Raw genomic sequence first — 55846 nt, forward strand, 5'->3', positions numbered from 1 at the left:
TCATAACGAGACTTAAAAGACATCAAAGCGCCCTCAGCGCCCGGACGTGCATAAACAGTCACGGTTGATCTCCTGCCCTGTGAATGACTGTGTCGGTCGTCACTCAAAGTAGTTTGCAACCCGTTGCAGCACCGTTGGGAAAAATCGCAACGTTGGTGCAACGTCAGGACAGGGCGGTGTCCAGCGCGGTCAGGTGCCCACGAGTCTGGGCCCGCGTCAGTTCGTCGGTGCCGTGGTGATCATGCAGCGTCTGCCAGCCCTGGCGGTCGTCGCGTGCCTCGGGCAGGTCGAGCCAGCGGCGCAGCACGTGCGCGTCACCGGCCGAACTGGCTGCCAGCACCGCGCCGCGCAGACTGGCGCTCAATTCGGTGCGCAGCCGCGCGACGGCCGGTGAGCCGGACCGCGGCAGCAGTTGTCCGCGATAGCTGTCCAGCGCGGCGTTGACGTCGCCGCGGCGCAGCGCCGCGAAGACTTCACCCATATCGCTGTCCATCGGGCCGAGCAGCCGATACGGCCGGGAGCCGATGGTGTCCACGCCGACGATGCGGCGCAGCCGCGACAATTCCGCGCGGATGGTGACGGCGTCCAGTTCGCGTTCGTCGAGCAGCATGGCGAGGTGGTCACCGCTGAGCCCCTCCGAATGCTGGAGCAGCAGCACGAGGATCTCGGCATGCCGGCCGGAGAGCTGCTGGGCGCGGGCACGTCCCTGTTCGTCCACGGTGTGCCAGCTGGGCCGGTCCGGTCCGAGCACCGTCAGGCGGCCCGGCGACACGACCGGAGTCGGCGGAATGTGGGTGTAGGACAAGGCAAGTCGGTGCTCGACGGCGACGGCGGTGGCACGCACCAGGGCCAACGTCTGCGCCGAGGCGATCGACGATCCACCGGTGAGGTCGATGCTGCCGACGACCAGACCGGTCACCGGATCGTGGACCGGCACCGCGGTACAGGTCCACGGCCGGACCAGCCGGGAAAAGTGTTCCTCGCCTTCGATCTGCACCTCGCGGTCCAGCGCCAGCGCGATGCCGGGGGCGTTGGTGCCGGCGCCCTGTTCGCTCCAGTCCGCACCCGGCACGAAGTTCATCGCGGCCACCTTGCGGCACGCCTCGACGTCACCTTCCACCCACAGCATGGTGCCGTCGGCCGCGGTGACGGCCACGACGACGCCGGAGTCGACGGCGTAGTCCACCAGCAGCTTGCGAATCACCGGCAGCGCGGCGGCCAGCGGATGACCGTTGCGCAGTTCGGAGAGTCGGGCCGCTTCGGCGGCTTCGCGGGCGCCGCTGTCGGGGTCGACACCGATCGCCAGGCTGCGCTGCCAGCTCTCCGCGACGAAGCGCCGCAACGGCGTCTGACCCGCCACGATCAGATCGGCAGCAGGACGTGCCGCATCGGGCGGCGGCTTCACCGACCTCGTCTCATCTGCCACGACGTTCACGCTCCTGACGCCAGTGTCAACTACTCGCTGGCCATCGGGCCTTCGGGTCAGAATACCCGCACGTCAGGGCGACCGCGGCAAATCGTGGGCACCTTCGTGCGGGCCTACGACGACGGAGCGTCGTCGATACGTCGCCGGGTCTCGGCGACGGCGCGCCGGATTTCGGCGTTGTCCCGGCGCCCGGCGGCGAACTCCCGGTCGGCCCGCTCCGTCACGCGCCGCAGTCGGTCGCGCTCCCGCTGTTCGGTGGCACCCTCGCGTTCGTCGGCGCGGACTTCGCGTTCGTCGGCGGCCTGGTCGCGTTCGTCGGCGATCCGGTCGCGCTCGTCGGCTATGCGATCACGCTCATCGGCCACCCAATCGCGCCTGGCCATCTCGGCCTCGTGTCGCGCCATCAGGTTCTCACGCCGGTCCAGGTCGGCCATCCGCCGATCCAGTTCGCCCGACCGGACGGCCCGTTCGTCATCGACCACACCTCACCGTAACGCCAGGTGGGACCGACCGCATCGTCCTCGCGCCGGGGCCCGCGAACCCTGAGCGACGACTGTGGGCCGTACGCACGAAAAGCGCACCATTCGCGTGCACAGCACCCACGCTGGGCATCCCGGGCCCGCTAGACGTTGAAGCGGAACTCCACCACATCCCCGTCGGCCATCACGTAATCCTTGCCCTCCATCCGGACCTTGCCGGCGGCCTTGGCGGCGGCCATCGAGCCGGCCTCCATCAGGTCATCGAAGGACACCACCTCGGCCTTGATGAAGCCCTTCTCGAAGTCGCTGTGGATCACCCCGGCGGCCTTCGGCGCGGTGTCGCCGCGGTGAATCGTCCAGGCGCGCGCCTCTTTCGGGCCCGCGGTCAGGTAGGTCTGCAGGTTCAGGGTGTGAAAACCGGCCCGCGCCAACGCATCCAGCCCACGCTCGGTCTGACCGATCGACTCCAGCAGCTCGGCGGCCGACTCGTCGTCGAGCTCCTGCAACTCGGCCTCGATCTTGGCGTCCAAGAACACGGCGTCGGCCGGGGCCACCAGCTCCCGCAACTCCGCGACGCGAGCCGAGTCGGTCAGCACGGACTCGTCGGCGTTGAACACGTACAGGAACGGCTTGGTGGTCAACAGGTTCAGCTCCCGCAGCACCGACCAGTCCTGTCCGGTCGAGAAGAGGGTCTTTCCGCCGTCGAACACGGCCTGGGCCGCGAGCGCCGCATCCAGCACCGGCTTGCGGTCCTTGTTGTTGCGGGCCTCCTTCTCCAGCCGCGGCACCGCCTTCTCCAGCGTCTGCATATCGGCCAGGATCAGCTCGGTCTCGATCACCTCGATATCGGAGCGCGGATCCACCCGGCCGTCCACGTGCACCACGTCGTCGTCGGCGAACACCCGCACCACCTGACAGATGGCGTCACACTCGCGGATGTTGGCCAGGAACTTGTTGCCCAGCCCGGCACCCTCGGACGCACCTTTGACGATGCCGGCGATATCGACGAAGGTCACCGGCGCCGGCACGGTCTTCTCCGAGCCGAACACCTTGGCCAGCGCGTCCAGCCGGGGGTCCGGCAGCGCGACCACGCCCTCGTTGGGTTCGATCGTCGCGAACGGGTAGTTGGCCGCCAGCACGTCGTTCCGGGTCAACGCGTTGAAGAGCGTCGACTTGCCCACGTTCGGTAATCCGACGATTCCCAGGTTCAAGCTCACGGACTCCAGAGTCTAGAAGAAGAACGTGCGGGGCTTGCCACAGAACCACCGAGCGGCTCGCCGCAGCGTGCTGGGCGGACGCTCGCAGCAGAAGCCGGTACGGTCAACGTGTGTCAGCTCAGCCCGCAGAGCAGGCGGACGCGGTGGTCGACCGCTCCGCGCTCCCCCGTGTCCCGGGGTTGCCGTGGTGGAGCGCCGTGGTGATCGCGGTGGTCTTCACCGCGATCGGATTCGCCTTCGACGCCGGTTCCGGCCACAAGGAGCTCGGCGCGGTCTTCGCGACGTGTTACGTGCTCGGCTGCGTGCTGGCGGTCCTGGCCGTTCGCCAATCCGCGGTGTTCACCGCCGTCATCCAGCCGCCGCTCATCCTGTTCGTCGCCGTCCCCGGCGCTTACTTCATGTTCCACAGCGCCGAGATCGGCGGGATCAAGGACATCTTGATCAACTGCGGATATCCGCTGATCGAGCGGTTCCCGCTGATGTTCTTCACCGCCGCGGCCGTGCTGATCATCGGCATGGTGCGCTGGTACATCGGGGCGTCGAACAAGCGGCTGTGGCCCGACAAGCCGGCGGCGCACGTCTCCGCGGCGGCCGCCGCGGATGCTCCGGCACGCCGGGTGGCGCGGCGTTTCGCCCAGAAGTCGGTCACCGACGAGGACACCGATGACGCCGCCGACGACCAGGCCCCGGCCGCACCGCCACGCCGCAGGCCGGCGCGTCGTCCCAACCCGGACGCCGCACCCCCGGCGGCGCGGCGCGGCACCCGGTCGGGTGAGCCGTCCCGGGCCCGCCACACCCGGCCGCCGGACAACGACATCGCCGCATCGGCGGCGGCAGCCGACCGCCGGGAGCGGATGGCGGCGCGGGAACGTCCGGCCCGCAGCCGCCGCGAGGCCGAGCCACCGATCGACCCGGCCCGTCAACCGCGCCGTCCCCGGCCGTCCAGCCGCGAGCCCCGCCGGCCGGCACCGACTCCTTATGAACCGGCCGACCACTACGAACGGCCGCGCCGCCCGAAGAGCCCGGATGCCTACGAGCGCTACGGGCGCGATCCGCGTTACGACGAGCGGCCGCGCCCACCGGCCGGCACCGACCACCACCCGGTTTCGCGGGTGCGCTACCGCAGCAGCGACGAGGAGCACCGGCCGCGCCCGACGCGGCGGTTCGACGAGGAGAGCTAGCCGCTTATCCGCGCGGCGGACGGATCTCGCGCGGCAGGGCGAACACCAGCGTCTCGTTCGCGGTTGTCACCGGCTGCACGGTGTCGTAGCCGTACTCGGCCAGGCGTTCCAGCACGCCGCGCACCAGGATCTCCGGCACCGAGGCGCCCGAGGTGACACCGATGGTCGTCACCCCGGAGAACCACGCCGGATCGATATCGTCGGCATAGTCCACCAGATAGGCGTGCTGCGAACCGGCGCCCAGCGCCACCTCGACCAGGCGCACCGAGTTCGACGAGTTCTTCGAGCCGACCACGATCACCAGCTCGCACTCCGGCGCCATGGCCTTCACCGCGACCTGGCGGTTCTGGGTGGCGTAGCAGATGTCGTCGCTCGGCGGGTCCTGCAGCGTCGGGAACTTCTCCCGCAACCGGCGCACGGTTTCCATGGTCTCGTCGACGCTCAGCGTGGTCTGGGACAACCAGATGACCTTGTCGGGGTCGCGCACGGTCACCGTGTCCACGGCGTCGGGATTGTCGACGACCTGCACGTGATCGGGTGCCTCACCGGCGGTGCCGACCACCTCTTCGTGCCCGGTGTGCCCGACGAGCAGGATGTCGTAGTCGTCGCGCGCGAAGCGCTTGGCCTCGTTGTGCACCTTGGTGACCAGCGGGCAGGTGGCGTCGATGGTCCGCAGATTGCGGGCCGCCGCCTCCTCGTGCACGGTCGGGGCGACGCCGTGCGCGGAGAACACCACGATGGCGCCTTCGGGCACCTCATCGGTCTGCTCGACGAAGACGGCACCGGCCTTGGCCAGGGTGTCGACGACATAGCGGTTGTGCACGATCTCGTGCCGGACGTAGATCGGGGCGCCGTGCTTCTCCAGTGCGCGTTCGACGGTCTCGACGGCGCGGTCCACACCGGCGCAGTATCCGCGCGGCTCGGCGAGCAACACACGTTTGCCGGCCACCCCCGAACTCACCGAGCTCGAGGCGCCCGGAATACCCATGTTGACGGTTGGTGGCATACCTTCCAGGGTACTTACCTGCCCCCGCAGCGGGCCAGCCGTAGGCTGGCAGCCATGTCGACAGCACCGTACGGAGTCCGACTGCTGGTGGGTGTCGCGGTGACCGCCCTGGACGAGACCCGCAAGCTCCCGCAGACCATCCTGGCCTACCCGATGACGGTCGCCAGTCAGGTCGCGCAACTGGTGATGAAAGTGCAGCAGGACGTGGCCGACCTGGTGATCCGTGGCGACGAAACACTAGAAAGCCTGTTCCCCCCGAAGGATGAGCAGCCCGAATGGGCGACGTTCGACGAGGATCTGCCGGCCGACGACGGTGATGCGGTCGACGTCCCGGTCACGCGCAACGAAGGCCGCTTTGCGCTCTACAGCGAAGGCGAACCGGAACGCCCGGCCGCGGACAACGCGGCGCCACGCACCAACGGCTCGGCCCCGGCCGTGGTCGCCGAACTCGGGTACGACGCGCTGACGCTGGCCCAGCTGCGCGCCCGGATGACCTCCCTGAAGGTGGACGAGCTCGAGGCACTGCTGGCCTACGAGGAGGCCACCAAGGCCCGCGCACCGTTCCAGACCCTGCTCGCCAACAGGATCACCCGCGCGACGGCGAAGTGAGCGATCCCGGCCAGTCACCGGAGAACCCCTGGCCGGTCAGGGCGGTGGCCACCCGGGTGGCCAAGTGGATCGACCGACTGGGCACCGTGTGGGTGGAGGGCCAGATCGCCCAGCTGACCATGCGGCCCGGTTCGGGCACGGTGTTCATGGTGCTGCGCGACCCGGCGGCCGACATGTCCCTGACCATCACGTGCGCCCGGGATCTGGTGGTGAACGCCCCGGTGAAACTGGCCGAGGGCACCCAGGTGATCGTCTACGGCAAACCGGTGTTCTACACCGGTCGCGGCACGTTTTCGCTGCGGGTCACCGACATCCGCGCGGTCGGCATCGGTGAGCTGCTGGCCCGTATCGAGCGCCTGCGCCGGTTGCTGGACGCCGAAGGTTTGTTCGACCCACGGTTGAAACGCCCGATTCCGTTCCTGCCCGGCACCGTCGGGCTGATCACCGGGCGCGCGTCGGCCGCCGAACACGACGTCATCGCGGTGGCGTCGGCCCGCTGGCCGGCGGTGCGGTTCGCCGTCCGCAACACCGTCGTGCAGGGGCCGAACGCGGTGCCGCAGATCGTCGAGGAACTCCGCGCCCTCGACGCCGACCCCGAGGTCGACGTCATCGTGCTGGCCCGCGGCGGCGGCAGCGTCGAGGATCTGCTGCCGTTCTCCGACGAGACGCTGTGCCGCGCCATCGCCGCCTGCACCACGCCGGTGATCAGTGCCGTCGGGCACGAACCGGACAACCCGCTGTGTGACCTGGTGGCCGATCTGCGCGCCGCCACCCCGACCGACGCCGCCAAACGCCTGGTGCCCGACGCGGCCGCCGAACAGGCCATGGTGGACGACCTGCGCAGGCGCGCCGCGCACGCGCTGCGGCACTGGGTGCATCGCGAGGAGCGCCTGATCGACCAGCTGCGCACCCGCCCGGTGCTGGCCCAGCCGTTACTGGCGTTGGATGCCCGCGCCGACGACGTGCAGCGGGCCCGCGCCGCCGCCCGCCGCGATATCAACCGGCTCATCGCCGCCGAGAGCGACCGGTTGGGGCACCTGGCGGCCCGGCTGTCGACGTTGGGGCCGGCCGCCACCCTGGCCAGGGGGTACGCCGTCGTGCAGGTCTTGTCCGACGAGGCACCCGTGCTGCGGTCCATCTCCGAAGCCCCGGCGGGCACCCGGCTGCGAGTCCGCGTCGCCGACGGCGCCGTCATCACCACGAGCGAGGGATCAGATGAAGCCCATTAGTCAATTGGGGTACGAAGAGGCACGCGACGAGCTGGTCGAGGTTGTGCGCACCCTCGAGCAGGGTGGCCTGGACCTGGACGCCTCGCTCAAACTCTGGGAACGGGGCGAGGAGCTGGCCAAACGGTGCGAAGAACACCTGGCTGGGGCACGGAAACGGGTCGAGGACGCACTGGGCGCCGCCGGCGTCGAGGATGATTGATTTCGCAATCACCTCGGGCCGGCTTCACCGGCCGCCTTTAAAATTAGAACACGTTTCATTTATGCTCTCGGAATGGGTGATGCAGCACTGACGACCGAACTTGGCCACATCCTGGTGACCGGAGGCTCCGGATTCGTCGGCGCCAACCTGGTCACCACGCTGCTGGAACGCGGCCACCAGGTGCGCTCCTTCGACCGGGTCCCGTCTCCCCTGCCGGATCATCCGAAGCTGCAGACCGTCGTCGGAGACATCACCGACACCGACGACGTGGCCGAGGCCGTCGCCGGCATCGACACCGTCTTCCACACCGCCGCGATCATCGATCTGATGGGCGGGGCGTCGGTCACCGACGAGTACCGCAAGCGCAGCTTCTCGGTGAACGTCGAGGGCACCAAGAACCTCGTGCACGCCGGCCAGGCGGCGGGGGTGCGGCGTTTCGTCTACACCGCGTCCAACAGCGTGGTGATGGGCGGTCAGGACATTGCCGACGGTGACGAAACCCTGCCGTACACCAACCGGTTCAACGACCTCTACACCGAAACCAAGGTGGTGGCCGAGAAGTTCGTGCTGACCGAGAACGGCGAGCGGGGCATGCTCACCTGCTCCATCCGCCCCAGCGGCATCTGGGGCCGCGGTGATCAGACGATGTTCCGCAAGGTCTTCGAGAACGTGCTCGCCGGGCACGTCAAGGTGCTGGTCGGCAACAAGGACATCAAGCTGGACAACTCGTACGTGCACAACCTGATTCACGGATTCATCCTGGCCGCGCAGCACTTGGTGCCGGGCGGCACCGCACCCGGCCAGGCGTACTTCATCAACGACGCCGATCCCATCAACATGTTCGAGTTCGCCCGCCCGGTGCTCGCCGCATGCGGCCGCCCGCTGCCCACCTTCCGGGTGTCCGGCCGGCTGGTGCACAAGGCGATGATGGCCTGGCAGTGGCTGCACTTCAGGTTCGGGATTCCCGAGCCGTTGATCGAACCCCTTGCGGTGGAACGGCTTTACCTGAACAACTACTTCTCGGTGGCCAAGGCCGAGCGCGATCTGGGGTACCGGCCGCTGTTCAGCACCGAGCAAGCCATGGCCGAATGCCTGCCTTACTACACCGACCTGTTCCACCAGATGGCGAACAAGGCTACCCAGCCCGCGGCCGTGTGACCGGATCGGGTGCAGAAGATGGACGAGGCCGGCAGTGCTGTAGCACCCCGGCCTCTGGTTTCTCGCTCGGCGTCTACAGTGCCGGGGAAACTTGACGTCCAGAATACGGCACCCGGCGACGGCCGACCAAACCGTTACCGGCGCGAGACCCCCCGACCGCCCAGAATCGCCCGCAGCATCGGCACACTGAGCGGATTGGCGGTGGCCGCGACGGCGGTCAGCACTCGGTATGCATCGAGCTTGGTGGCGCTGGGCGGCACGATGTACAGCAACGAATGCCGGTTGTGCGTACCCATCAGGTAGATGGTGTCGCGGGCGATCATCGAGTACGCGTCGATCGCCACCGCGCTGGACCCGCGCATGACGCGGGCGGGTGCGCTGTCCCATTGGGCCGGGTCATAGAGCACCCGCCGAACCGGGCCGATCCGTAGCCCGAGTACGGCTACCAGATCGGCGAGTCCGGTGCCCAGTTGGCGGTCGGGGGGCCACCACGCGCCCGCGACGGTACCTTGCAGGCCCGGATAGTTGGACAGGGCCAATCGAGTGGTGCCTGCATCATCGACCATCGACGACGATGTTCCCGTCTACCGGTAGATCAACCGCAGATGGTGTCCGATAACTCGGCACTCGACAAACCCACGATGCTGCCAGCCTAGCAAATTGGCCGCTCAGCACCGGCGCACGCTGCGGCCGCCGTAACGGCTTGGTGTACAACAGCGTTCGCGCGGCCCGAAGCCTCCGGCCTGGCCGCGCAGCGTCCCGATGTGTCGACTCGCCCGGCTCGATCTGCAAATGCGGTGCGCATCCGTTCGCTAGGGTTGGAACACGTTCTAATCCCCGACGGAGGGCCCATGACCGACACCGTGCTGGTAACCGGCGCCTTCGGGCTGGTCGGGTCGGCCACCGTGCGCCGGCTGATCGCCGACGGCCACCGGGTGGTGGCCACCGATCTCGATACTCCCGCCAACCGCAAGGCGGCGGCCGCGCTCCCCGCCGGGGTGACGGTGCGCTGGGCCGATCTCACCGACCCGGCCGCCGTCGGCGCGCTGGTGTCCGAGACGGCACCGTCGGCCATCGTCCACCTGGCCGCGGTCATCCCACCGTTCATCTACCAGCGCCGCAGTCTGGCCGAGAAGGTCAACGTCGGCGCCACTGCCACCCTGCTGGCGGCGGCCGAAAAACTAGCCGGCCCACCACGATTCGTCCTGGCCTCGAGCGTCGCGGTATACGGCTCCCGCAATCCGCACACGCAGACCGGGCTGCTCACCTCGGACACCCCGGTCAATCCGGCCGACATCTACGGCGACCACAAGGTCAGAGCCGAGGCGCTGGTGCGGTCGTCCGCACTGGACTGGGTGATCCTGCGGCTCGGCGGTGTCCTGACGGCCAACCCGGGCTCCTACGTGAACATGGACAACTTCTTCTTCGAGGGCATGCTGCCCACCGACGGTCGGCTGCAGACCGTCGACGTGCGCGATGTCGCCTCCGCATTCGCCGCCGCCACCACCGCCGACGCCGTCGGGGAAACCCTGTTGATCGGCGGCGACGGCACCCACCGGCTGCTGCAGGGCGAGGTGGCCGCGGCGATGGCCGCCGCCATGGGCCTGGTCGGTGGATTGCCCACCGGGCTCAAGGGCGACCCGCGCAACGACGACGGCTGGTTCGCCACCGATTGGATGGACACCGCCAGGGCGCAGGAAGCGCTTGGCTTCCAACATCATTCCTGGCCGCAGATGCTCATCGAGACCGCCGAGAATGCCGGTATCAAACGTCCGCTGCTGCGGCTGATCGCGCCGTTGGCCCGCCAGATCCTGCAGCGCCGCACGGCGTATCACGGCACCGGCCGCCGGTACGCCGATCCCTGGGAAGCGATCAAGGCCAAGTGGGGCGATCCACGCCCGGACGGGAGCCGGCCATGACCACCCCCACGCCTCGATCGGCCGTCGTCATCGGTGGCGCCTCCGGTATCGGGTGGGCCGCGGCCCGGGCGCTGGCCGCCGGCGGGTACCGCGTCGTCATCGCCGACCGCAACGCCGGCGGCGCGCACGCCCGCGCCGCCGAGCTCGGCACGCCGCACACCGGCGTCGTCGCCGATGTCACCGACGAAGACTCCGTCGCAACGCTTTTCGAGAACTGCACCGACGTCGCCGCCGTGGTGAACTGTGCGGGCTTCTCCAATATCGGCCTCATCGTGGACATGCCGGCCGAGGACTTCCGCGCCGTTGTCGACGTGTGCCTCAACGGCGCGTTCATCGTGGCCAAGCACGCCGGCCGGCGCCTCGTGGAGGGTGGCTCGCTGGTGTCGGTCTCCTCGCTGAACGGACGGCAGCCGGCGGCGGGGATGAGCGCCTACTGCGCGGCCAAGGCCGGGTTGTCCATGCTGACCCAGGTGGCCGCACTGGAATTCGCGCCACGCGGGATCAGGGTCAACGCCGTCGCCCCCGGTTTCGTGCACACCCCGCTCACCGAAGGCGCCGCCCTGGTGCCCGGTGTCGTCGAGGACTACGTCGAGAACACCCCGCTGGGCCGGGCCGGCACCCCCGAGGACGTCGCCGAGGCCGTCATGTTTCTCACCGCGGCGTCGTGGCTCACCGGCGAGGTGCTCGATCTCAACGGCGGCGCCCATCTCCGGCGCTACCCCGATCTGCTCGGGCATATCCAGAAACTCGCGGCGCAGTGACCGATCAGGTGAGATAGCCCTGTGAATACCGAGTTCACCGTCACCCAGAAGCGGGCGCTGGCCATCGCGACCGTGGTCGCCATCGCCTTCGGGGCGTACTTCCTGCGCGGCTTTTTCATCCTGATCGTGGTGGCCGCGGTGGTGGCATACCTGTTCGACCCGCTCTACACCCGGTTGAACAAGCACGTCGGCAGCGGCCTGTCCGCGACGCTGACCCTGCTCGCCGCGCTGGCCATCGTGATCGTCCCGATCGCCGGTGCCGTGGCCATCGGCGTCGTGCAGATCGGCGTGATGGTCCGCAGCGTCACCGACTGGGTGGGCAAGACCGACCTCAGTTCGCTCGGCGATCGGGGACTGCGGATGGTCAATGAACTGCTGGACCGGGTGCCGTTCCTGCGGGACACCGACGTCACCCCCGAGTCGCTGCAGAAATGGGTGGCGACGTTCGCGCAGCGCGCCGGACAGTGGGGCCTGGAGTTCTTGCAGAGCGCGGCGGGCGGCTTGTTCGGCGGCCTGACCGCCGCCGTCATCTTCCTCTACGTCTTCATCTCGATGCTGGTCAAAGGCGACGAACTGCGGCTGTTGATCCGCCGGCTCAATCCGCTCGGCGAGGAGGTCACCGACCTGTACCTGGCCAAGATGGCGGCCATGGTCCGCGGCACCGTGCAGGGCCAGTTCGTCATTGCCCTGGCCCAGGGCGTGGCCGGCGCCATCTCCATCTACATCGCCGGATTCCACGAGGGATTCTTCATCTTCGCCCTGCTGCTGTCGGCGTTGTCGGTCATCCCGCTCGGCGGCGGCATCGTGACCATCCCGTTCGGGATCGGGATGGCGGTGTTCGGCAATATCGGCGGCGGCATCTTCGTCGTCGCGTTCCACCTGCTGGTGGTCACCAATATCGACAATGTGCTGCGGCCGATCCTGGTACCCAAGGAAGCCAAGCTTGATTCGGCGCTGATGCTGCTGTCGGTGTTCGCCGGGATCACCATGTTCGGTTTTCTCGGCATCGTGATCGGTCCGGTCGTGATGATCGTCATCGTCACCACCATCAGCGTGTACCTGTGGGTGTACAAGGGCGTGCCGATGGACGTGGGTACCGAGGACGACGACGAGCCGAAACGGCCCGGCCGGCTCAGCCGGCTGATCGCCTACGCGCGGCTGGCCGCCCGACGGACCCGGCCCGGTATCCCGGCACCGGCCAGTTCACCGCCGGTCGCCGGAGACTAGGCCGGCAGCGGCTTTGCGGTCTGCGCCGCCTTGGCCAGCACCCGGAATTCGTCGGCGCTGCCGGCGCCGGTGATGGCCAGCTGTGCACCATCCCCCAGCCGCGTCGTCCACACCGGCTCGCCCTCACCGGCCTCGTAGACCACCCACTTCACGCCGTCCACATCCTGCGCGCCGGTGGGCACCAGGTCGGTGTTGATCGAGGCGACCAGCGCGTTCTCGTCGGCGTTGCTCTGCGTCAGGGACAGATACATCCCGCTCGGCGTCAGGTAGCCCACCCGCGAGGTCACCGCGCGGACCTTCTGTCCGGTCGCTGCGTCGACGCGGCCGCCGTCGATCCCGCCCCGCGCACCGGAGTTCGCCGTCCAACCCTGGGGCAGCGTCGGCAACCGGACCGGGATCTTCAGCGCGGCGGCGTCGGCCTTCAGCGCGGCCGACGCGTCGTAGTTCGGGGCGGGCCCCGCACCCGGACCGCTGGGCTGGAACGAGCACATCCCCAGAACCCCCGCCAGCACCACGCAGGCCAGCACCAACGGCGCCATCGACCAGAACATGTCGCGGCCGTCCTGCAACAGCCGATCCTTGGCGGGCGCGGGCACCGGCACCACGATCGGCGTGTCGGTATCCGGGTCCCGCGGGGTACTCATGCCAGCCAGTATCCCAGTTCCCAAACTGAGAGCCGCTAATGGGACAATCTGCAGCTATGACGCCTACGCGCCGGGAAGCGCCGGACCGCAACCTTGCCCTCGAACTCGTCCGTGTCACCGAGGCCGGGGCCATGGCCGCCGGTCGATGGGTGGGCCGCGGGGACAAGGAAGGCGGGGACGGGGCCGCCGTCGACGCCATGCGCGAGCTGGTGAACTCGGTCTCGATGCGCGGTGTGGTGGTCATCGGCGAGGGCGAGAAGGACAACGCCCCCATGCTCTACAACGGCGAAGAGGTCGGCAACGGCGACGGGCCGGACTGCGATTTCGCCGTCGACCCGGTCGACGGCACCACCCTGATGAGCAAGGGCATGCCCAATGCCATCTCGGTGCTGGCGGTGGCCGAACGCGGCGCGATGTTCGACCCGTCTGCGGTGTTCTACATGAACAAGATCGCCGGTGGACCCGACATCGCCGACTTCATCGACATCACCTCCCCGATCGCGGCCAACATCCAGCGCATCGCCAAGGTCCGCAAGGCGTCGGTCTCCGACATCACCGTCTGCATCCTGGACCGTCCGCGGCACACCAAGCTGATGGCCGAGGTCCGCGAGGCCGGGGCGCGGATCCGGCTGATCTCCGACGGCGATGTCGCGGGTGCGATCTCGGCCTGCCGGCCGGATTCGGGAACCGACCTGCTGGCCGGTATCGGCGGTACCCCCGAAGGCATCATCACCGCGGCCGCGATCCGCTGCATGGGCGGCGAGATCCAGGCCACCCTCGCGCCGACCGACGACGAGGAACGCCAGAAGGCCATCGACCGCGGTCACGACCTGGACCGGGTGCTGACCACCAAGGATCTGGTGTCCGGCGAGAACGTCTTCTTCTGTGCCACCGGTGTCACCGACGGCGATCTGCTCAAGGGTGTGCGCTACTTCGGCGGCGGCTGCACCACGCAGTCGATCGTGATGCGGTCGAAGTCCGGGACCGTCCGGATGATCGACGCCTACCACCGGCTCTCCAAGCTCAACGAGTACTCCGCGGTGGACTTCACCGGGGACAAGTCCGCGGCCTATCCGCTCCCCTAAGAAAGGCAATTGATGACCGACAGCGCAGTCGACGGCGAGTACCGCATCGAGCACGACACCATGGGCGAGGTCCGGGTTCCGGCCAAAGCCCTGTGGCGGGCCCAGACGCAGCGGGCGGTGGAGAATTTCCCGATCTCGTTCCGCGGCCTGGAGCGCACCCAGATCCGTGCCCTGGGCCTGCTCAAAGGCGCCTGCGCACAGGTGAACAAGGATCTCGGGCTGCTCGCAGCGGAGAAGGCCGACGCGATCATCGCCGCGGCCGGTGAGATCGCCGACGGGCTGCACGACGACCAGTTCCCCATCGACGTCTTCCAGACCGGTTCGGGCACCAGCTCGAACATGAACGCCAATGAGGTGATCGCCTCCATCGCGGCGGCCAACGGCGTGACGGTGCACCCCAACGACGACGTCAACATGTCGCAGAGCTCCAACGACACTTTCCCCACCGCGACCCACATCGCGGCCACCGAAGCCGCCGTGCGCCACCTGATTCCGGCGCTGGAGATCCTGCACGAGTCGCTGGCGGCCAAGGCCAAGCAGTGGCGCACCGTGGTGAAGTCCGGCCGCACGCACCTGATGGACGCGGTCCCGGTGACCCTGGGTCAGGAGTTCGGCGGCTACGCCCGCCAGGTCGAGGCCGGCATCGAACGGGTCAAGGCCACGCTGCCCCGGCTCGGCGAGTTGGCCATCGGTGGCACCGCCGTCGGCACCGGGCTCAACGCCCCGGACGGGTTCGGCGCCAAGGTGGTCGAGGTGCTGGTGGCTCAGACCGGTATCGCCGAATTGCGCACCGCCAAGGACTCTTTCGAGGCGCAGGCGGCCCGCGACGGTCTGGTCGAGGCATCCGGCGCGCTGAAGACGATCGCGGCGTCGCTGACCAAGATCGCCAACGATGTGCGCTGGATGGGTTCCGGCCCGCTGACCGGCCTGGGCGAGATCCAGCTGCCGGACCTGCAGCCGGGCAGTTCGATCATGCCTGGCAAGGTGAATCCCGTTTTGCCCGAGGCGGTTACCCAGGTGGCCGCCCAGGTCATCGGCAACGACGCCGCCGTCACCGTCGGCGGCCTGTCCGGCGCCTTCGAGCTGAACGTGTACATCCCGATGATGGCGCGCAATGTGCTGGAGTCGTTCACCCTGCTGTCGAATGTGTCGAAGTTGTTCGCCACCAAGTGCATCGACGGCCTGGTGGCCAACGAGGCGCACCTGCGCGAGCTGGCCGAGTCGTCGCCGTCCATCGTGACGCCGCTGAACTCGGCGATCGGCTACGAAGAAGCGGCCAAGGTCGCCAAGGAAGCCTTGAAGGAACGCAAGACGATCCGCCAGACCGTCATCGACCGCGGCCTGATCGGCGACAAGCTCTCCGAGGCCGAACTGGACAAGCGCCTCGACGTGCTGGCCATGGCCAAGGTGAAGCCGGGCGAGTAACGAAGTTTCGCCGAGTGTGGACGTCGCGGCGGTTGTCGCCGCGACGTTCACACCAGCCGGGCGGGTGCGACGAATTTGATTCCCGGCCAGGCCGTCAGGCTGTGCAGCAGCAGGCTCAACGTCACGGTGATCACCACCGCTTCGGTGATGACGGCGGCGTTCTGGATGCCGCCGTGGCCGAGCACCAACAGGCCCAGCACCAAGGTGCCGATCCCCCGCGGCCCGAACCATCCGATGAACAGCCGGCTGCGCATCGGCACGTCGGTGCCGATCAGCGCCAGCTGCACCGCCACCGGGCGCACCAGCACCAGCGCGGCCACGCAGAACAGCACGGTGCGCCAATCGATCTCGCGCCAACCCAGGAACACCGCGTAGCCGCCGAAGATCGCGAACACCACCAGCTCGAGCACCTGCCCGGCGGCGTCGGACACCTGGGTGGGCACCGAGGTCTGCGCGTGCCGGGCCACCGCGGCGAAACCCAGGCCGCCGACGAACGCGGCGACGAAGCCGCTGGAATGCACCCGCTCGGCCAGCCCGAAACAGACCAAAGCCATTGCCACGGTGGCCAACTGGGCCCAGGTTTCGTTCATCCAGCCGCGCCGCCATGACGCCACCACGACCACTCCGCCGACCAGCCCGATGACCACCCCGAATGCGACCGCGACCAGCTCGGTGTGCACCAGGTACCAGCTCCAGTGGCCCACACCGCCGTCGGTGTGTTCGGAGGCCAGCGCCAGCGCGGCGAGCGCTGCCGCCAGCGCGAACCCGTCGTAGCAGCCGCTTTCCACCGACAGCGCGTGCCGGACCCGCTCCGGGATACGCTGGTCCTCCAACAGGGCATCGATCAGCGCGACCTCGGTCGGTGCCATGACGGCGGCCAGGCACACCGCCTCCCACAGCGGCAGCACGGGCAGCAACACCAGTGCCGTCGCCGTTCCCAGCAGCAACGCCAACGGGATACCGACGATGAGCAGCCGGAAGGTGGCGTGCCCGCGGCGCACCGCGGCGACCAGGTCCAGCGACGCCGCCTGGTTGAACAGGATGACGGTCAGCGCCAACTGGGCCAGGGTGGTGAAGGTGTGGGTGTCATCGGCGGCGATGACGTCGAACCCGAAGGGCCCGAGCATCATGCCCATCACGACGAACACCAGCCCCGGCGCCAGATACCAGCGACTGACCAGACCCGAGATCACGGCATAGAGCAACACCAGCAGCGTGAGGGCGAGCGCGGTACCGGTGTGCACACCGCGAGATCCTAGTTTTACCCGTCCCGATCCGCGGGGGGCGGGCGATGCGCGGCGGTGTTGAAGGCGACACCGCCGATACCGGCGGCGGCCGTCGCGATATCGATGCCGGCGCTGTTCGGGCCGCGCTCCGGCGGGGGCGGGGCGGGCTGCGGCGCGGCAGGCAGGTGATAGTGCCGGCTCAGCCGGTGCTCCTCCTCGGGAGTGATGCCGGCCCGCACCCGCAGGTTGGGGGCCTGTTTGATGGTGTCCTTGTCGACGGCGACGGTGACGGTGTTGCGATCACAGTGCGCGCCGGCCAACGGGACGAACGCCGACGACAGCCCGAACAGCCCGGTGCTCACCGTCACCCATTTCGGTTCGCGGGTATCCGCGTCGACGAAAATCTGGTGGATCTTGCCGATCTTGTGGCCGGTGACGTCGTACGCGGTCGCACCGACGAACTGCTGCACCGAGGTCGCCATGTTCTTTCCTCCGTTCCGGGGGCATCCGCGCAACGGGTAGCCGGTTGACACCGGCGGCTAAACATCGACGGCGTCACGCGCCGTTGTTGGGACCGCCCGAGTTGGCCCCGGGGATGTCGGTGATCGGGAAGTTCGGCATCGGCGGCGGCGACGGTGTGGCGGGCAGCGACGGGATCTCCGCGGCCGGCAGATCGGTGAGATCGTTTACCGGCGGACCGTTTTCGCGACTGCCGTAGCTGGTGCCGGGTTTGCGCTCGCCGAGCATGTGGGTGACGGTCACCACGTGGTATCCGTTGGCCTTGAGCACCGGGATGAACTGGTACACCAGATCCACGGTGGAGGAATAGGTGTCGTGGAACAACACCACCGAATTCGGCTTGATCTGGGTCATCAGCATGTACCGGGTGGCGGCGGTGTTGGCGTCGTTGAACCAGTCGAACGGGATCACATCCCAGTTGATATCGGCCAGACCCTGCTTGCCCGCCTCGGCCAGCACCGCGTCGTTGACGAGGCCGCCCGCGGTGCGCAGCAGCTTCGGCCGCTGACCGGTGGCCGACTCGATGGCGTCGCTGGCCTTGCTGAGCTGGGCCGGGATCGCCTCCGGCGGGATGGTGGTCATATTGGGGTGTTCCCAGGTGTGACTGCCGATCTCCATCCCGGCCTCTGCGATGCGTTTGGCGCCCGCCGGATTGGCCGCGACCTTGTTTCCGATCAGGAAGAAGGTCGCCTTGGAGTCGGTATCGGCGAGGATCTTCAGCAGCCGGTCGGTGTACGGGCCGGGTCCGTCGTCGAACGTCAGCGCCACGCATTTGACCTTGGCGCAGTCCACCACGTCGGGATCGTCGCGGCGGATATGGCCGGACAGCCCTCCGATGATCAGTACCGCGACGGCGGCGACGACGCCGACGACGGTCCACAGCCAGGCATGTCGTGACACCTCAGCAGCCTACCGGCTGGCGATTTGTGGAGCCGCAGCCGTAATGGTTACGGCTGCGGCTCCACACATCACGGTCAGGGCAGGGCTTCGGGGCTGATCTCCTCCAGCATCTCGGTGACCAGCGCCGCGATCGGCGAACGCTCGCTGCGCATCAGGGTGATGTGCGCGAACAGGGGGTGGCCCTTGAGCTTCTCGATCACCGCGGCCACGCCGTCATGCCGGCCCACCCGCAGGTTGTCGCGCTGGGCGACGTCGTGGGTGAGCACCACCCGCGATCCGGCGCCCAGCCGCGACAACACCGTCAGCAGCACGTTGCGTTCCAGTGACTGCGCCTCGTCGACGATGACGAACGAGTCGTGCAGTGAGCGGCCGCGAATATGGGTGAGCGGCAACACTTCCAGCATGCCGCGGGACAGCACCTCTTCCAGCACCGCCGGGCTGGCGAGGCCTTCGAGAGTGTCGAAGACGGCCTGGGCCCACGGCCCCATCTTCTCGCTCTCGCTGCCGGGCAGGTAGCCCAGATCCTGTCCGCCGACGGCGTACAGCGGGCGGAACACCACCACCTTGCGCTGGGTACGGCGCTCCAACACCGCCTCGAGTCCGGCGCACAGTGCCAGCGCCGACTTGCCGGTGCCGGCCTTGCCGCCGAGCGACACGATGCCGACCGACTCGTCGAGCAGCAGATCGAGGGCGACGCGCTGTTCGGCTGACCTTCCCCGGAGGCCGAACACTTCGCGATCACCGCGGACCAGCTGTACCCGCTTGTCGGCGTTCACCCGTGCCAGCGCCGACGAGGTGCCGCCCAGCAGCCGAACGCCGGTGTGGCAGGGCAGATCCCGCGCGGTGGCCAGGTCCAGCTCGCCGTCGGCGAACAGGGTGTCGATCTCCTCGGCGCTGACATCGAGCTCGGTCATCCCGGTCCAGCCCGACGTGACGACGTCCTGGGCGTGGTACTCGTCGGCGGTCAGGCCGACCGCGCCGGCCTTGACGCGCAGCGGGATGTCCTTGCTGACCAGGGTGACGTGCTTACCCTCGGCGGCCAGGTTGGCCGCGCACGTCAGGATGCGGGCGTCGTTGGTGTCGGTGCGGAAGCCCACCGGCAGCACCGTCGGATCGCTGTGGTTGAGCTCGATGTGCAGCCGCCCGCCCCGGGTGCCGACGGGGATCGGCTGGTCCAGCCGGCCGTGCTCCAGGCGCAGGTCGTCGAACAGGCGCAGGGCTTGTCGGGCGAACCAGCCCAGTTCGTGATGATGCCGTTTGGCTTCCAGCTCGCTGATGACCACGAGCGGCACCACGACTTCGTGTTCTGCGAAGCGGGTGCACGCCCAGGGATCGGACAGCAACACGGAAGTGTCGAGCACATAAGTCCTGATCGGCGAATCACTCACGAGGCGCTCCTCAGCCCGCGCGGCCCCGCGAAGGCAGTTCGGCGGGCGCTGCGGCACCAGGACCGGGGCCGGTCCCGTTCTGGTCGAAACGTTCGGGTACCGCCCGGACAGCAAAGCATGTCGCTAGCCATCACTTGCGACGCTACTCCCGGTGCGCACGCTGTGCGCGTCAGGCGCGCCGCGCCAACCGGCACAACGGGTTACGCGCGCGTGAACTCTCGTAACTCTGGTTCCTCGGCGAGCCCCCACGCCGTCAGCCGGTCGGCGACGACGGCGCGCAACGCGGCCTCGTCGAAGATGCCGGCCGCGGCGACCGTGGCGATCTTGTCGGCGTAGGCGTCGATATCGCCACCGACGACACCGAGCTCGCGGGCCCGGGCCGCGATGGCCGCGACCGTCTCGTCACGCTTGGTCTGCAGGCAATGCGCGACGAGGTCGGCGAAAAACACCTCGTGCCGTTCCTCGTCGGCGGCGATCTTGCCGATCAGGCCCTTGAGGATCGGCTCGTCGATCTGGGCCTGCAGGTTGCGGCAGAACACCGCGTGCTGGCGTTCGAAGAACGCCATGAAGACCAGGGTCTCGATCTGGCTGAGGCGATCGGCGCGGTAGCCCTTCATGACGTGCTCGACGCGGACGTCCTCGTTGGCCGTCGGGTCGATCTCCCGGGTCACCACCAGGTAGTTGCGCAGCGCGATGGCGTGCAGGTGCTCCTCGGCGGTCCAGCGGCCCAGCCAGCGGCCCCACTTGTCCTCCAGGATGAAGTGCTCGACCAGTTCACGGTGGTAGCCGGCCAGGTTGTCCTTGGTGATGAGCAGGATTTCGCAGGCATCGGTGACCGGCCTGGGCAGAGTGACCTGGGACGGATCCCAGTCCTTACCGCCGAGGAAAGCGAAGTTCTCGCCCTGGTCGAACGGAACGTAGTCGTGGCCGTACCACGGCTCTTCCGTCGCGAGATGGCGAGACAGGTTCTCTCCGACGACCGGCTCGAGTTCGAGGGTCAGCGCATTGGGAACAGGTTTCTGTGCCATGAGGTAACTGTAACCCTCATACACATGTTCTTAAAAATCGACGCGCCCGCACGTCAGAGCGTCAGCCCCGGGTACAACGGGTTGGCCGCCAGCAGCTCCGCCGACGCGGCGTGCACCCGGTCAGCGGTGCCGTCGGCCAGCGCGTACTTGGCCTTCGACGTTCCCTCCGCCTGCGTATTGGACAGCACCTCCACGACCAGTTCGGCCACCCGGTCGAAGTCGTCGGCGCCGAAACCGCGGGTGGTCAGCGCCGGCGTGCCGAACCGGATGCCGCTGGTGTACCAGGCCCCGTTGGGATCGTTGGGGATGGCGTTGCGGTTGGTGACGACGCCGGCGTCCAGGAGCGCCGACTCGGCCTGCCGGCCGGTCAACCCGAACGAGGTGACATCCAGCAGCACCAGGTGATTGTCGGTGCCGCCGGTCACCAGGCGCGCGCCGCGCTTGAGGAAACCGTCGGCCAGTGCCTTGGCGTTGTCGGCGATGGCCTGCGCGTAGTCGCGGAACGCGGGCTGACGCGCCTCGGCCAGCGCCACCGCCTTGGCCGCCATCACGTGACTCAGCGGTCCGCCGAGCACCATCGGGCAGCCCTTGTCGACGGCCGGCGCGTACTCCTCGGTGGCCAGCACCAGGCCGCCGCGGGGGCCGCGCAACGACTTGTGCGTCGTGGTCGTGGTGACGTGCGCGTACGGCACCGGATCCTCGTCGCCGGTGAACACCTTGCCGGCGACCAGGCCGGCGAAGTGCGCCATGTCGACCATCAGGGTGGCGCCCACCTCGTCGGCGATCTCGCGCATCTTGGCGAAGTTGATCCGGCGCGGGTAGGCCGAATAGCCGGCCACCAGGATCAGCGGCTTGAACTCGCGGGCGGCGGCGGCGACGGCGTCGTAGTCGATCAGCCCGGTCTGGGCGTCGGTGCCGTAGCTGCGCTGGTGGAACATCTTGCCCGAGATGTTGGGCCGGAAGCCGTGGGTCAGATGTCCGCCGGTGTCCAGCGACATACCCAGCAGGCGCTGGCTGCCCAGCTTGTTGCGCAGCGCCTCCCAATCCTGCTCGGACAGGTCGTTGACGTGCTTGGCGCCGAGTTCGGCCAGCCCGGGCGCCTCGATCCGGGTGGCGAGGATGGCCCAGAACGCGACCAGGTTGGCATCGATACCGGAGTGCGGTTGGGCGTAGGCGTAGGGGGTGCCGAACAGTTCACGGGCGTGCTCGGCGGCCAGCGCCTCGACGGTGTCGACGTTCTGGCAGGCCGCGTAGAAGCGGTGGCCGATGGTGCCCTCGGCGTACTTGTCGGAGAACCAGGTGCCCATGGTCAGCAGCACCGCCGGCGACGCGTAGTTCTCGCTGGCGATCAGCTTCAGCGAATCCCGTTGATCGGCAAGCTCTTTGCGGGTCGCCGCGGCGACCCGCGGTTCGACCTGCTCGATGACCTGCAGGGCGGCCTGATAGGCCTCGCTGGCGGTGGCGGCATAGTCCGCACCCAGGGCACTGACGGTCGAGTCTGCAGTCATGGCCTACAGCCTATCGCCCTCCCATGACACCGTTGACCAGGCCAAGGCCTCCTAGGCGACCCGCAGCGCCGACGGGATCAGCGGCTCGTCGAGCAGCCGCCCGAACCGCTCGGTGAGCGACACATCGGCCGGGCGGGCATCCAGCCAACCCCGCAGCAGTCGGTACCCCTCGACATAGGTGCTGGTGTAGGCGCGCCACAGCGGTGAGGACAGGAACTTCAGCATCTGCCGGGCCCGGCTCTCCGAGGTCAGCAGCCAGGTGGACAGGTAGGACACCACCTCGTCGACGTCGCTGTGTTCGTCGTGCAGCATGAGCGCTGCGTCCTGGCGCACGTCGGCCAGCGCCGCCGACGCCTCGGCCACCGCCACGGCACGCTCACCGTCGAAGCGCAGGCCGAGATCGGCGTAGATCTCCTGGGCCCACACACCCCAGTGCGCACCTTGCACGGCGTAGAGCGCCAGGTCGGCCAGCCCCTCGGCCATCAGGCACTGCGGGGTGTTGACCAGGAAGATGGTCTGCTCCGCCTGGCCCTGGCCGTCGACCAACCCGGCCTCCTTGCGGCAGTGCTCGGTGTGATGGCCGGGGTAAGACTCGTGGGCCACCAGCCGCGGCAGATTCGACATCTGCTGCTTGAGGTCGGCGTTGACCGCGACGGTGGATTTGTAGTCACCCAGGTAGTAGTTGAAGCCCGACCACGGCTTGTCGGTCACCACCTCGTAGGTGATGGTCTCGCGCTCCGGCAGCGGGAAGGTGGCCCGGACCCGGTCCCGCAGCGCGGACGAGAAGGCATGGATGGCCTCCTCCAGGCGCTGCGGCGGGATCTCCTCGGCGCTGCGGTAGGCCTGCATCCGCTCGGCCAGCGAGCCGGTGCCGCCGACCACCTCGTCGAGCTTCCGGTGCGCGTCGCGGTAGCGCTGCGGGTCGCCCTTGGTGATGTCGACGTCGAAGTACTCGCGTACCTCCTCGACGAACCCGACCTGCTCGCCGGCGAATTTGCGGCCCGCACAGGCCAGCGCCTTCAGGTGCGCCGAGAGATAGTCCGCGCGTACCGGTTCCAGACCGCTGCCCGGCACCTGCGCCAGCAGCCGGTGCGCCTGACGGGTCAACTCGGCCGGATCCGGTGCCGGCTCCGCGGCCACCTGGCGGCGCAGTTGCGGATCGCCGGTGAAGGAGTCGACGTAGCCCTCCTCCAGGCGGTCGAAGCGCAGACCGAGAAGCAGATAGTCGCGAATCAGGGACTCTGAATCCGTACCGGCGTCCATGCCCACAACCGTAGATGCAAGACTGACCGCATGCCGCGGCCGAGTGAGCCGAGCCCATATGTGGAGTTCGACAGAGCCCAGTGGCGCGCGCTGCGCAGGGCCACCCCGTTGAAACTGTCCGAGGCCGAGCTGCGCGGGTTGCGCGGCCTGGGTGAGCAGATCGACCTGCTGGAGGTCGAAGAGGTCTACCTGCCGCTGGCCCGGCTGATCCATCTGCAGGTGGCCGCCCACCAGCGGTTGTTCGCCGCCACCTCCGAGTTCCTGGGCGAGCAGACGCCCGACACCCCGGTGCCGTTCATCATCGGGGTGGCCGGCAGTGTGGCGGTGGGCAAGTCGACCACCGCCCGCGTGCTCAAGGCGTTGCTGGCCCGGTGGGAACACCACCCCCGGGTGGACCTCGTGACCACCGACGGGTTCCTCTACCCCAACGCCGAGCTGGGCCGGCGGAACATCATGCACCGCAAGGGCTTTCCGGAGAGCTACGATCGCAGGGCGCTGATGCGCTTCGTCACGGCGGTCAAGTCCGGTGCCGAAGCCGTTTCCGCGCCGGTGTATTCGCATCTGCTGTACGACATCGTGCCCGGCGAGCACCAGATCATCCGCCAGCCCGACATCCTCATCCTGGAGGGGCTCAACGTGCTGCAGACCGGTCCGGCGCTGATGGTCTCGGACCTGTTCGACTTCTCGCTGTACGTCGACGCCCGCATCGAGGACATCGAGCAGTGGTACATCTCCCGGTTCCTGTCGATGCGGGCCGGCGCCTTCGCCGACCCGGCGTCACACTTCCACCACTACTCCACGCTGACCGACGATCAGGCGATCTTCGCCGCCCGCGACATCTGGCATTCGATCAACCGGCCCAACCTGATCGACAACATCCTGCCGACCCGGCCCCGCGCAACCCTGGTGTTGCGCAAGGATTCCGACCACTCCATCAACCGGCTGCGGCTGCGCAAGCTCTGAGCCCCGCGTACTGCACGCTGCCGATCACCGCGGTGTACAGCGCGCCGCCCAGCAGCAGCGCCACGCCCCACCCGGTCAGCGGCCAGATGCCGGCGGCCTCCGCGGCGACGAAGCCGACGGTGAACAGCGCGTTGGCGGTGATGGTGGCGATCGCGCCGGGACGCACCCGCTCGCGGCCGGCCAGCCAGTACACCGTCGGGCCGTAGGCGAGGAAGAAGATCCCGAGTCCCAGTTCGACGCCGGTGGGCATCCCGGTCAACGACGCCAGCCAGCCGGGGGCGACGACGAAGGGGATACCGGTGATCCCGACCAGCACGGCGTCCAGGCGCATGGCGTAGCGCAGCAGTCCACTGCGGGCACGGGTGGTGGGGGCGGTGATTGCGGTCATGTCAGTCAGCTCCTGGCCGTCGAGGTGTGTCGGACATGCTCAAGCCTGCGGAAAACCCGCTGCCAGGTCTGCACGCGTCGCTGCCAGACACTGCCAAGGCCAGCTCAGCCGGCGTTGACCACCTGTCCGGCGCGCAGGTCCGCCGCGATCAACCGGGCTGCCGCGTTCTGCCAGTTGTGCAGCGACCGCTGCGGCACCTCGGTGGCCAGCCACTGCCAGGCCCGCCGGGCGACGGGATCCAGCCCGGCCGCGGTGGCGTTCTGGGCGTAAGCCCGCACCCCCGCGACGTACGGGAAGTACAGCGCGTTGTAGTGGCGCCACTGTTCACTGGTGCCGAAGTCGCCGCCGTCGCGTGGCTTGAGCGCGGCGATGCGGTCGGCCAGCAGCGCCTTGAGTTCGTTGGCCCGCTCCAGCGGTTGATCCGGTGCGCCGCGGGCGGCCAGTCGGGCGTCGATCACCGGCAACGCGGTCAGCGGGCTGGCCACCAACTTGGACAGGTCACCGTAGTGGCCGAGGGCGCGTCGGGTCAGCCGGGCGAACGTCTCGTCGTCGATCTGGTCCAGCGGGCTGTCCTTGCGCAGCGGCAGCGCGGCCTCGGTACGGCGCAGCGCGGCGCGATCGGCCCGCAGCACCGGAGAGCGGGAGAACGTCACCCGGTCCAGCAGTCCGGCCAGCGGGTCGGCGAGCACGTTGATGGTGACGGCCACCGCGACGCTGGTGAACAGCAACACCGTCAGCGGCAGCCGCGCCGACGGGCCCGCCACCGCCAGCCCGATCAGCACCTGCGCGCCGAACAGCAGCGCCACCACCGCCGTCGCCGCGAACGACCTGAGCATGTCGGCGCGCAGCGCCTGCCCCTCGTCGAACGCATCCGAGAGGGCAACGGCGATGCCCAGCAGCGCCACGTCGAACCCGGTGGAGGCCAAGGCAAGCCAACTCGGCACCAGTCCCAGCGGGATCACCAGGATCGCGTTGCCGAGTGCGAAGAACAGGGTGGCCACCAGCACGAAACGCCGCACCGGCGTCGGCTGCGCGGGGCGCAGCGTCGTCGCGGCCATCGCGCCCAGCGTCGGTACCGACACCGCGGCGAACATCAGCCAGTGCCCGGCGCGCAGCGGGCCCGCCACGCTGCCGGCCAGCGCCGCACCGGCGCACCCCACCGCGGCCACCACCGCGATCGCGGCGAACTCCCGCACCCGGCGGGGCGGGTTGTCTGGGGGCCTGGACAGTTCCAGCAGCACCGCGAACCAGAACACGCCGGGCAGCACCACCAGGTACACCTCGACCCGACCGAGCGCCGTGGCATCGGTGGTCACCCGCACCGCATCGAGGGCGACGACGACGGCGAAGCTCGTCAGCCCGGCCGCGGCCAGCGCCAGCACGGGCTTACGCGGATTCCGCGCGAGCAGGTACAACCCGAGCCACCAGCTGAGTGCGAACACGACCGCCGACAGCCCGGCCATGGTGGTTACAGGCCGTGGCGCCGGTGGCGCCGGGTGTAGTCGCGCAGCGCACGCAGGAAGTCGACCCGGCGGAACGCCGGCCAGTGTGCCTCGGTGAACCACATCTCCGAATATGCGCTCTGCCACAACAGGAATCCGGAGAGACGTTGCTCACCCGAGGTGCGGATCACCAGATCCGGGTCGGGTTGTCCGGAGGTGTACAGGTTCTCCGAGATGGCATCGACGGTGACCGATTCGATGAGCTGTTCGGCGCTCGCCCCGTTGGCCACCTCCTTGGCCAGCAGCGCCCGCACCGCCTCGACGATCTCCTGCCGGCCGCCGTACCCGACCGCCACGTTGACATGCAGCGAACCGGGGCCCGTGACGCCGGTGCTCACCGTGCCCTCGACCGCCTCCCGCAGCCGGCGAGCCGGCTCCTCACCGAGCAACTCCAGGTCACCGACAGTGCGCACGCTCCAGCGGTTGGCCGGGGCGCAGATCTCCTCGACGACGTCGGTGATGATCTCGATGAGCGAGGACAGCTCCTCGGGGTCGCGGCCCAGGTTCTCCGTCGACAACAGGTACACCGTGGTGAGCTCGATCCCGGCGTCCTGGCACCAGCGCAGCATCTCGGCGATCTTGGCCGCACCCTTGCGGTAGCCGTAGCTGACATCGTCATACCCGGCATCCCGTGCCCAGCGGCGGTTCCCGTCGCACAGCACCGCGATATGGCGAGGGAGTTCGGATTTCGACCGCTGCAGTTCGTTGCGCAACCGCATCTCGTACAGCCGGTACGCCGGCTCCTTGAGACGCGGGGGAATGATCTCCACGAAAATCAGACTACTGTGGCGACCAAGCTCCCCCATGCCAGTCAGTGGAGGTGACAAGACAAATGACGACACCGATCGACACCACCAAGCCGTACCGGGCCGCGGCGGGCATCGTGCCCGGCTACGACGAACCCGGAGATCTGCCCGCCGTCGTCGTCGACGGGGTGGCACAGTTCCTCGGCAGGCCGCGCGCCCGGGGCTGGATCCACGTCTACTCCGCCGTGGTCGCCTTCATCGCGGGCGCGGCACTGGTCTCGGTGTCCTGGTCGCTACAGGGCACGCGGGCCGGCCTGGCCACCCTGATCTACACCTTCACCATCGTGGCAATGTTCGCCGTCAGCGGCACCTATCACCGGGTGACGTGGAAATCGCCGAACGCCCGCAAATGGATGAAGCGGGCCGACCACTCGATGATCTTCATCTTCATCGCGGGCAGCTACACCCCGTTCGCCCTGTTGGCCCTGCCGTCGGAAAAGGGCATGGTGCTGTTCTGGATCGTCTGGGGCGGCGCGATCGCCGGGGTGCTGCTGAAATCGTTCTGGCCGTCGGCGCCGCGCTGGGTCGGGGTGCCGCTCTACATCCTGTTGGGCTGGGTGGCGGCCTGGTTCATCGGCCCGATCATGGACGGCGCCGGGGTTGCCGCGGTCGTGCTGCTGATCGTCGGCGGTGCGCTGTACAGCATCGGCGGGGTGCTCTACGGCCTCAAGTGGCCCAACCCGTGGCCGACGACGTTCGGGCACCACGAGTTCTTCCACGCCTGCACCGCGGTCGCGGCGATCTGCCACTACATCGCGATGTGGTTCGCGGTCTTCAGCGGCTAATCGTTGGTGACGTTGTCCGGACCCCAGTAGGCCTTCATCGACGTGATCTTGGCGTCCGCGTCGAAGGTCATGACGCTGATGATCTCGATGCTCATCCCGCTGCCGTTGCCGAAATCCAACGACAGCCGCCAGTAGAAGGCGGCCTCGTGGCCGAGCGCACGCAGGGTGTGGATCTCGGTCTGGCCCTTGACGTTCTCGACGTTGGCGTAGAAACCGCGGATGGCCTGCCGGCCGATGTGCACCTCGCCGCCGACCGGATCCTCGACGGTGGCGTCGGAGGCGTACAGATCGGCAACCTCGTCGGCCGCGCCGCTGGCGACCAGTTCGAGGTAGCGGTGGACGGTGGCGGTGATCTGCGCGGCACTGGGCATGGGCCGCACGCTACACGGCCCGGCTCAGCGCCGCGGCCAGATCCTCGGCCGTCGTCACCGGCAGGTCGCACACCCGGCCCCGGCACACGTAGGCGGCGTCGCGCCCACCGACGCGGTCCCGCCCGGTAAGCAGTTCGGTGCTGTCGGCCGGACCGCCCACCACGATGGCCCCGCCGGGAGCCAATGCCCGTGCCGCGGTGAGCAGTTCGGAGTGGTTCGGGTCGCAGGCGACGGCGATCTGGAGGGGTCCGCGCACCGCTGCCTCGGCGACGGCCAGCCAGTGCCCGCCAGAGCGGGCGGCCCTGGCCAGCACCGACGTGGCCGCCGACAGCGAGGCCGCGGCGGCCGACGCGTACCGCGGCGCGGAGGTCAGGTGGGCGGCCAGCTGCAATGCCTCGGTCACCAGTGACGCCCCGGACGGGGTCGCCCCGTCCAGCGGGTCGGCGGGCCGCAGCACCAACGCCTCGGCATCGTCGGCGGTGTCGAACCAGCGCCCATCTACGTCGGCGAAATGATCCAGTGCGGTGTCCAGCAGGGCGGTCGCCTCGGGCAGCCAGTCGCCACTGATCTGGTACAGGGTCAGCAACCCGGTGGCCAACGCGGCGTAGTCCTCCAGAATCCCGGCACTGTCACCGACCGCCCCACCCAGGCTGGCCCGGCGCAGCCGGCCGTCCACCAGATGCAGGCTCAGCAGCCGGCGCGCGCATTCCGTTGCGGCATCCAGGTAACCGGGGCGTCCCAGCGCCACGGCGGCCTCGGCGAGTGCGGTGATGGCCAGCCCGTTCCACGCCGTCACGATCTTCGCGTCGCGGCCCGGCTGGACCCGTCGCGCCCGCGCGGCGAGCAGGGCGTCGCGCACCCTGGCGAACCGGGCGGGGTCGTCGGGGTCGGCGCGCAGCTGCAGCACCGAGGTGCCGGCTTCGAAGGTTCCCGCCTCTGTCACACCGAAAAGCGAAGCGGCCCAGGCACCGTCGGCAGCCCCGAGCACGTCGCGCAGCTCGGCTGGTGTCCACACATACGTCGCCCCCTCCACCCCGCCGGCGTCGGCATCCAGGGACGAGGCGAACATCCCACCGTCGCCCAGGCCGTCGATGATGAACCGGGCGGTCTCGTCGGCGACCTTGCGCGCCAGGGGGTTTCCGGTCCGCCTGGCCCAGTGTGCGTACACCCGCAGCAATTGCGCGTTGTCGTACAGCATCTTCTCGAAATGCGGTACCACCCAAGCGTTGTCGACGCTGTAGCGGGCGAAGCCGCCGGCCAACTGGTCATAGATGCCGCCACGGGCCATCGCCTGGCAGGTGCGCTCCACGGCATCCAGTCCGAACCCGGTGCGCTCGTGGTGCCGCAACAGCGCCTCCAGCAGCGCCGACGGCGGGAACTTCGGTGCCCGGCCGAAGCCGCCGTAGCCGCGGTCCTCGTCGCGCAGCACCGCGGCCACCGCGTCGTCGCACAACGCGGGCTGCAGGGCCGGGCCGCCGGGCAGGCCGCCCGCCATGGCGCGCAGTTCATCGGCGATGCCGTCCGATGCTTGCTCCACTTCGTCGCGGCGCTCCCGCCAGGTCTCCTCGACGGCCGAGAGCAACTGCAGGAAAGCATCTTTCGGGTAGTAGGTGCCCGCGAAGAAGGGCCGCCCGTCCGGGGTCAGGAAACATGTCATCGGCCAGCCGCCCTGCCCGGTCAGGGCGATGGTCGCGTTCATGTACACGGCGTCCAGGTCGGGCCGTTCCTCGCGGTCGACCTTGATGCAGACGAAGTGCGCGTTGGCCACCGCGGCGACGTCGGCGGACTGGAAGGATTCATGCGCCATCACGTGGCACCAGTGGCAGGCGGCGTACCCGATGGACAGCAGGATCGGGACGTCGCGTTCGGCCGCTTCGGCCAGCGCCCGCGGACTCCACTGTTGCCAGTGCACCGGGTTGTCGGCGTGCTGGCGCAGGTACGGGCTGGTGGCCCCGCCCAGGGTGTTACCCCTTGGGCTCATCCTTGACCTCACCCGCGGTGCCCTCGTCGACGGCCTGATCCGGCTCGGGGTGGTCGGGGTCGAAGGATTCCGGTAGCCGCTTGAGGTGCCGGTTCATCGACCACACCAGCGCGAAGGTGCCGATCAGCAGCAGCACCACGATGACCAGGCCGAGCGGGCTGGCCTTGCCGAAGTCCGGCCCGGTGTCGCGCGGGCCGTCCTCGGCCAGCAGGCCGGCAACCAGGAGCAGCGTGTCGGTCATGGTTCTATCCCCGCGAACAGGTCGGTCTCGGGCAGTTGCACCGGCACGCGGGAACGGGCCAGTTCGAATTCCTCGGTCGGCCACAGTCGCTGTTGCCACTCGATGGGCGCGTGGAAGAAATCGCCGTTGGGGTCGATCTGGGTGGCATGGGCGCGCAGGGCGTCGTCACGCTGGGAAAAGTACTCGGCGCATTCCACCCGGGTGGTGACCCGGCCCTCGAAGACGTCGAATTCGGGGTCCCAGTGCTCCAGCCACTTGGTGAAGGGGCCGGTGCGGCCGTGCTTGGTGAACTCGTCCTGCAGCATCTGCATGCGCCGCCGCAGGAAACCGTGGTTGTAGTACAGCTTGGACACCGCCCACGGCTCGCCCGCATCCGGGAACCGCGCGTAGTCGGCGGCGGCCTCGTAGGCGGCGACGCTGACCTCGTGGCAGCGGATGTGGTCGGGGTGTGGATACCCGCCGTTCTCGTCGTAGGTGGTCAGCACGTGCGGCCGGAACTCGCGGATGACCCGCACCAGCCGCTCGACGGGTTCGGCCAGCGGCACCAGCGCGAAGCACCCCTCGGGCAGCGGCGGCAGGGGGTCACCCTCGGGCAGACCGGAGTCCACGAAGCCCAGCCAGTGATGCTCGACCCCGAGGATCTCCGCGGCCTTGGCCATCTCGTCGCGGCGCACCTCGGCGATCCGGCCGTGCACCTCGGGCAGGTCCATGGCCGGGTTGAGGATGTCGCCGCGCTCCCCGCCGGTCAGCGTCACCACCTTGACGCGGACGCCTTCGTCCGCGTACTTCGCGGTGGTCGCCGCGCCCTTGCTGGATTCGTCGTCGGGGTGGGCGTGTACCGCCATCAATCGCAGTTCAGTCATCTCGTCTCATTCAACGGTTTTTTTCAACAACCGCGGCCGTCGTCCCTTCATGCCCACGGTCCTATAGTTCCAGTCCTAGGAGAAGCAACCGACCGACGGGCAGCCAAAACCGTGACCATCGACCGTCCCGCCGCCCGCTACGGGCGTCAGCGATTGTCCCGCAGCACCCGGCGCCGGGTGGCGATCGGGCTCACCGCACTGATCGTGCTGGCCGGCGTCGCCCTGGCGTTCGTGGCCTTCAACCGGTTGGGCAGCGGTGACGTCAAGGGTGAACTGGGCGCATACCGGCTGGTCGACGACCAGACGGTGGCCGTCACCATCACGGTGACGCGCGCCGACCCGGCGCGCCCGGTGGTGTGCATCGTGCGGGCGCGTTCGAAGGACGGCGGCGAGGTGGGCCGCCGGGAGATCCTGGTGCCACCGTCGACCGAGACGTCGGTGCAGGTCACCACCGAGGTGAAGACGACGAAGCCGCCCGTCGTCGGCGATATCTACGGTTGCGGTACCGACGTGCCGGGGTACCTCAAGGCGCCCTGATCACGGGGTGTTCAGGCGACGGCGCAACCAACGCCGAACAGCGAAATCGTGAAAATTGGTCGACCCGCCGGTGGTAGACTGGTCCGATACACGGTTCCGGGTGGAGCCGTGTATTGCTGCTTTAGCGCGCAATATGCGGCTGCGAACGCGGCACCACGCCGCAGCACCCACGCAGCATGAGCGCAGAAGAAACAACGACAGGAGCGCGAGGATATGACCGATACCCAGGTCACCTGGCTGACCCAGGAAGCACACGACCGGTTGAAGGCGGAGCTGGACCAGCTGATCGCCAACCGGCCGGTGATCGCCGCCGAAATCAACGACCGCCGTGAAGAGGGCGACCTGCGGGAGAACGGCGGCTACCACGCCGCGCGCGAAGAGCAGGGCCAGCAGGAGGCGCGCATCCGCCAGCTGCAGGAACTGCTGAACAGCGCCAAGGTCGGCGAGGCACCCAAGCAGTCCGGCGTCGCGCTGCCCGGATCGGTGGTCAAGGTCTACTACGACGGCGACAAGAGCGATACCGAGACCTTCCTGATCGCCACCCGCCAGGAGGGCGTCAGCGACGGCAAGCTCGAGGTCTACTCCCCCAACTCCCCGCTGGGCGGCGCCCTGATCGACGCCAAGGTGGGCGAGACCCGCAGCTACACCGTGCCCAACGGCAGCACCGTCGAGGTCACCCTCGTCAGCGCGGAGCCGTATCACCCCTGAGCACACTCGCAGGGGACAGGTCCTCGGCGACGGTTAGGGTTATCGCCTGATGGCCCAGATCGCCGAGGACCTGTTTCTGTTACTGCTCGACAATTCATCGGCGCTACCCGGCCTGGAGCGCCGGCGCAGCCGTCGCGTGCTCGGCGCGGCCGTGCTGCTCGACCTGGCCCATGCCTGCCGGGTCCGTCCGGCCGTGGACGGCGAGCCCGTGGCACCCGGTCACCTGGTGGCGCTGGCCGGGACCACCCCGCTGGACCCGGTCACCGCCCCCGCGTTCGACGCGCTGGCCCGGCGCCCGCTGCGGCCGGCGGCCGCACTGACCAAGTTGGGTAACCACACCGAAGACCTGCTGGTGCAACACCTGGAGCGGGCCGGGCAGCTGCGGCGGGTGCCGCAGGGCAAGACCACACTGTTGCCGCTGCTGCGCCGGGACCGGGTGGATCCGGCCCGCGGTGCGCTGCTGGCGGCGTTGTTCGACGGCCAGCCACCGCCGCCCCCCGACCGCGGCCATCATCTCGCTGCTGCACGCGGTGGACGGACTGGGTGCGCTGCTCAGCCTGAACGACCGGGGCTGGCGCTGGGTACACGCCCGGGCCGGCGAGATCGCGCTGGGCAGTTGGGTCGACGAACAGCCCACCGGGCTGGCCGAGGTCAACCTCGCGGTGACGGCGTCGGCGCTGCGGCCGGCGCTGGCCGGTTAACCGAGGGCCTGCTCCAGGTCGCCGATCAGATCGGCGGATTCCTCGATCCCGACCGACAGCCGGACCAGGTCGTCGGGCACCTCCAGCTGCGATCCCGCCGTCGAGGCGTGCGTCATCGCGCCGGGATGCTCGATCAGCGATTCCACTCCACCCAGAGATTCGGCGAGAATGAAAATCTCGGTGCGGGCGCATAATTCGTGCGCGGCGGCCCGGCCGCCCTTGAGCCGGACCGACACCATGCCGCCGAACCCGGTCATCTGCTTGGCGGCGACGGCGTGCCCTGGGTGGCCGGCCAGCCCGGGATAGAGCACCGTGCCGACGGCGGGATGCTCGGCAAGGAATTCGGCGACCTTCGCGGCGTTCTCGCTGTGTCGTTGCATGCGCAGCACCAGGGTCTTGAGGCCCCGCATGGTCAGGTAGGCGTCGAACGGGCCCGGCACCGCCCCGGCGCCGTTCTGCAGGAACGCGAAGGCGATGTCGAGTTCCTCGTCGTTGGTCAGCAGTGCGCCACCGACCACATCGGAGTGCCCGCCGATGTACTTGGTGGTCGAGTGCAGCACGATGTCCGCACCGAGGGTGAGCGGCTGCTGCAGCGCCGGCGAGGCAAAGGTATTGTCCACCAACAGCTTTACTTTGCGCTCGCGGGCCACCTCGGCGAGCGCGGCGATATCGGCGATATTGAGCAGCGGGTTGGTGGGCGTCTCGACCCACACCAGCTTGGTCTGCGGGGTGATCGCGGCGGCGACCGCCCCGACGTCGGACAGCGGGACGGGCGTATGGGTGATGCCCCAGTGGGTGAACACCTTGTCGATCAACCGGAAGGTGCCGCCGTAGGCGTCGTCGGGGATGACGACGTGGTCCCCCGGGCGCAGTACCGCACGCAGCGCGCAGTCGGTGGCGGCCATCCCGGAACTGAAGGCGCGCCCGTAGTCCGCCTGCTCGACGGCGGCCAGCGAGGCCTCCAGCGCGGCCCTGGTGGGGTTACCGGTGCGGGCGTACTCGAATCCGCCGCGCAGGCCGCCGACGCCGTCCTGGGCGAACGTGGAGCTGGCGTAGATGGGTGCGTTGACCGCGCCGGTGGCGGCATCCGGCCGGAACCCGGCGTGGATCGCCCTGGTCGCCAATCCCTGCCAACGGTGTGCATCTTTCGCCGAACGCTGCTCGCTCATGCCGACAAGGCTAGTGCGCCCCGGGAAACGCGAAACGGGGTGGACCATCGATGGCCCACCCCGTTTCGGCGCGACGGCAGGTTACGGCGTCAGCGCGGCGACCGGTCCGCCGGTGAGCTTGCGGTAGGCGTAGACGGTGATCAGGGATACCACCGGGTAGGCGACGAGCAAGCCGACGAGGCACACCAACACACCCAGAATCGTGATGCCGATCGTCGTCAGCCACGTCAGGGCCACCGGGCCGAAATTCGCCTTGGCGAGGTTGAAGCTGGCGCTGACGCCTTCGATACCGGACACGTTGCGGTCCAGCACGATCACGGTGGTGAACATCAGCATGATGGTCGCGATGATGCCGGGGACGATGCACAGCACGATGCCGATACCGACGATGATGCCGGACACGACGGACGCGATGATCACGTTGACGACGTTGCGCGGCTTGAAGAACGAACCGATCTCGACCGGCTGTCCGTTGGCGATGTCGAGCATGCCACCGATGTATGCGGACTGCACCACGGCAGCGACCACCAGCATCACGATGCTGCCGATGATGGAGACGACGATGCCGCCGACGCCCATCGAGAAGCTCGCCGAATAGCTGGTTCCGTCATACGAGGAGCTCTCCACGGTGGTGAACAGGCTCGACACAAACTGGATGACACCCTGCAGCACCGCATAAACCAGCCCGAACACGAGGGTCGGCACGATGATGGCGGCCGCGTTCTTGCTGAATTTGTTCCACGCCCAGGACACCGCCTCACCGACGCTGTACCCCTGGCCGGGACCGCCGAAGGCGGGGCCGCCCGGGTATCCCGGCGGCGGCGCGTAACCGCCCTGCGGCGGCGGCGGGTAATTCCCTTGCGGCGGAGGGTAGTTGCCGGGGGGCGGCGGGTAGGCACCCGGGCCGGGTGGCGGCGGGTAACCACCGGGCGGAGGCGGCGGCGGATAACCACCGGGTGCGGGCGGTGGCGGATAGCCGCCGGCGGGCGGCACGTTCTCCGGTGGCGGGTAGCCGCCGGGCGGCGGATAGTTGCCCGGTGGTGGTGGTGGTGGCTGCGTCATGAACTCCCTCTCGTGAATCGGTCGTTACGGTGAAACGCCGGCCCGCGCAGTGTGTTCGCGGACCGGCGGTTTGTTCGAGCGTAGGTCAGAGTGGCAGACAGACCGTCGTCATGATCTTGTCGGCCAGCGTTTGGCGTTTCGCATCCCACAACGGGAAAAGGTATCCGATATAGCAGATGATGCCGTCGACGATGTGGGCCAGCTGCCGCACGATGGACAGGCCGAAACCGATTGGCTGGCCGGTCTTCTCGCTGACCACCTTGAACTTCATGATGCTCTTGCCAATGCTGGACCCGGTGGTGCCCTGCCGGTATCCGTAATTCCACACCAGGTACGCGATGGACAGCGCCCAGGTGATGAAGAACGACAGCTGGCCCAGGGTGGATGCGCCGCTGGCGCAGAAGTCACCGAGGTCGTATTCGGACGTGTCCGTGACACAGACGGTTTCCTGGGTGCCGAGCAGCAGGCCGTAGCCGATGCCCTCCAGGATGGCCACCGGGATGAAATCGATGAGCCAGGCCAGCACGCGGGTCAGCCACGGCGTGTAGGACTCCTTCGGCAACGCCCCCAGCGCCCCGCCCGGACCGGCCGCGCCGAACCCGGCGCCCGGAGGCGGCGGAGGCGGAAAACCACCTTGCGGCGGAGGCGGATAGCCACCCGGTGGTGGAGGCGGCGGCGGATAATTCCCAGGCGGTGGCGGAGGAGTGGTCATGGACGCCTTCCAAGGTGACGGAAATTAGCTGACTATGAGCGGTGTCACCCTACCTGAGAATTCGCCGAAAATGGCCGCCATAGCCATTTCTTCACCGGGTCGACACAATGCTCCCGGCGCGCCAATCTTTAGCGTCGATAATTGATTTCGCAATCAGCGATCCGGGCGCACCGGTCGAACCACGCGTCGTTTACCGACGTAAACCGCCCTCGGACAAGGACCCGAGAAGATCATGCCGAGTGAGCACGCCGATCGGTTTACCGTCCTCGACGACCATCAACGCGTCGTAATCGCGCAATGTCTTCGCCGCGGTACTGAGCAGTTCACCGGAACCGATTAGCGGCAGCGGGGCGCTCATATGATCGGCCACGGCGTCGACCAGTTTTGCTCGCCCTTCGAACACCGCGGAAAGCAACTCCCGCTCGGACACGCTGCCGGCCACTTCACCGGCCATCACCGGCGGCTCGGCGCCGACGACCGGCATCTGCGAGACGCCGTACTCGCGCAGGATGTTGATCGCGTCGCGCACCGTCTCCGACGGGTGGGTGTGCACCAGATCCGGCAGCGCACCGGACTTGCGGCGCAGGATGTTCCCGACGGTCAGTTCCTCGATCGAGCCGTCCAGCCGGCTACGCAGGAAGCCGTACGAGGACATCCACGCGTCGTTGAAAATCTTTGACAGGTAACCCCGTCCGCCGTCGGGCAACAACACCACGACGACGGCGTCGGGGCCTTCCCGCTCGGCCACCCGCAGCGCCGCGACGACGGCCATCCCGCACGAACCGCCGACCAGCAACGCCTCCTCGCGCGCCAGCCGGCGCGTCATGTCGAAGGAATCGGCGTCCGAGACGGCGATGATCTCGTCGGGTACCGCGGGATCGTAGGCGCTGGGCCAGAAGTCCTCACCCACGCCCTCGACCAGGTAGGGACGGCCCGTCCCGCCCGAATACACCGAGCCCTCGGGGTCGGCACCGACGATCTTGACCCGGCCACCGGACACCTCCTTGAGGTAGCGGCCGGTCCCGGTGATGGTGCCGCCGGTCCCGACGCCGGCGACGAAATGCGTGATCTTGCCGTCGGTATCGGCCCAGATCTCCGGACCGGTCGTCTCGTAGTGGCTGGCCGGCCCGTTCGGATTGGAGTACTGGTCGGGTTTCCACGCCCCTGGGATCTCCTCGACCAGCCGGTTGGAGACGCTGTAGTAGCTGTCCGGGTGATCCGGCGGCACGGCCGTCGGGCACACCACGACCTCGGCGCCGTAGGCGCGCAACACGTTCTGCTTGTCCTCGCTGACCTTGTCCGGGCAGACGAAGATGCACTTGTAACCGCGTTGCTGGGCCACCAGCGCCAGTCCCACGCCGGTGTTGCCGGAGGTCGGCTCGACGATGGTGCCACCCGGTTTCAGGGCGCCGCTGGCCTCGGCCGCGTCGATCATCTTGACGGCGATGCGGTCCTTGGAACTGCCGCCCGGATTCAGGTATTCGATCTTGGCGGCAACCAGGCCCGCGCCGGCCGGCACCACCGAGTTCAGCTGAACCAGCGGGGTATTACCGATGAGGTCACTGATGTGCCTGGCGATGCGCATGCATCCATCGTGTCAGGCGGCGCAACCGCCCACCACGCGGGGAGTCACCAGGTGGCTTCGCGGATGTAGGCGCCGATCTGACGCAGCGACCGGGTCGCTTCGTTGACGAGCGGCCCACAGATCTGGAAGACGTGCATCTGGCCAGGCCACACCCGCAACTCGACCGGCACGCCTTCGGCCGCCAGCATCCGCGCGGCCTTTCGCGCATCGGAGAGCAGAACCTCGGAACCGGACACGTGGATGAGGGTGCGGGGCAGCCCCGGCTCGATGTGGTCCAGCGGTTCGTAGACCTCTTCCCCGGTCTTGTCCGCGGCCCTGCCGATCAGTTCGGCGAGTGCACCGAACGCGTGCGCCGGGAACATCGCGTCGCTGTCGATGTTCGGATGCCTCGCGCGGCCGGCGTTGTCGATCTCGAACAGGGGCGACAGCGTCACCATGGCGGCGGGTTCTTCACCTTCGGTCAGCAGCCGCTGTGCGAGCGCCAGCGACAGGTAGCCGCCGGCCGAATCGCCGGCCAGCACGATGTGCTCGGGGGCGTACCCGGTCAGCCGGAGCCACCGGTAGGCGTCGTAGCAGTCGTCGAGCGCCTCACCGATCGAGTGTTTGGGCAGCATCCGGTAATTCACGACGAAAACCGGGCTGTCGGCGAACTTCGACAGGCTTTCCACCAGTCGGCCGTGCGAGTTCACCCCGCACGCCAGGAACGCGCCGCCGTGCAGATAGAGCACCACGCTGCGCTTGCCGTCGGCGGGCAGCACACCGTCGGCACGCACCAGCTGGGCGGTGCACTTCGGCAGCGCGATGGTGGCCCGCACGGTGCCGGGCGAGGGCCGCAGCACGCGCGCGGCGAAGTCGACGAGCCCGAACGGCCAGGGCAGCGTGGGTGCGTGGCTGCCGATTGCCAGAATCGGTTTGATGGTCATCCGGGCGGCCAGGCCGGCCAGCCGCCCCGCGATGCTGGGCCCGTCCTCGACGGCTTCGACCGGGGCCCAGTCACTGACCGGGAATCTACGTGATTGGTGGGCTCTAGCTGCGCTGATAGCAGCACGAGGAGAGCCTGAAACCTTACTTGGTGCCGTCATCGCCACCACTTCCTACGCCGTCGTAGTGCCCGGATAAGTCTGGTTACTTAGCCAACCGGTGTAACTTAGCTTGCCACCGTTAATTTGTTCAACAAATCAACGAGCCCATTTGGTACCGCACTCGATACCGCAACGTGACCGGACGGACAGCTGGGGCTCACCGACAACGGTCGTTCGGCCTCTAAAATCGAGGCGTGGGCACACCGCGTCGGTCGACCATCGCCCTGGCAGCCGCGGCCACCCTCGCATCGACGGGATCGGCCTATGTCGGGGCACGCACGCTGCTGACCGGACAAGCGGCGCAGACGCGCCGGGTCATCCCGAAGTCCTGGGACATCCCGCCGCGCGCCGACGGCGTCTACTCCCCCGGCGGTGGACCGGTCGAACGTTTTCAGCGCGATGTCCCGTTCGACCTGCATCTCATGGTGTTCGGTGATTCGACGGCGACGGGATACGGCTGCACCGTCGCCGAGGAGGTGCCCGGGGTACTGCTCGCCCGCGGCCTGGCCGAGGAGTCGGGCCTGCGGATCCGGTTGAGCACCAAGGCGATCGTCGGGGCCACGTCGAAGGGCCTGTCCGGCCAGATCGACGCCATGTACGTGGCCGGCCCGCCGCCGGACGCGGCGGTGATCATGATCGGCGCCAACGACATCACGGCGCTCAACGGCCTCAGCGCGTCGGCGCGCCGGCTGGGGGCCGCGGTCCGCCGGCTGCGCGACAGCGGGGCGGTCGTGGTCGTGGGCACCTGCCCGGATTTCGGGGTGATCACCGCGATCCCCCAGCCCCTGCGCCTGGTCACCCGCACGCTGGGGCTGCGACTTGCCCGGATGCAGGCCTCGGCGGTGCACGGCGCCGGCGGCGTGCCAGTTCCCTTCTCGGACTTGCTCGCTCCCGAGTTCTACAAGGCCCCGGACGTGCTGTTCTCCTCGGACATGTTCCACCCGTCGGCCGCCGGATACGCGCTGGCCGCCAACCAGCTGTTGCCGGCCCTGGCCCGGGCGCTGGGCCTGCTCACCGTCGACTCCGACGTCGACGAGGCGCTGGAATCACGCTCCGGGGACGGCACACTGTTGCACCGGTTGGGCAACGTCAGCCGACTGTGGCGACGCACCACCGGCGTACCCGCGCCGATCGTCGCTCCCGCCACGGGTTAGGTTCTGGGGTAGCTGTCATAGTCGAACCCTTGTAAGTGACCCGAGGAGCTCCCATGCCCGAAGCCGTCATCGTCGCCACCGCCCGCTCGCCCATCGGGCGCGCCGTCAAGGGGTCGCTGGCCACCATGCGTCCCGACGACCTGGCAAGCCAGATCGTCCGCGCCGTACTGGACAAGGTGCCCTCGCTGGATCCCACGGACATCGACGACCTGATGATGGGCTGCGCGCAGCCGGCCGGCGAGGCCGGCTACAACATCGCCCGCGCCGTCGCCGTCGAGCTGGGCTACGACTTCCTGCCCGGCACCACCGTCAACCGGTACTGCTCGTCGTCGCTGCAGACCACCCGGATGGCCTTCCACGCGATCAAGGCCGGTGAAGGCGACGTGTTCATCTCCGCGGGTGTGGAGACGGTGTCCCGCTTCGGCATCGGTGCCGCCGACGGCGCCCCCAACAGCAAGAACCCGATCTTCGACGAGGCCCAGGAGCGCACCGCCAAGTCGGCCGAGGGCGGCACCGAATGGCACGACCCGCGCCAGGACGGCCTGATCCCCGACGTCTACATCGCGATGGGCCAGACCGCCGAGAACGTGGCGCTCTACACCGGCATCAGCCGCGAGGACCAGGACCACTGGGGTGTGCGCAGCCAGAACCGCGCCGAGGACGCCATCAAGAGCGGCTTCTTCGAGCGGGAGATCACGCCGGTCACGCTGCCGGATGGCACCGTGGTGTCCACCGACGACGGCCCGCGCGCCGGCACCACTTACGAGAAGATCAGCCAGCTCAAGCCGGTGTTCCGCCCGAACGGCACGATCACCGCGGGCAACGCCTGCCCCCTCAACGACGGCGCCGCCGCCGTGGTCATCATGAGTGACACCAAGGCCAAGGAACTGGGCCTGACCCCGCTGGCACGCATCGTGTCCACCGGGGTGTCCGGGTTGTCGCCCGAGATCATGGGCCTGGGCCCGATCGAGGCCATCAAGAAGGCGCTTGCCAAGGCGGGCAAGCAGATCGGCGATATCGACCTGGTCGAGATCAACGAGGCCTTCGCGGTGCAGGTGCTCGGCTCGGCCCGTGAGCTCGGCATCGACGAGGACCGCCTGAACGTGTCCGGCGGCGCCATCGCGTTGGGGCACCCGTTCGGTATGACCGGCGCCCGCATCACCGCGACCCTGCTGAACAACCTGCAGACCCACGACAAGACCTTCGGTATCGAGTCGATGTGCGTCGGCGGCGGCCAGGGCATGGCGATGGTCGTGGAGCGCCTCTCCTGACATTGCCGTCGGGACTGCGCTGAGATCGCAACATGCGTCGTTGACGCGCGCTCAGCGCAGTGCCGATGCGCTCAGCGCAGTCCCGGCGCCCCGCTGAGCGAGCGCGGCGTGGACTCGCCGCAGCACATCGCGCGGATGGTCCTCGGAGACCACCCGGATGACGATCCAGCCCAGTCGCTCCAGTTCGGCGATACGCCGGATGTCCTTGACGTATTGCCAACGGTCCTTCCGGTGCTGATCGCCGTCGTACTCGACCGCGATCATCATGTCCGGCCAGCCCATGTCGAGATAGGCGAACGCGTATCCGTCGTCAGCACAGACCGGGATCTGGGTCTGCGGGGCGGGCCGCCGTCGACGAGGAGAAGCCGCAGCCACGTCTCTCTCGGTGATTGCGCGCCGGGATCGACGAGGGAAACCGCCCGCTCCAGCAAGCGCAGGCCGCGCACGCCGGGATGTTGTGCCGCCACCGCGAGGATGTCGCCCGGCGTGACGCCCGTGGCCCGGCAGAGGGCGTCGAGGTCGGTGACGGCCTGCCGAAGCGGAGTGCGCCGGCCCAGATCGAAGGCGGTCCGCTCCGGCGTGGTGACCGGCAAGCCGGCGACGTCGCACACCTGCGCTGTGCGCAGCGTCATCGCCGACGTGCGCACGCCACCAGGGGCACGGGCGTTACGCCACACCAGCTCCACCGGTGCCGAGTCGTCGACCCATCTCGCACCGTGTAACGCCGCCGCCGTCCGCCCCGCGATGACGCCCTCGCGATGCGACCACAGCCACGCCGCCCGCGCCCGGTGCGCGATGGTCAGCGTGAGGTCGGGGCCGACGTACACGTTGGGCAGCAGGGCACGGAAGCCCGAGCGCAGCTGATGCTTCTTGACCGCTCCGACGGCGATCGCCTCACTGCCGACGAACGGCTCGGTGTAGATGTTCATGTCCGGCAGAGTGGGCGCCGCCCCCGACACCACACGTCGTCGAGGTTGCGCACGGATCGCGATCTGTGGATGAATCGCGATCTGTGTACACAACCGAATCGCTGAACGCATGACCACTCTCGGAACGCCGCTGTCGCCGAACGCCACGCGGGTGATGCTGCTCGGCTCGGGCGAGCTGGGCCGCGAGGTGCTGATCGCACTGCAGCGCCTGGGCGTCGAGACCATCGCCGTCGACCGCTACGACAACGCGCCGGGACAGCAGATCGCCCACCGCGCGCACACCATCTCGATGACCGACCCCGAGCAACTGCGGGCGCTGATCGAGGCCGAGAAGCCCGATCTGGTGGTGCCCGAGATCGAGGCCATCGCCACCCCGGTGCTGGAGGCGCTGGAGGATGCCGGCGTGGTGACCGTGATCCCGACGGCGCGCGCCGCCCGGCTGACCATGGACCGTGAGGGCATCCGCCGGCTGGCCGCCGAAACCCTCGGCCTGCCGACCAGTCCGTACCGGTTCTGCGATTCGCTCGAAGAGTTGCAGGCCGCCGTCGACCAGATCGGTTACCCCTGCGTGGTCAAGCCGGTGATGAGCTCATCGGGCAAGGGCCAGAGCAAGATCGACGGTCCCGGCGATGTGGCGGCCGCGTGGGAGTACGCCATGTCGGGCAGCCGGGTGAGCAACACCCGGATCATCGTCGAAGGGTTCGTCGATTTCGACTACGAGATCACGCTGCTCACAGTGCGCGCGCTCGGTGCGTCCGGCGCGGTCGAGACACAGTTCTGCGCGCCCATCGGGCACCGCCAGGTCAGCGGCGACTACGTCGAGAGCTGGCAACCGCACCCGATGCCGGCCGCCGCACTGGGGCGAGCGCAGCAGATCGCGCAGGCGGTCACCGAAAACCTGGGCGGGCAGGGCATCTTCGGTGTCGAACTGTTCGTCAAGGGTGACCAGGTGTGGTTCAGCGAGGTGAGCCCGCGGCCGCACGACACCGGCATGGTGACGATGGTTTCCCAGTGGCAGAACGAATTCGAGTTGCACGCCAGGGCCATCCTCGGCCTGCCGGTGGACACCACCTTGAAATCACCGGGTGCCAGCGCGGTGATCTACGGCGGCGTCGACGCCGATGGCATCGTGTTCGACGGGGTGGACGCCGCATTGCAGGTGCCGCACACCGATATTCGGTTGTTCGGCAAACCGGAGAGCTTCACCAAGCGCCGGATGGGCGTGGCGCTGGCCTACGACGACGACGTGGACGTGGCGCGGCGCAACGCCGCGGAAGCGGCGAGCCGGGTCAAACCGCGGGCGGTCTGACCCAACCGAGGAAACGAAAAGGGCGCCCACCACCGGTGGGCGCCCTCTCTCGCAATGGAGCTAGTCGTTGTTGAAGTAACTCAACAGGCGCAGGATCTCGACGTACAGCCAAACCAGCGTGACGGTCAGGCCGAGCGCGATGCCCCAGGCCGCCTTCTCCGGCGCACCGGCGCGGATCATCTGGTCGGCGGCGTCGAAGTCGATCAGGAAGCTGAACGCCGCCAGCGCGATGCAGACCAGTGAGAAGATGATCGCGATGGTGCCACCGCTGCGCAGGCCCAGGCCCGCACCGCCGCCGACACCGAACAGCGAGAGCACCAGGTTGCCCAGCATCAGGGCCACGACGCCGAACAGGCCGGCGATGATCATCCGGGTGAACTTCGGGGTGACGCGGATGGCGCCGGTCTTGTAGACGACGAGCATGCCGACGAACACACCGATGGTGCCCAGGATGGCCTGGCTGATCAGCGCGCCCGCGCTGACGCCGGAGACGGTCAGGTTGGCCACGATGAACGAGAAGGCGCCGAGGAACAGACCCTCGAGTGCGGCGTAGGTCAGCACGATGCCGGGGTTGTCCTGCTTGCGGCCGAAGGTGGCGATCAGGACCAGCACCAGGCCGCCGAGGCTGCCGACGAGGGCGAACGGCATGGCCAGGGCCAGGTTGCCGGCCACCAGGAAGTACGAGACGACGGCGACGGCCGACAGCACCGCCAGGGTGATACCGGTCTTGGTGACCACGTCGTCGATGGTCAGCGGCCGCGAAACACCGCGCTGCTGATCCGGGTACGGCGTGACGTAGGGATCCGCGTGTACCTGCTGCGCACCGAAGCTTGCGGCTCCGGTACCGAATTGCGCGTATCCGCCCTGCCCCTTAGGCAGGGAACGGAATACCGGGTTGCTGCTCTCGCGCACCGTAGGTCCTCTCCTGTGCTTGGTGTCCGGCTTCTGCGAACACCTACTCAACGAACAACCGCCCTGTCCAGGTTCCCGAGAAATCCACAATCCCTGAGAAAGACTCTCAGGAAACGTCCAGGTTGATCTTGGTCAAACCCTACCCGTCGCCAGACCCGCCGGGGCGACGAACTAGATTGCAATCCGTGACCGAAAACGAGGACATCCTAGTAAGTGTCCGCAACGGCGTCGGGATCCTGACGCTGAACCGGCCCAAAGCGATCAACTCGCTCAACGACGTCATGGTCGCCGGCATCGCACAGGCCCTCGACGCGTGGGAACACGACGATTCCGTCACGACCGTCCTGCTCACCGGGGCCGGCGAGCGCGGCCTGTGCGCCGGTGGCGACGTCGTCGCCCTGTATCACTCCGCCCGGCAAGGCGGGGCGGCGGCGCGAAAGTTCTGGTGGGACGAATACCTGCTCAACGCCCATATCGGCCGCTACCCGAAACCGTATGTGTCCCTGATGGACGGCATCGTGATGGGCGGCGGTGTCGGGGTTGGCGCGCACGGCAACGTCCGCGTCGTCACCGAGAAGACCAAGATGGGCATGCCCGAGGTCGGCATCGGCTTCATCCCCGACGTCGGTGGCACCTATCTGCTGTCCCGAGCCCCCGGCCGGCTGGGCCTGCACGCCGCCCTGACCGGCGCCCCGTTCACCGGTGCGGACGCCATCGCGATGGGTTTCGCCGACCACTATGTCCCGCATGACCGGCTTGCCGACTTCGCCGAGGCCGTCGTCACCGACGGGCACGACGATGCCCTGCGGTCCTACGCCGAGGAACCACCGGCCAGTGACCTTGCCGCTCAGCGGGATTGGATCGACGCCTGTTACGCCGGGGACACCGTTGCCGACATCCTCACCGACCTGCGCGGCCACGACGACCCGGCGGCCAGGGCCGCGGCCGACCTGATCGCCACCCGGTCCCCCATCGCCCTGGCCGTCACCCTCACCGCGGTGCGTCGTGCGGCCCACCTGCACAGCCTGGAAGAGGTGCTGGTGCAGGAGTTCCGGGTCTCGGTGGCCTCGGTGAAATCGCACGATTTCGTCGAAGGCATCCGCGCCCAGCTGGTGGACAAGGACCGCAACCCGCAGTGGTCGCCCGCCGCGCTGGAACTCTGCGATGATGCGGCCGTCGACGCCTATTTCGCCTCCGCCGACCCCGATCTCACCTTCTCATAAGGAGACCCGATGACTGACCACGAGACCATCCTGGTGACCCGCGACGGTCGTGTCGGCACCATCACGCTGAACCGGCCCAAGGCGCTCAACGCACTCAACAGTCAAGTGATGCACGAGGTCACCTCGGCCGCAGCCGAATTCGACGCCGACCCGGGCATCGGCGCCATCATCGTCACCGGCAGCGAGAAGGCCTTCGCCGCCGGCGCCGATATCAAGGAGATGGCCGACCTGTCCTTCGCCGAGGTGTTCAGCCAGGACTTCTTCGCGTTGTGGGGCACGTTCGCCGCCACCCGCACCCCCACCATCGCCGCCGTCGCCGGCTATGCCCTGGGCGGCGGCTGCGAACTGGCCATGATGTGCGACCTGCTGATCGCCGCCGACACCGCCAAGTTCGGTCAGCCCGAGATCAAGCTCGGCGTGCTGCCCGGCATGGGCGGCAGCCAGCGGCTGACCCGGGCCATCGGCAAGGCCAAGGCCATGGACCTGATCCTGACCGGCCGCACCATCGACGCCGCCGAGGCCGAACGCAGCGGCCTGGTGTCCCGGGTGGTGCCCGCCGACAGCCTGCTGGAAGAGGCCAACGCCGTTGCCGCCACCATCGCCGGGATGTCGTTGTCGGCCGCGCGGATGGCCAAGGAGGCGGTCAACCGGGCCTTCGAGTCCACCCTGGCCGAGGGTCTGCTCTACGAGCGCCGGCTGTTCCATTCGGCCTTCGCCACCGACGACCAGACCGAGGGCATGAACGCGTTCACCGAGAAGCGCGCGCCGAACTTCACGCATCGTTAAAGTCGAGCGGTGAGCACCGCCGCCGAGACCGAAGCACCGGAACAACCGGATACACTCCCGGCGCCCAAGCGGGCCTGGTGGATTCGCCACTACACCTTCTTCGGCACCGCCGTGGGTTTGCTGTTCATCTGGCTGTCGATGACGCCGTCGCTGCTGCCGCGCGGCCCGCTGTTCCAGGGACTGGTCAGCGGCGCCGCGGGTGCGATCGGTTACCTGCTGGGCGTCTTCGCGGTGTGGCTGGTGCGGTTCATGCGCTCCAAGGACACCAGCCCGCCAGCCCCCAAATGGGCGTGGACGGTGCTCATCGTGGTCGGAATCGCCGGCCAGATCGCGGCCATCGTGTGGTTCCACGTGTGGCAGGACGACGTCCGTGATCTGTTCGGTGTGCCGCGCCTGACCTTCTGGGACCACCCGCTCACGGCGGTGCTGTCCATCGTCTTCCTGTTCGCGTTCGTCGAAATCGGCCAGCTGGTCGACAGATTGGTGCACTTCCTGGTCCGCCAGCTGGAGCGGGTCGCGCCGCCGCGGGTGTCGGCGACGGTCGCGGTGGCGCTGCTGCTGGCGCTGGGTATCGCACTGCTCAACGGTGTGGTCGTGCGCTTCGCGATGTCCACCATCAACAACACCTTCGAGTCGGTCAACAACGAGACCGATCCCGAAAATCCCGCTCCCACAACACCTTTGCGTTCGGGCGGGCCACAATCGCTGGTCAGCTGGGAGTCACTGGGCCACCAGGGCCGGATCTTCGTCTCCGGCGGCCCGTCGGTGCAAGATCTGTCGAAGTTCAACGGCGCCAACGCCGTCGAACCGATCCGGGCCTACGCCGGGCTGAACTCAGCCGAGGGCATCAAGGCGATCGCCAAGCTGGCCGCCGAGGAGCTGCGGCGCGCCGGCGGGCTGAACCGCAAGGTCATCGCCGTGGCCACCACCACCGGCACGGGTTGGATCAACGAGGCCGAGGCGTCGGCGCTGGAGTACATGTACAACGGCGACACCGCCATCGTGTCCATGCAGTACTCGTTCCTGCCCAGCTGGATTTCGTTCCTGGTGGACAAGGAGAACGCCCGTCAGGCCGGCCAGGCGCTGTTCGAACAGGTCGACGCGATGGTGCGCGAACTGCCCGAGAACAGGCGGCCCAAGCTGGTGGTGTTCGGGGAGAGCCTGGGCTCCTTCGGCGGTGAGGCGCCCTTCCTGGCCCTGAACAACCTGGTCGCCCGCACCGACGGCGCGCTGTTCTCCGGACCCACGTTCAACAACACCATCTGGACCGACCTGACCATCAATCGCGATGCGGGGTCCCCGCAGTGGCTGCCGATCTACGACAAGGGCGAGAACGCGAGGTTCGTGGCGCGGCCCGACAACCTGAACCGGCCCGCCGATCCGTGGTCGACGCCGCGGGTGGTCTACCTGCAGCACGCCTCCGACCCCATCGCGTGGTGGAACCCGGATCTGCTGTTCGCCAAACCCGATTGGCTGAAAGAGCCACGGGGCTATGACGTTTCGCCGCGCATGGAATGGATCCCGGTGGTGACGTTCCTGCAGGTGTCGGCCGACATGGCGGTGGCCGTCGACGTGCCGGACGGCCACGGCCACGTCTACGTGCGCGACGTCGCCAACGCCTGGGCGGCCGTGCTGCAGCCACCGGGCTGGACCCCGGCCAAGACCGACGCGCTGCGCCCGCTGCTACACCCGAGCGCCGGCACCTAGCACCGGGGCGAGGGCGTGATAGCCGCCCACCACATCCGTGGCCCGGTGCAGGCCCAGGTCCTGCAGGGCGGCGGCCGCCAGGCTGGAGGTGTAGCCCTCCGAGCACAGGATCACCCATTCGACGTCGTCGTCGGTGGCCTGCGGCAGCCGGGCGTCGCTGGTCGGGTCGGCCCGCCACTCCAGGACATTGCGCTCGATCAGCAGGGCGCCCGGCACCTCACCCTCGGCGGCACGCTGGGCGGCCGGCCGGATGTCGACCAGCAGCGCACCGCGTTCCAGCGCCGCCGGCACCTCGTGGGCTTCCAACCGGCGCAGCCGCGACCGGGCGGCGGCCAGCACATCGTCGATACGGCTCATGTCATCCCTCCGGTGCGTCGGTCAGCTGCGTCCGGTTGCGCCGCAATGTCTGCCGGTCGGTGACCTCGTAATAGGACATCGCGGTCAGTGGTGGTGAGTAGGCGTGCACGCTCAGCGTGATCGGGGCAGCGGGCACTCCAACCGATCCCCCGGTCGCTACGCTCCTGCCCGCCGAAACCGATCCCCCGGTCGCTACGCTCCTACCCGCCGAAACCGATCCCCCGGTCGCTACGCTCCTGCCCGCCGCAGAGGGCGCCCACACCACGTCATGCACCCAGCCCAGCGGGAACGCCGCCTGATCACCGGCGCGCAGCCGACGGCGTTTGAGCGCCTCGCCGTTCCAGCGGGTCTCGGTGAGGGCGCCCGACACCACCGTCAGCGCGCCCAGTGACCCACCGTGATCGTGCAATTCGGTGGACCGGTCCGGGACCCAGCTGATCAGCCAGATGTCGAGCTCGTCATCGCCGTAGAGACGGCTGTACCAGCGTTCGTCGGTGGGCGGACCGCCGGCGCGCAGCAACCGGTCGTACCGGCCGGACAGCACGTCGTCGGCGCAGCGGTCGGTGGCGTTGAGCAGGTCGGGCAGCCGCAGCCGGGTGGGCGCGGACACCGCGGGCGGGGAAATGGGCGCAGAAGCAGGGGCGGAAACCATGGGTGACTCCAGAAACGACGAACGGATAGCGGGCGTTGGCGCTCTCAACGAGCGCGACAACAGCCTCGGAAACCGGTCCCCTCCGTCACGACCGCGAGTGTTGCATAGATTGGGGTGCATGCGCAGCTACCCGATCCTGGTGATGGCGGCCGCGGTAACCGTCCTCGCCGGTTGTTCGTCGCACCCCGAGACACCGACCGCATCGAGCCCGACCTCTGCAACGCCGATCTCGGAGCCGCCCCCGCTGCCGCAGGAGAAGCCGCTGCCGGAGGGCGCCGTCGCGGTCTCCCCCGGCGGTGTCACCACCGCCGTCGACGTCCCCTCCGACGCCACCGAATCCCAGTACGGACAGGCCTGTCACGCCGCCAAGCTGTGGCTCGACGAGCAGCACGCCGAACCGCGCACCCTCGTCGAGGCGTACCTCAAGACCCTGCAGGCCCCCGATGCCAAGGGCCCGGGCAGCTTCAACACCCCATGGGCGCAACTGACGCCGGCCCAACAGGCCGGTGTCATCATGGCGGCCAATGCCGCGGCCAACGGCGAGTGCGGCTGAACCCTTCGAATCAGGGTGAGCAGAAGCACGCCGCGCACCGGGGCGCTCGACATACGGCAGGATGGAAGCGTGGACTTTCGCAATCGGACCGCACTGATCACCGGCGCCAGCGGCGGGATCGGTGAGGAGTTCGCGCACCAACTGTCCGGTCTCGGGGCAAACCTGGTGCTGGTCGCGCGCCGCGCGGACAAGCTCGAGGACCTGCGGGCCACCCTGTTGCGCAGCACTCCCGGCGTCACCATCGACGTGATCGCCGCCGACCTGTCCGTGCCGGGATCGGGCGCACAGCTGTTCGACCAGATTCAGCAGCTTGGCCGGCACGTCGACATCCTGATCAACAATGCCGGCGTCGGATCGTACGGCCGCTTCGCCGAACTGGACCCCGAGGCCCTGACCGCCCAGATCCAGCTGAACTGCGGGACGCTGGTCGATCTGACCGCCCGGTTCCTGCCGCCGATGATCAAGGCGGGCAACGGCTTGGTGCTCAACGTCGCCTCCACCGCGGCGTTCCAGCCCACCCCGACCATGGCGGTCTACGGTGCGACGAAGGCTTTCGTGTTGTCGTTCACCGAGGCGCTGTGGCAAGAGACCAAGGGCACCGGCGTCCGGGTGCTGGCACTGTGCCCGGGGGCCACCGAGACCGAGTTCTTCGCGCGCACCGGTAAGCAGTTCATGACCCGCGGCCGGCAGACCTCCCGGCAGGTGGTCGACACCGCGCTGGCCGCGGTGGACAGATCCGGCCCGACGGTCGTCTCCGGGCTCGTCAACACCGTGCTGGCCGCCGGCGCCCGGTTGCTGCCCGGCCGGCTGCTGGCGCCGGTGAGCCAGCGCATCATGAAGGAATCCTGACCGCCGATGCGGGTCGCCCTTGCCCTCGGCAGTGGAGGTGCGCGGGGTTACGCGCACATCGGGGTCATCAACGAGTTGACCGACCGCGGTTACGACATCGTCGGCATCGCCGGATCCTCGATGGGCGCGCTGGTCGGCGGCCTGTACGCCGCGGGCAAGCTCGACGAATTCGCCGTCTGGGCAAGCTCATTGACCCAACGGGCGGTGCTGCGGCTGCTGGATCCCTCGATCAGTTCACCCGGGGTGCTGCGGGCCGGCAAGATTCTGGATGCGGTCCGCGAGATCCTCGGCGATGCCACCATCGAGCGGCTGCCCATCCCGTACACGGCGGTGTCCACCGATCTGATCGCGGGTAAATCGGTGTGGATGCAGCGCGGCCCGCTCGACGACGCGATCCGGGCGTCCATCGCGATTCCGGGCATCTTCACCCCGCACGTGGTCGACGGCCGCCTGCTGGCCGACGGGGGCATCCTGGACCCGCTGCCGATGGCGCCGATCGCCGCCGTCAACGCCGACCTGACCATCGCCATCAGCCTGTCCGGACCGGATCCGGCCACCCGGCCCGGTGAGCCCGAACCGCGGCCGACCGCCGAGTTCCTGGGCCGAATGTGGCGCAGCACAACGGCTTTGCTGGACACCACGGCCGCCCAGCGGGTGCTGGACACGCCGGCCGCGCGGTCGGTGCTCAGCCGGTTCAGCAGCGCCGTCGAACCGGAGGGTCCCCTCGAGGAGACCCCCGGCCTGCCGTCGGCACCGCGGCTGGGCAGCTTCGAGATCATGAATCGGACCATCGACATCGCGCAGGCGGCGCTGGCGCGACACACCCTGGCGGCCTACCCGCCCGACCTGCTGATCGAGGTGCCCCGCACCGCGTGCCGCAGCCTGGAGTTCCACCGCGCCGACGAGGTCATCGAGATCGGCCAGGAGCTGGCCGCGGCCGCACTCGGCGCGCTGGACTGATTCAGCGGGACAGGAATTCGGCCACGGCCGCCGCGACCCGGCGCCCATGCGCCCGGCCCGCCTCTGCCGACGGCCGACGACACCGGGGATCGAGCGGATCGCGCCCGAATGCCACCAGCGCGTCGTCGTCGGCGAAGACGGCCATCGAGGCGCCGGGGAAGGCCGCGATCTCGTCGGCGACACCGCCACTGAACGGGGACGGGGCGTTGCGGGCGGCCGGCACCAGCACCAGCACCGCCTCGCAGTCCATGGCCGCGCTGGTGTTCACCGCGCTACGCACCCCGCCGTCCATGTAGCGGCGCGCCCCGATGCTGACCGGCGGCCAGGCGCCGGGTACCGCGCAGCTGGCGGCGACGGCGTCGACCAGCGGGACCCCCGATGTGGGTGTGAACACCGCCAGTTCGCCGGTGGCCACGTCGACGGCGGTGATCCGCAGGTCGCGGTCCGGCCAGTGCTGTGCGGGCAGCCGGTGGGCGATCACCTCACGGCGCACCGCCTCGGGCACGGTCTCGGCCGCCACCGCGATCGCACCGATCCGGCGCAGCCGGGATTCGGTGCTCCCGGATTCGCCGAGCGCGGTGACGAACAGCTGGGCCACCTCGTCGATGTCGACGCCGGGGGCGATTTCGTGCGTCTCCTCGGCGATCTGCCGGGCGTAGAGGTCAGCGAGCGCGGTGCCGCTGCTCACCTGGGCGGCGACGGCGGAGCCGGCCGAGGTGCCCAGCAACACGTCGGCGGCCAGCACGGCGGCCGCGGTGTCCGGGGCGGCGTCGGCGATACCGGCCAGCACCCCGGTCTCCCAGGCGATGCCGGCCACGCCGCCACCGGCCAGGACCAGGCCACGTTTCACGGTCGCTCGAACCTAGCGGACCAACTGGTCGGACAGTTCGGCCAGGGACTGGGCGGCATAGCCTTTCCACAGCCTGCCGAACACCGGCAGCAACGGTGCCGTCAGCGCGGACCGCGGGTGGATGGTCCAGCGCCAGGTCACCAGGGTGCCGGTGCCCGCCGGTTCGAACAGCCACTGGCCGTCGACGCTGGAGACCAGCGGCGCCAACGGTCCCGTGACATCGGTGAGCCGGTAGCCGAAGGACCGGGGCGGATCGTAGGAGGTCAGTTCCTCGCGCATGCTGCCGCCGCCGGTGAGGACGACGGTGCGGGACTGGCCCACCGCGTCCCAGGCCCCGGTCTGGTCGCGGGTCTCCTTGATCGGCGGGATGGGCCCGTACCAGCGCCGGAACAATGTCGGCAGCGGCATGGGCACCATGTCGCGGAACAGGTCCTCGGGCAGGACCGGAATCGCCCGTGATTGCTCCACCGCCAGCGGCTGCGCCATGATGGCCATGGTAGCCGGGGCCGACCGAGGGAGCGCCATGTCAGCGACGATGCGTGCGCAGCGATTTTATGCGGATTCGAAAACCATTGCGGTCGAGGATGTTCCGATACCCGAGCCGGGTCCCGGCGAGGTTCTGGTCAAGGTCGCGTTCTGCGGTATCTGTCATTCGGACCTGAGCCTGATCAACGGCACCTTCCCGGCCCAGGCACCCGTCGTGACCCAGGGGCACGAGGCTTCGGGCACCATCGCCAAGCTGGGGCCGGGGGTGACCGGCTGGGCCGAGGGTGATCGCGTGGTGGTGGCGGCGGGCCGGCCCTGTCTGAGCTGCGTGAACTGCTTGCGCGGTGACCTGAGCAGCTGCCTGCGCATCCGGTTGATGGCGTTCGCCTACGACGGCGCGTGGGCGCAGTACACCGTCGCGCAGGCCTTCGGGCTCACCCGGGTCCCCGACAACGTCCCGCTCGAGCAGGCCGCCATCCTCGCCGACGCCGTGTCCACTCCGTTCGGCGCCGTCGTGCGCACCGGCCAGGTGGGTATCGGCGAGTCCGTCGGGGTGTGGGGCGTGGGTGGCATCGGCACCCATATCGTGCAGTTGGCCCGGTTGGTCGGCGCGGCGCCCATCATCGCGGTGGACATCAAACCCGCGGTACTCCAACGCGCCCTGGATCTGGGCGCCGACCACGCGTTCGACGCGCGCGATGAGTCGTTGCGCGACAAGATCATCGATGTCACCGGCGGCCGCGGTGTGGATGTCGCGTTCGACGCCGTGGGTGTGGCGCAGACGTTCGACCAGGCGTTGGGCGCCCTCACCGTGGGCGGGCGGCTGGTCGGGGTCGGCATGAGCGCCGACGCCCCGACGATCGGGCCGACGTCGCTGTTCAATCTCACCAAGCGTCAGGTGCGTGGTCACCTCGGGTATCAGAACGCCGATATCGGGACCCTGGCCAATCTGGTGTCGCTGGGCCGGCTGGACCTGCACCGGTCGATCAGCGAGATCGTGCCGCTGGAGGATGTCGGCGCGGGCATCGAGAAGCTGGAGCGCGCCGACGGTGACCCGATCCGAATCCTGGTGCAGCCCTAGCTCAGATGCGGCGCGGCTCGGGCCGCGACGAACGGCAGGTCCAGGTAGGTGGCGACGCCCGGCGGCGCGGCGCATACCGCGGGCACCGAGTTGACGCAGTGCGCCGCGGTGCCCACCACACCGGGCTCGGCGGAGCCGACGATCGAACCGTGGTCGGCGGAGTCGACGATCGAACCGTGGTCGGCGGAGCCGACGATCGAACCGGGGCCCACCTCGTCACCCGGCTCGCCCTGGAATCCGCGCACCACCACGGTGAAGTCCGGATTGCCGCGCACGGCCATTTCGTAGCGCTGCCCCTCCGGGCCGAAAGTCCATGCGGGATCGAGGTTTTCCTCACCCATCAGCCAATTCACGGTGATCCGCACGACGGGTTCGCCGTCGACCTGCGCCTCCCAGTGGAACCGGCGGGCGGCGACCTGGCCTGGTGCGATGTCGCCGATCGGCGACGGGATGGGCGCGGTGGCGACCGCGACCTCCTGGGCGGTGACCACCCGCGGATCGGCCCGGAAACCGAGCTTGTCGGTGCACATCCGGACGGCCTGGATGAAACCGCCGTCGAGCATCTTCTGCATGGGCCCGCTCATCGCCTTGTCCGGGGTGTCCCCGAAACCCATCACGTGCCGCAGCACGTCGGGTGCGTGGTAGGTGCGCAGGTCGGAGAACTCCTCGGCCCGAACAAAAGTCACCCCGGTGGACAGCACCGACAACAACAGCGGGAACTTCTCGCTGAATCCGCCGGGGGCGATGCCGGTGCCGTGCAGCGTCACCCCGCCGGCCAGGGCCGCCTCGCGCAGGGGCGCAGCTTGTTTCGCGCTGGGGTACAGCCAACCGACCGGTGTCACGACGTTCTTCCCCGACCGCAGCAGCGCGGCCACCTCGTCGGGATCGGGCAGCAGCGGCGCATAGATGACGGCGTCGGCGTCCAGCGCGAGGATGTCCGCGGCGCTGTTGGTGGCGAACACCCCGAGTGGGCCGGTGCCGATGATGTCCCCGACATCCCGGCCGTTCTTGGCCGCGCTGTGCACCCACGCCCCGGCGAGCTCGAGTTCGGGATGTTCGAGGATGCCTTTGATGGCCGCAATACCCACCCCTCCGGTGGCCCACTGCACCACGCGCAACGCCATTGTCGCTCCCTTCCCAGCGCAAGAACTAGAACACGTTCTACCACCTTTCGGCGCGCTGCCCGGCACAATGACCCGTGATGACCAACGGCCTGGACTTCGGTGTGCTCGGCCCGTTGCAGGTGACCGTCGACGGCAGACCGCTACCGTTGGGGACCCCGAAGCAGCGGGCCGTACTGGCGTTGCTGGTGATGAGCCGCAATCGCCCGGTCAGCGGCGATGCGCTGGTCACCGCGGCATGGGAGCAGTTCCCGCCGCCGGAGCCGAAAGCCAGCCTGCATTCCTACATCTCCAATCTGCGCAAGCTCATCTCCGGCACCGGGGCCGACGGTCGTGCCGTGCTGGCCAGCGCGGCACCGGGATACCGGCTGGCCGTCGACGACGCGAACTGCGATATCGGCCGGTTCATCGCTGCCAAGGGCGCGGGCGTGCAGGCCGCCGCGGCCGGGCAGTTCGAACAGGCCAGCAACCACCTGTCCACGGCCCTGGCGCAGTGGCGCGGCCCGGTGCTCGACGATCTGCGCGACTTCGAGTTCGTCGACCCCTTCGCCACCGCACTGGTGGAGGACAAGGTGGTGGCACACACCGCCCACGCCGAGGCCGAAATCGCTTGTAACCGTGCGTTTACCATCATCGGCGGGCTGGAGTCACTGGTTGTCGAATACCCGTACCGCGAGCCGTTGTGGGCGCAGCTCATCACGGCCTACTACCTCAGCGATCGGCAGTCCGACGCGCTGGATGCCTACCAGCGCCTCAAGACGACGTTGGCCGACGATCTGGGTATCGACCCCAG

General features: G+C 68.7%; 56 protein-coding genes and 2 pseudogenes (1 of these 58 cut by a window edge). 26 read left to right on the forward strand and 32 right to left on the reverse strand.

The genetic code is table 11. The annotated features are described in order from the left end of the window. Positions 1–163: 163 nt before the first annotated feature. The 3 genes from AWB94_RS25170 to ychF form a co-directional block, all read right to left on the reverse strand. Entirely contained in the window at positions 164–1405 is a 1242-nt protein-coding gene (locus AWB94_RS25170) for a sigma-54-dependent transcriptional regulator family protein (RefSeq protein WP_409365984.1), read from the reverse strand. Positions 1406–1539: 134 nt separating this feature from the next. Continuing rightward, positions 1540–1908 (reverse strand): hypothetical protein, encoded by a 369-nt coding sequence (locus tag AWB94_RS25175; RefSeq protein ID WP_234811879.1) that lies wholly within the window; start codon positions 1906–1908, stop codon positions 1540–1542. A gap of 140 nt (positions 1909–2048) precedes the next feature. After that, a complete protein-coding gene (ychF, locus tag AWB94_RS25180; RefSeq protein ID WP_062658272.1) occupies positions 2049–3122 on the reverse strand; it encodes a redox-regulated ATPase YchF in 1074 nt (357 codons plus the stop codon). Positions 3123–3232: 110 nt separating this feature from the next. Between ychF and AWB94_RS25185 the strand changes: the two genes are divergently transcribed. Continuing rightward, positions 3233–4303, forward strand: coding sequence for a DUF6542 domain-containing protein (locus tag AWB94_RS25185; protein WP_064961347.1), 1071 nt, complete (start codon positions 3233–3235; stop codon positions 4301–4303). A gap of 4 nt (positions 4304–4307) precedes the next feature. Here the strand turns inward: AWB94_RS25185 and AWB94_RS25190 are convergent, their stop codons facing one another. After that, entirely contained in the window at positions 4308–5309 is a 1002-nt protein-coding gene (locus AWB94_RS25190; RefSeq protein ID WP_062658274.1) for a 4-hydroxy-3-methylbut-2-enyl diphosphate reductase, read from the reverse strand. Between the two features lie 54 nt (positions 5310–5363). Between AWB94_RS25190 and AWB94_RS25195 the strand changes: the two genes are divergently transcribed. The 4 genes from AWB94_RS25195 to AWB94_RS25210 all read left to right on the forward strand — a co-directional run bounded on the left by AWB94_RS25195 (position 5364) and on the right by AWB94_RS25210 (position 8504). Continuing rightward, complete coding sequence (locus AWB94_RS25195) at positions 5364–5918, forward strand: lipid droplet-associated protein (protein ID WP_062658275.1); 555 nt, start codon at positions 5364–5366, stop codon at positions 5916–5918. Next, on the forward strand, positions 5915–7147 hold the full coding sequence (xseA, locus tag AWB94_RS25200; protein WP_062658276.1) for an exodeoxyribonuclease VII large subunit: 1233 nt from the start codon (positions 5915–5917) through the stop codon (positions 7145–7147). The genes AWB94_RS25195 and xseA overlap by 4 nt, the downstream gene beginning before the upstream one ends. Beyond that, positions 7134–7346, forward strand: a complete 213-nt coding sequence (locus AWB94_RS25205; protein ID WP_062658277.1) for an exodeoxyribonuclease VII small subunit — start codon at positions 7134–7136, stop codon at positions 7344–7346. The genes xseA and AWB94_RS25205 overlap by 14 nt, the downstream gene beginning before the upstream one ends. A 72-nt stretch (positions 7347–7418) precedes the next feature. Further along, on the forward strand, positions 7419–8504 hold the full coding sequence (locus tag AWB94_RS25210) for a 3-beta-hydroxysteroid dehydrogenase (protein WP_062658278.1): 1086 nt from the start codon (positions 7419–7421) through the stop codon (positions 8502–8504). 134 nt (positions 8505–8638) lie between these two features. On the opposite strand, the gene AWB94_RS25215 is transcribed toward AWB94_RS25210, so the two are convergent. Continuing rightward, positions 8639–9070 carry a DUF5994 family protein gene (locus tag AWB94_RS25215; RefSeq protein WP_062658279.1) on the reverse strand — a complete coding sequence of 144 codons (432 nt, stop codon included), beginning with the start codon at positions 9068–9070 and terminating at the stop codon, positions 8639–8641. Between the two features lie 285 nt (positions 9071–9355). On the opposite strand from AWB94_RS25215, the gene AWB94_RS25220 reads away from it, so the two are divergent. The 3 genes from AWB94_RS25220 to AWB94_RS25230 are packed head-to-tail and all read left to right on the forward strand — an operon-like array spanning position 9356 to position 12411. After that, positions 9356–10423 (forward strand): NAD-dependent epimerase/dehydratase family protein, encoded by a 1068-nt coding sequence (locus tag AWB94_RS25220; protein WP_062658280.1) that lies wholly within the window; start codon positions 9356–9358, stop codon positions 10421–10423. Continuing rightward, entirely contained in the window at positions 10420–11184 is a 765-nt protein-coding gene (locus AWB94_RS25225; RefSeq protein ID WP_062658354.1) for an SDR family NAD(P)-dependent oxidoreductase, read from the forward strand. Before AWB94_RS25220 ends, AWB94_RS25225 begins: the two co-directional genes overlap by 4 nt. Before the next feature lie 21 nt (positions 11185–11205). Beyond that, a complete protein-coding gene (locus AWB94_RS25230; RefSeq protein ID WP_062658281.1) occupies positions 11206–12411 on the forward strand; it encodes an AI-2E family transporter in 1206 nt (401 codons plus the stop codon). Here the strand turns inward: AWB94_RS25230 and AWB94_RS25235 are convergent. Beyond that, the gene (locus AWB94_RS25235; RefSeq protein ID WP_062658282.1) at positions 12408–13055 is read right to left on the reverse strand and encodes a DUF4245 domain-containing protein; all 648 of its coding nucleotides are present in this window, start codon (positions 13053–13055) and stop codon (positions 12408–12410) included. The genes AWB94_RS25230 and AWB94_RS25235 overlap by 4 nt on opposite strands. A gap of 56 nt (positions 13056–13111) precedes the next feature. Here AWB94_RS25235 and glpX point away from each other — a divergent pair, with 56 nt between their 5' ends. Further along, on the forward strand, positions 13112–14140 hold the full coding sequence (glpX, locus tag AWB94_RS25240; protein ID WP_062658283.1) for a class II fructose-bisphosphatase: 1029 nt from the start codon (positions 13112–13114) through the stop codon (positions 14138–14140). Between the two features lie 12 nt (positions 14141–14152). Further along, positions 14153–15565, forward strand: coding sequence for a class II fumarate hydratase (locus tag AWB94_RS25245; RefSeq protein WP_062658284.1), 1413 nt, complete (start codon positions 14153–14155; stop codon positions 15563–15565). Between the two features lie 47 nt (positions 15566–15612). Here AWB94_RS25245 and AWB94_RS25250 read toward each other — a convergent pair whose 3' ends face one another. From AWB94_RS25250 to AWB94_RS25280, 7 genes are all read right to left on the reverse strand, one after another. Further along, a complete protein-coding gene (locus AWB94_RS25250; protein ID WP_062658285.1) occupies positions 15613–16809 on the reverse strand; it encodes a cation:proton antiporter domain-containing protein in 1197 nt (398 codons plus the stop codon). Between the two features lie 17 nt (positions 16810–16826). Continuing rightward, a complete protein-coding gene (locus AWB94_RS25255; protein ID WP_062658286.1) occupies positions 16827–17273 on the reverse strand; it encodes a PRC-barrel domain-containing protein in 447 nt (148 codons plus the stop codon). 73 nt (positions 17274–17346) lie between these two features. Next, positions 17347–18210 carry a polysaccharide deacetylase family protein gene (locus AWB94_RS25260; RefSeq protein WP_062658287.1) on the reverse strand — a complete coding sequence of 288 codons (864 nt, stop codon included), beginning with the start codon at positions 18208–18210 and terminating at the stop codon, positions 17347–17349. A gap of 74 nt (positions 18211–18284) precedes the next feature. Beyond that, entirely contained in the window at positions 18285–19598 is a 1314-nt protein-coding gene (locus tag AWB94_RS25265) for an RNA 5'-3' helicase PhoH2 (protein WP_062658288.1), read from the reverse strand. 200 nt (positions 19599–19798) lie between these two features. Further along, the gene (locus AWB94_RS25270; protein ID WP_062658355.1) at positions 19799–20626 is read right to left on the reverse strand and encodes an acyl-ACP desaturase; all 828 of its coding nucleotides are present in this window, start codon (positions 20624–20626) and stop codon (positions 19799–19801) included. Positions 20627–20679: 53 nt separating this feature from the next. Next, positions 20680–22134 (reverse strand): glycine hydroxymethyltransferase, encoded by a 1455-nt coding sequence (locus AWB94_RS25275; protein ID WP_062658289.1) that lies wholly within the window; start codon positions 22132–22134, stop codon positions 20680–20682. A gap of 51 nt (positions 22135–22185) precedes the next feature. Then, complete coding sequence (locus tag AWB94_RS25280; RefSeq protein WP_062658290.1) at positions 22186–23397, reverse strand: hypothetical protein; 1212 nt, start codon at positions 23395–23397, stop codon at positions 22186–22188. Between the two features lie 30 nt (positions 23398–23427). Here AWB94_RS25280 and coaA point away from each other — a divergent pair, with 30 nt between their 5' ends. Continuing rightward, the gene (gene coaA / locus AWB94_RS25285; RefSeq protein WP_062658291.1) at positions 23428–24360 is read left to right on the forward strand and encodes a type I pantothenate kinase; all 933 of its coding nucleotides are present in this window, start codon (positions 23428–23430) and stop codon (positions 24358–24360) included. Here the strand turns inward: coaA and AWB94_RS25290 are convergent. The 3 genes from AWB94_RS25290 to AWB94_RS25300 form a co-directional block, all read right to left on the reverse strand. Next, on the reverse strand, positions 24332–24748 hold the full coding sequence (locus AWB94_RS25290; RefSeq protein ID WP_062658292.1) for a hypothetical protein: 417 nt from the start codon (positions 24746–24748) through the stop codon (positions 24332–24334). The two genes, coaA and AWB94_RS25290, sit on opposite strands and share 29 nt — an antisense overlap. A gap of 104 nt (positions 24749–24852) precedes the next feature. Next, a complete protein-coding gene (locus AWB94_RS25295) occupies positions 24853–26211 on the reverse strand; it encodes a hypothetical protein (RefSeq protein ID WP_062658293.1) in 1359 nt (452 codons plus the stop codon). 5 nt (positions 26212–26216) lie between these two features. Next, entirely contained in the window at positions 26217–27020 is an 804-nt protein-coding gene (locus AWB94_RS25300; protein WP_062658294.1) for a (2Z,6E)-farnesyl diphosphate synthase, read from the reverse strand. A gap of 62 nt (positions 27021–27082) precedes the next feature. Between AWB94_RS25300 and trhA the strand changes: the two genes are divergently transcribed. Further along, positions 27083–27841 (forward strand): PAQR family membrane homeostasis protein TrhA, encoded by a 759-nt coding sequence (gene trhA, locus AWB94_RS25305; RefSeq protein ID WP_062658295.1) that lies wholly within the window; start codon positions 27083–27085, stop codon positions 27839–27841. Here trhA and AWB94_RS25310 read toward each other — a convergent pair. From AWB94_RS25310 to mca, 4 genes are read right to left on the reverse strand one after another with little or no spacing between them, the layout of a single operon-like run. Continuing rightward, positions 27838–28212, reverse strand: coding sequence for a nuclear transport factor 2 family protein (locus tag AWB94_RS25310; protein WP_062658356.1), 375 nt, complete (start codon positions 28210–28212; stop codon positions 27838–27840). The genes trhA and AWB94_RS25310 overlap by 4 nt on opposite strands. Positions 28213–28222: 10 nt before the next feature. Next, complete coding sequence (locus AWB94_RS25315; protein ID WP_062658296.1) at positions 28223–30193, reverse strand: thioredoxin domain-containing protein; 1971 nt, start codon at positions 30191–30193, stop codon at positions 28223–28225. Continuing rightward, positions 30177–30434, reverse strand: a complete 258-nt coding sequence (locus AWB94_RS25320) for a hypothetical protein (RefSeq protein WP_062658297.1) — start codon at positions 30432–30434, stop codon at positions 30177–30179. Before AWB94_RS25320 ends, AWB94_RS25315 begins: the two co-directional genes overlap by 17 nt. Next, positions 30431–31297, reverse strand: a complete 867-nt coding sequence (gene mca, locus AWB94_RS25325; RefSeq protein ID WP_062658298.1) for a mycothiol conjugate amidase Mca — start codon at positions 31295–31297, stop codon at positions 30431–30433. The genes AWB94_RS25320 and mca overlap by 4 nt, the downstream gene beginning before the upstream one ends. A gap of 111 nt (positions 31298–31408) precedes the next feature. Between mca and AWB94_RS25330 the strand changes: the two genes are divergently transcribed. The 3 genes and pseudogenes from AWB94_RS25330 to AWB94_RS25340 all read left to right on the forward strand — a co-directional run bounded on the left by AWB94_RS25330 (position 31409) and on the right by AWB94_RS25340 (position 33243). Next, positions 31409–31834, forward strand: coding sequence for a DUF4307 domain-containing protein (locus AWB94_RS25330; protein WP_062658299.1), 426 nt, complete (start codon positions 31409–31411; stop codon positions 31832–31834). Positions 31835–32047: 213 nt separating this feature from the next. Then, positions 32048–32542 (forward strand): transcription elongation factor GreA, encoded by a 495-nt coding sequence (gene greA / locus AWB94_RS25335; protein WP_024450182.1) that lies wholly within the window; start codon positions 32048–32050, stop codon positions 32540–32542. A gap of 49 nt (positions 32543–32591) precedes the next feature. Beyond that, positions 32592–33243, forward strand: a pseudogene (locus tag AWB94_RS25340) (GOLPH3/VPS74 family protein). On the opposite strand, the gene AWB94_RS25345 reads toward AWB94_RS25340, so the two are convergent. The 5 genes from AWB94_RS25345 to AWB94_RS25365 form a co-directional block, all read right to left on the reverse strand. After that, on the reverse strand, positions 33240–34412 hold the full coding sequence (locus AWB94_RS25345) for a cystathionine gamma-synthase (protein WP_062658300.1): 1173 nt from the start codon (positions 34410–34412) through the stop codon (positions 33240–33242). The pseudogene AWB94_RS25340 and the gene AWB94_RS25345 sit on opposite strands and share 4 nt — an antisense overlap. Positions 34413–34493: 81 nt before the next feature. Further along, complete coding sequence (locus AWB94_RS25350; RefSeq protein ID WP_062658301.1) at positions 34494–35474, reverse strand: YciC family protein; 981 nt, start codon at positions 35472–35474, stop codon at positions 34494–34496. 85 nt (positions 35475–35559) lie between these two features. Continuing rightward, on the reverse strand, positions 35560–36186 hold the full coding sequence (locus tag AWB94_RS25355) for an Rv1078 family RDD domain-containing protein (RefSeq protein ID WP_062658302.1): 627 nt from the start codon (positions 36184–36186) through the stop codon (positions 35560–35562). 190 nt (positions 36187–36376) lie between these two features. Then, positions 36377–37771, reverse strand: a complete 1395-nt coding sequence (locus tag AWB94_RS25360; RefSeq protein WP_062658303.1) for a cystathionine beta-synthase — start codon at positions 37769–37771, stop codon at positions 36377–36379. 44 nt (positions 37772–37815) lie between these two features. Then, positions 37816–38853 carry an alpha/beta hydrolase gene (locus AWB94_RS25365; protein WP_062658357.1) on the reverse strand — a complete coding sequence of 346 codons (1038 nt, stop codon included), beginning with the start codon at positions 38851–38853 and terminating at the stop codon, positions 37816–37818. Positions 38854–39047: 194 nt separating this feature from the next. Between AWB94_RS25365 and AWB94_RS25370 the strand changes: the two genes are divergently transcribed. After that, complete coding sequence (locus AWB94_RS25370; protein WP_062658304.1) at positions 39048–40007, forward strand: SGNH/GDSL hydrolase family protein; 960 nt, start codon at positions 39048–39050, stop codon at positions 40005–40007. A gap of 53 nt (positions 40008–40060) precedes the next feature. Continuing rightward, positions 40061–41278 carry an acetyl-CoA C-acetyltransferase gene (locus AWB94_RS25375; protein WP_062658305.1) on the forward strand — a complete coding sequence of 406 codons (1218 nt, stop codon included), beginning with the start codon at positions 40061–40063 and terminating at the stop codon, positions 41276–41278. Positions 41279–41329: 51 nt separating this feature from the next. On the opposite strand, the pseudogene AWB94_RS25380 reads toward AWB94_RS25375, so the two are convergent. Next, a pseudogene (locus AWB94_RS25380) lies at positions 41330–42207 on the reverse strand (hypothetical protein). Positions 42208–42316: 109 nt separating this feature from the next. Here AWB94_RS25380 and purT point away from each other — a divergent pair. Beyond that, positions 42317–43516 (forward strand): formate-dependent phosphoribosylglycinamide formyltransferase, encoded by a 1200-nt coding sequence (gene purT, locus AWB94_RS25385; RefSeq protein ID WP_062658306.1) that lies wholly within the window; start codon positions 42317–42319, stop codon positions 43514–43516. A 60-nt stretch (positions 43517–43576) separates the two neighbouring features. Here the strand turns inward: purT and AWB94_RS25390 are convergent, their stop codons facing one another. Further along, entirely contained in the window at positions 43577–44428 is an 852-nt protein-coding gene (locus tag AWB94_RS25390) for a Bax inhibitor-1/YccA family protein (RefSeq protein ID WP_062658307.1), read from the reverse strand. A 185-nt stretch (positions 44429–44613) separates the two neighbouring features. Between AWB94_RS25390 and AWB94_RS25395 the strand changes: the two genes are divergently transcribed. The 3 genes from AWB94_RS25395 to AWB94_RS25405 are packed head-to-tail and all read left to right on the forward strand — an operon-like array spanning position 44614 to position 48144. Then, complete coding sequence (locus AWB94_RS25395) at positions 44614–45651, forward strand: enoyl-CoA hydratase/isomerase family protein (protein WP_062658308.1); 1038 nt, start codon at positions 44614–44616, stop codon at positions 45649–45651. A gap of 9 nt (positions 45652–45660) precedes the next feature. Further along, the gene (locus tag AWB94_RS25400) at positions 45661–46437 is read left to right on the forward strand and encodes an enoyl-CoA hydratase (protein ID WP_062658309.1); all 777 of its coding nucleotides are present in this window, start codon (positions 45661–45663) and stop codon (positions 46435–46437) included. A 9-nt stretch (positions 46438–46446) separates the two neighbouring features. Then, positions 46447–48144, forward strand: a complete 1698-nt coding sequence (locus tag AWB94_RS25405; protein WP_062658310.1) for an alpha/beta hydrolase — start codon at positions 46447–46449, stop codon at positions 48142–48144. On the opposite strand, the gene AWB94_RS25410 is transcribed toward AWB94_RS25405, so the two are convergent. Both AWB94_RS25410 and AWB94_RS25415 read right to left on the reverse strand, forming a co-directional pair. Then, on the reverse strand, positions 48121–48501 hold the full coding sequence (locus AWB94_RS25410; protein ID WP_062658311.1) for a rhodanese-like domain-containing protein: 381 nt from the start codon (positions 48499–48501) through the stop codon (positions 48121–48123). The two genes, AWB94_RS25405 and AWB94_RS25410, sit on opposite strands and share 24 nt — an antisense overlap. A 1-nt stretch (position 48502) precedes the next feature. Next, positions 48503–49153, reverse strand: coding sequence for a cupin domain-containing protein (locus tag AWB94_RS25415; RefSeq protein WP_062658312.1), 651 nt, complete (start codon positions 49151–49153; stop codon positions 48503–48505). Between the two features lie 118 nt (positions 49154–49271). Here AWB94_RS25415 and AWB94_RS25420 point away from each other — a divergent pair, with 118 nt between their 5' ends. From AWB94_RS25420 to AWB94_RS25430, 3 genes are all read left to right on the forward strand, one after another. Then, positions 49272–49706: a lipoprotein LpqV gene (locus AWB94_RS25420; protein WP_062658313.1), complete on the forward strand. Its 435-nt coding sequence runs from the start codon at positions 49272–49274 to the stop codon at positions 49704–49706. A 69-nt stretch (positions 49707–49775) separates the two neighbouring features. Next, the gene (locus tag AWB94_RS25425; protein ID WP_062658314.1) at positions 49776–50555 is read left to right on the forward strand and encodes an SDR family NAD(P)-dependent oxidoreductase; all 780 of its coding nucleotides are present in this window, start codon (positions 49776–49778) and stop codon (positions 50553–50555) included. 6 nt (positions 50556–50561) lie between these two features. Beyond that, complete coding sequence (locus AWB94_RS25430) at positions 50562–51515, forward strand: patatin-like phospholipase family protein (protein WP_062658315.1); 954 nt, start codon at positions 50562–50564, stop codon at positions 51513–51515. 1 nt (position 51516) lies between these two features. Here the strand turns inward: AWB94_RS25430 and AWB94_RS25435 are convergent, their stop codons facing one another. Both AWB94_RS25435 and AWB94_RS25440 read right to left on the reverse strand, forming a co-directional pair. Beyond that, positions 51517–52365, reverse strand: a complete 849-nt coding sequence (locus AWB94_RS25435; RefSeq protein ID WP_062658316.1) for a patatin-like phospholipase family protein — start codon at positions 52363–52365, stop codon at positions 51517–51519. Positions 52366–52377: 12 nt separating this feature from the next. Further along, positions 52378–52851 carry an SRPBCC family protein gene (locus tag AWB94_RS25440; protein WP_062658358.1) on the reverse strand — a complete coding sequence of 158 codons (474 nt, stop codon included), beginning with the start codon at positions 52849–52851 and terminating at the stop codon, positions 52378–52380. 37 nt (positions 52852–52888) lie between these two features. Between AWB94_RS25440 and AWB94_RS25445 the strand changes: the two genes are divergently transcribed. After that, positions 52889–53932, forward strand: a complete 1044-nt coding sequence (locus tag AWB94_RS25445) for a zinc-binding dehydrogenase (RefSeq protein WP_062658317.1) — start codon at positions 52889–52891, stop codon at positions 53930–53932. On the opposite strand, the gene AWB94_RS25450 is transcribed toward AWB94_RS25445, so the two are convergent. Then, positions 53929–55056, reverse strand: a complete 1128-nt coding sequence (locus tag AWB94_RS25450) for an NAD(P)H-dependent amine dehydrogenase family protein (RefSeq protein ID WP_062658318.1) — start codon at positions 55054–55056, stop codon at positions 53929–53931. The two genes, AWB94_RS25445 and AWB94_RS25450, sit on opposite strands and share 4 nt — an antisense overlap. 77 nt (positions 55057–55133) lie before the next feature. Here AWB94_RS25450 and AWB94_RS25455 point away from each other — a divergent pair, with 77 nt between their 5' ends. Next, positions 55134–55846 carry the 5' portion of a BTAD domain-containing putative transcriptional regulator gene (locus AWB94_RS25455; RefSeq protein ID WP_062658319.1) on the forward strand. Its footprint extends 421 nt past the window's final position, so 713 of the gene's 1134 nt are visible here — the first part of the coding sequence; it begins with the start codon at positions 55134–55136; its stop codon lies off the right edge, out of view.

Origin of the sequence: Mycolicibacterium canariasense (assembly GCF_002101555.1) — a bacterium.
Classification (GTDB): Bacteria; Actinomycetota; Actinomycetes; order Mycobacteriales; family Mycobacteriaceae; genus Mycobacterium; species Mycobacterium canariasense.

What these genes read in the sequence shown, in the direction of transcription:
- AWB94_RS25430 (WP_062658315.1), top strand. Translation starts at nt 50,562, where the DNA reads ATGCGGGTCGCCCTTGCCCTCGGCAGTGGAGGTGCGCGGGGTTACGCG.
- AWB94_RS25205 (WP_062658277.1), top strand. Translation starts at nt 7,134, where the DNA reads ATGAAGCCCATTAGTCAATTGGGGTACGAAGAGGCACGCGACGAGCTG.
- AWB94_RS25275 (WP_062658289.1), bottom strand. Translation starts at nt 22,134, where the DNA reads ATGACTGCAGACTCGACCGTCAGTGCCCTGGGTGCGGACTATGCCGCC.
- AWB94_RS25190 (WP_062658274.1), bottom strand. Translation starts at nt 5,309, where the DNA reads ATGCCACCAACCGTCAACATGGGTATTCCGGGCGCCTCGAGCTCGGTG.
- AWB94_RS25410 (WP_062658311.1), bottom strand. Translation starts at nt 48,501, where the DNA reads ATGAGCCGTATCGACGATGTGCTGGCCGCCGCCCGGTCGCGGCTGCGC.
- mca (WP_062658298.1), bottom strand. Translation starts at nt 31,297, where the DNA reads ATGACTGAACTGCGATTGATGGCGGTACACGCCCACCCCGACGACGAA.
- AWB94_RS25350 (WP_062658301.1), bottom strand. Translation starts at nt 35,474, where the DNA reads ATGACGCAGCCACCACCACCACCACCGGGCAACTATCCGCCGCCCGGC.
- AWB94_RS25400 (WP_062658309.1), top strand. Translation starts at nt 45,661, where the DNA reads ATGACTGACCACGAGACCATCCTGGTGACCCGCGACGGTCGTGTCGGC.
- AWB94_RS25365 (WP_062658357.1), bottom strand. Translation starts at nt 38,853, where the DNA reads ATGACGGCACCAAGTAAGGTTTCAGGCTCTCCTCGTGCTGCTATCAGC.
- AWB94_RS25440 (WP_062658358.1), bottom strand. Translation starts at nt 52,851, where the DNA reads ATGGCGCAGCCGCTGGCGGTGGAGCAATCACGGGCGATTCCGGTCCTG.
- AWB94_RS25310 (WP_062658356.1), bottom strand. Translation starts at nt 28,212, where the DNA reads ATGCCCAGTGCCGCGCAGATCACCGCCACCGTCCACCGCTACCTCGAA.
- AWB94_RS25315 (WP_062658296.1), bottom strand. Translation starts at nt 30,193, where the DNA reads ATGAGCCCAAGGGGTAACACCCTGGGCGGGGCCACCAGCCCGTACCTG.
- AWB94_RS25355 (WP_062658302.1), bottom strand. Translation starts at nt 36,186, where the DNA reads ATGACCACTCCTCCGCCACCGCCTGGGAATTATCCGCCGCCGCCTCCA.
- AWB94_RS25215 (WP_062658279.1), bottom strand. Translation starts at nt 9,070, where the DNA reads ATGGTCGATGATGCAGGCACCACTCGATTGGCCCTGTCCAACTATCCG.
- coaA (WP_062658291.1), top strand. Translation starts at nt 23,428, where the DNA reads ATGCCGCGGCCGAGTGAGCCGAGCCCATATGTGGAGTTCGACAGAGCC.
- AWB94_RS25445 (WP_062658317.1), top strand. Translation starts at nt 52,889, where the DNA reads ATGTCAGCGACGATGCGTGCGCAGCGATTTTATGCGGATTCGAAAACC.
- AWB94_RS25375 (WP_062658305.1), top strand. Translation starts at nt 40,061, where the DNA reads ATGCCCGAAGCCGTCATCGTCGCCACCGCCCGCTCGCCCATCGGGCGC.
- AWB94_RS25420 (WP_062658313.1), top strand. Translation starts at nt 49,272, where the DNA reads ATGCGCAGCTACCCGATCCTGGTGATGGCGGCCGCGGTAACCGTCCTC.
- trhA (WP_062658295.1), top strand. Translation starts at nt 27,083, where the DNA reads ATGACGACACCGATCGACACCACCAAGCCGTACCGGGCCGCGGCGGGC.
- AWB94_RS25210 (WP_062658278.1), top strand. Translation starts at nt 7,419, where the DNA reads ATGGGTGATGCAGCACTGACGACCGAACTTGGCCACATCCTGGTGACC.
- AWB94_RS25235 (WP_062658282.1), bottom strand. Translation starts at nt 13,055, where the DNA reads ATGAGTACCCCGCGGGACCCGGATACCGACACGCCGATCGTGGTGCCG.
- AWB94_RS25280 (WP_062658290.1), bottom strand. Translation starts at nt 23,397, where the DNA reads ATGGACGCCGGTACGGATTCAGAGTCCCTGATTCGCGACTATCTGCTT.
- AWB94_RS25195 (WP_062658275.1), top strand. Translation starts at nt 5,364, where the DNA reads ATGTCGACAGCACCGTACGGAGTCCGACTGCTGGTGGGTGTCGCGGTG.
- AWB94_RS25255 (WP_062658286.1), bottom strand. Translation starts at nt 17,273, where the DNA reads ATGGCGACCTCGGTGCAGCAGTTCGTCGGTGCGACCGCGTACGACGTC.
- purT (WP_062658306.1), top strand. Translation starts at nt 42,317, where the DNA reads ATGACCACTCTCGGAACGCCGCTGTCGCCGAACGCCACGCGGGTGATG.
- AWB94_RS25360 (WP_062658303.1), bottom strand. Translation starts at nt 37,771, where the DNA reads ATGCGCATCGCCAGGCACATCAGTGACCTCATCGGTAATACCCCGCTG.
- AWB94_RS25295 (WP_062658293.1), bottom strand. Translation starts at nt 26,211, where the DNA reads ATGGCCGGGCTGTCGGCGGTCGTGTTCGCACTCAGCTGGTGGCTCGGG.
- AWB94_RS25450 (WP_062658318.1), bottom strand. Translation starts at nt 55,056, where the DNA reads ATGGCGTTGCGCGTGGTGCAGTGGGCCACCGGAGGGGTGGGTATTGCG.
- AWB94_RS25415 (WP_062658312.1), bottom strand. Translation starts at nt 49,153, where the DNA reads ATGGTTTCCGCCCCTGCTTCTGCGCCCATTTCCCCGCCCGCGGTGTCC.
- AWB94_RS25345 (WP_062658300.1), bottom strand. Translation starts at nt 34,412, where the DNA reads ATGAGCGAGCAGCGTTCGGCGAAAGATGCACACCGTTGGCAGGGATTG.
- AWB94_RS25320 (WP_062658297.1), bottom strand. Translation starts at nt 30,434, where the DNA reads ATGACCGACACGCTGCTCCTGGTTGCCGGCCTGCTGGCCGAGGACGGC.
- AWB94_RS25220 (WP_062658280.1), top strand. Translation starts at nt 9,356, where the DNA reads ATGACCGACACCGTGCTGGTAACCGGCGCCTTCGGGCTGGTCGGGTCG.
- glpX (WP_062658283.1), top strand. Translation starts at nt 13,112, where the DNA reads ATGACGCCTACGCGCCGGGAAGCGCCGGACCGCAACCTTGCCCTCGAA.
- greA (WP_024450182.1), top strand. Translation starts at nt 32,048, where the DNA reads ATGACCGATACCCAGGTCACCTGGCTGACCCAGGAAGCACACGACCGG.
- AWB94_RS25225 (WP_062658354.1), top strand. Translation starts at nt 10,420, where the DNA reads ATGACCACCCCCACGCCTCGATCGGCCGTCGTCATCGGTGGCGCCTCC.
- AWB94_RS25270 (WP_062658355.1), bottom strand. Translation starts at nt 20,626, where the DNA reads ATGGCACAGAAACCTGTTCCCAATGCGCTGACCCTCGAACTCGAGCCG.
- AWB94_RS25290 (WP_062658292.1), bottom strand. Translation starts at nt 24,748, where the DNA reads ATGACCGCAATCACCGCCCCCACCACCCGTGCCCGCAGTGGACTGCTG.
- AWB94_RS25245 (WP_062658284.1), top strand. Translation starts at nt 14,153, where the DNA reads ATGACCGACAGCGCAGTCGACGGCGAGTACCGCATCGAGCACGACACC.